Genomic DNA, 50,859 nt, shown 5'->3' on the forward strand with positions numbered 1-50,859 from the left:
CTTGTCGGCGATCAGCGCCGAGCCGTCATAGATCTTCATGATCGAGCCGGTGACGGTGATGCGTCCCTCCGGGAAGATCACCAGCGTCTCGCCCTGCTGCACGAGGCGGATCAGGTCGCGTGTCGCCAGCGGCCGGGCCGGGTCGAGCGGGAAGGCGCGCACCAGCTTGAGGAAAGGCTTGACCCACCAACGCTGGGCGATGCTGGCATCCACCGCGAAGACCGGATCGTTTTCGAGCAGCGCCATGATCAGCGGCGCATCGAGGAAGCTCACATGGTTGATCGCCACCACGGTGCGCTCGCCGGAGGCGCGCAGATGCTCGGCGCCGGTCACCTCGACGCGGAACAGCACCCGGAACACCAGACGGATGAGGTCGCGCATCACATGGCCGCGGAACGCCCGGCCGGCGGCGACGGCGACCAGCAGCGTCGAGGCGCCGACCAGCGCCAGCAGGGTGGGCACGCCGGCGCCGGCGAATTGCAGCAGCGCGACGACGATTGCCGCCCCGGTCATGAAGGCGGAGTTGAGCACGTTGTTGGCGGCGATCACCCGTGCCCGCTGGTCCTCCGGCGCCTCGCTCTGCACATAGGCGAAGGTCGGCACCACGAAGGCGCCGCCGGACGCGGCGAGGCCGGCAAGGCCGAGGGCCAGCCAGGGGCCGGAGCCGGTGGCGAGGAATTCCTGCCAGTCCATCAGGTCGCCCGGCGCCGGCTCCCCGGCAATGCCGGCGGCGACCAGCAGCGCGAAGATGCCAAGCGTGATGCCGGAAAACGGCACCAGCGCCAGCAGGATGCGGCCTTCCGACAGCTTCGCCGCCAGGGTGGAGCCGATGGCGACGCCGACGGTGAACAGCATCAGGAACAGGGTGACAACGCTCTGGTCGCCGCCGATATCCTCCTTGACCATGGTCGGCAGCAGCGACAGCACCACCGCGCCGACCAGCCAGAACCAGCTGACGATCAGCGAGCCCACCCATATCGGACGCCGTGCCTTGAGCTCGCCCAGCAGCCGCGCGGTAGCGCGCAGCACATTGTGGTCGATCTTCAGGTCCGGCGCGGCGGCGCCCGTGGGCGGGATGAGCCGCGCGGCGCCCCAGGTGAGCACCGTCACCGCGAAGGTGAACATCGCCACCGCCCATTCGCCGGTATGGGTAATGGCGATGGCGCCGCCCACCGTGCCGGCCAATATGGCGATGAAGGTCGCCATCTCGATCAGCGCATTGCCGGCGACGAGTTCGTTCTTGGCGAGATGGTCGGGCAGGATGCCGTATTTCACCGGGCCGAACAGCGCGCTGAGCGCTCCCATGAAGAACAGCCCGACGAAGAGCAGCGGCAACGACTGCAGCACGAAGCCGATGACAGCGACGAGGATGATCCAGATCTCGGCGAATTTCAGCCGCCGCGCCACCACCGCCTTGTCGTAGCGGTCGGCGAACTGGCCGCCGAGCGCCGAGAGCAGGAAGAAGGGCAGGATGAAGATGCCGCCGGCCAGCGTCACCAGCGCGCCGCCATGCGCCTCGCCCATGCCGTAGAGAATGAGCAGCGCGAGGGCGTTCTTCACGAAATTGTCGTTGAAGGCGCTGAAGAACTGGCACCAGAATAGCGGCGCGAAGCGCCGTGCCGCCATAAGCCGCGTAAACATCGCCACCCGCTCCCGATATTTTGTTAGTGAACGATCACTTACAAAATATCGCCCGAAGCGTCAATCGCCCTTCGCGCCTCCGTTTCAAAAGCCGGCGAGCAGCACGCCGGCGAGCGCGCCGAGCAGGATCAGACCGTCATGGACGGCGAGCTGGGCGCGGGACGCCTCGCCGCGCTGATGCAGGAGGAGAGTGGCGCCGAGGGTGGCGAGCGACCAGCCGGCGCCGACCGCCATGAGGGCGAGGGCCATCATCCCCGGCTCGCCGGCAAGGCGGATGGCCACGGCCCCACCGAGAGCGAGCGCGAGCCCGGCAAGGGCGACACGCCCGGCGCCGAAGCGGCTGGCAAGCGTTCCGCCCGCCAGCGCCGGGGCGTACATCGCCACCACGTGCCAGGCGACAAGGCCGGTCACCGCCGGCACCGCGACGCCGCAGGCGGCCAAAGCCAGCGGCGCGCCCGACATCGCCGTCGTCATCGCGCCCCACGCCAGCATGGCGACCAGCGTCGGCCCGGCGATGCCGCCCCAGAGGAGTGCGCGGCGCGGCGCCTCTTCGACGAGATCGCCGGCAGGGATGTCGCTAGAATGGGACAGGCGCGCCTCCGGCAGCGTCACGGCGAAGACCAGCACGCCGAGCTGCGCCAGCGCAGCGGCGAGCAGCGTGCCGACCAACGCGAACGGCACGAACAGCGCCTCCGCCCATCCCGCCAGCACCGGGCCGACCAGCCCCGCGAGCACGCCGGCGCCGAGCAACCGGCCGACCGCGCTACCGCGCGGGCCGCCTCCGGCACCGAAGGCGGCGGCGTGGCGGTAGAACATGCCGAAGCCTTGCGCGGCGCCGAGCCAGGCGCAGCCGATGAGCAGCTCGCGGAACGACATCGCGTAGATGGCGTGCGCCGCGATCAGCCCGCCGGCGACGCCGAGGCTGGCGCCGAGCGCGAAGCCGGCGCGGCGGCCGAAGGAATCCAGCAGGAAGCTCGCCGGCACGCTGGCCACCGCGGCGCCCAGCATCAGCGCCGCCAGCGGCAGGCCGGCGAGGTGCGGGTCTTCCGCCAGCATCGCCCCGGCAAGCGGCAGCACCCCGATGGTCAGCGCCTGCGCCAGCACCACCAGCGCGAAGCCGCCGGCGAGCCGCCAGTCGCCCGGCACGCGCCGCAGCAGGCGCGCGCTGTCCTCCGGGCAGGCGCAGCCGAGACGGCCGGCGCGGGCACCGGCGATGTCTCCGACACCGAAGCTTTCCGCCCTCATTTGCGCTCCAGATCGTCGTCGCTGAGCATCCGCACGGCGGCGCCTTCGAGGTCGTCATACTGGCCGGAACGCAGCGTCCACATGAAGCCGGCGAGGCCGGTGAGGCCGAGGCCCAGCGCCATCGGCAGCAGATAGATGAGCACGCTCATGGCCGCGCCTCCCCTCCGCCACCGGCGCGGCGGGCGCGCAGGGCGTTCAGCGTCACGATGATGGAGGAGCCGGACATCGCCGCCGCCGCCACCAGCGGGGTGACGAGGCCGGCAATGGCCAGTGGCACCGCGATGAGGTTGTAGACGACCGCGACCATCAAGTTCTCGCGCATCAGCCGCCGCGCCCTGGCCGACACCGCGACGGCGGCGACGACGGGGGCGAGCCTGTCGCCGAGGAAGACGAGGTCGGCCTGGGCGCGGGTGACGTCGGCGCTCGCGATGGGCGACATCGACACCTGCGCCGCGGCGAGCGAGGGCGCATCATTGATGCCGTCGCCGACCATCAGCGCCCGGCGGCCGCGGGCGGCGAGGCGCTCCAGCGTGGCGATCTTGTCCGCCGGGGCCGCCCCGCCCTGCCATTCCTCGATGCCGAGCGCCTCGGCGACCGGCTTCACCGCCACCGGCCGGTCGCCGGAGACGATAACCAGCGACTTGCCCATGGCGCGCAGCCGCCGCATCACCTCGACCGCATCGGGCCGCAGCGTCTGGCGGATCAGCAGCAGCGCGCGGCGCTCGCCGACCCGCAGGGCGACGAAGGACGCATCACTCTCCGCGACATCGCCGACGAGGTCGCGGCAATCGCAGAAATCCGGGCTGCCGAGCCGAGCCGCCTCGCCGTCCACCTCCGCTTCGACGCCGGCGCCGGCGACCTCGCGCAGATCGGCGTAGGGCGTGGCGCCGGGACAGGCGGCGGCAATGGCGCGAGCGAGCGGATGGGTGCTGCCGGCGGCCAGCCGCCCGGCCACGGCGAGCATTGCCGGATCGAGATCGGCGGCATTGGCGAGATGTGGCTCCGGCGCGGTGAGCGTGCCGGTCTTGTCGAAGACGACGGTGTCGATCTCGGCCATGCGCTCGAAGGCGTCGCCGGCATTGATCATCACGCCGGCGCGCATCAGCGTGCCGGAGGCGACGACCTGCACCGCCGGCACGGCGAGCGCCAGCGCGCAGGGGCAGGTGATGATCAGCACCGCCACCGCGATCAGCACCGCCTGGTGCAGCGAAGCGCCGGCGAGCAGCCAGCCGATGAGCGACAGCAGCGCGGTGGTGTGCACCATCGGCGCGTAAAGCCGCGCGGCGCGGTCGGCGAGACGGACATAGAGGTTGCGGGCGGTGGAGGCCCGCTCCAGCAGCCGCTCGACCTCGACGAGGAAGGTGTCCTCGCCGGCCGCGGTGGTGCGCAGATGCAGCGTGCCGTCATGGACGAGGGCGCCGGCATGCACCGTGCCGCCCATCGCGACATTTCGCGGCAGCGTCTCGCCGGTGACGAGACTTTCGTCCACCGCCGCGCGGCCGGAGACGACGACGCCGTCGACCGGCACCCGCTCGCCGGCGCGCACCAGCACGAGATCGCCAGGCTTCACCGCCGCCGCCGGCACCAGGGTGACGGCACCATTGGCGTCCAGCCGGTTGGCGGTCTCCGCCTTCAGCGCCGCGAGGTTCGAGGCCTCGATGCGGGTCTTGCGGCGCATGGCGTGGTCGAGATAGCGGCCGGTGAGCAGGAAGAACAGCAGCATCACCGCCGAGTCGAAATAGGCGTGTTCGGCATGATGCAGCGTCTCATACACCGACACGCCGAGCGCCAGCATCACGCCGAGCGTGATCGGCACGTCCATGTTGAGCGAGCGGTTGCGCAGCGCCCGGAACGCGCTCTGGAAGAACGGCTGGCCGGCATAGGCGCAGGCCGGCAGCGCGATCAGCGCCGACAGCCAGTGGAACAGGTCGCGCGTCTCAAAGGTGATGTCGGTGACGTTGCCGGACCAGACCGACACCGACAGCAGCATGATGTTCATCGCCGCGAAGCCGGCAACGGCGAGGCAGCGCAGCAGATGGCGGGAAATGCCGCGCTCGATCTCCTCCGCCGTGTCGGTGCCGAACGGGTAGATCTTGTAGCCGATGGCGGTGAGCGCCGCGAAGACCGCGGAAGGCTGGGCGGGCGCGCCGTTCTTCCAGGCCACGGCAAGGCGGTGGCTGGTGTAGTTCAGCCGCGCCGTGGCAATGCCGGGCAGTGCCTCCACCGCGTCCTCGATCTCGTCGATGCAGGCGGCGCAATCGATGCCCTCGACGGCGAAATCCATCGCCGCCTGCCCGCTGGCCTCCTCGCGGAGATAGAGCGACAGGTCCCGTGCCGGAGCCGCGGCCGGCGGCGCGGCGGCAGCCGGCGGATCGAGCACGGCGTCCATGCTCATGCCGTTCGGACCCATGGCGCTACCTCGTCACCACCCGGTTCATCGAGCGGAACTGCCGCGTGCCGTCGCGCGACAGGTCGATCATCAGTTCCCACTGGCCGGGCGGCACCTGCGGATGCGCCTTCCAGACGCCGGCGCCGGCCGGTTCGGCCTCGATGGCGATGTCGAGCCGGCGGTCGGTCGGATGGTGCAGCACCGCGGCGAGCTCCAGCCCGGCGATCGGGTTGCCGCCGGCATCGCGGGCGGTCACCTCGAAGGCGCCGTCGGCGACATGCGCCGCCACCTGCCAATGCAACGTCGCCTGCCGGGCGGCGGCATCCTCCTCGCGGGCGAAGTCGAGGCCAGCCTTGTAGGAGCTCTCGGTCTCCACCCCGCCGAAGCTGGTGAGCGCGGCGCGGACCAGGAGGCCGTTCACCGCGAAGACCACGCCGAAAAAGGCGAGGAAGCAGGCGAGCACGGTGCCCCCGCCGATGGGCCGGCCGCCGGTGGGCACTTCCGGGGAAGAACGTTGCGCCGTCATGGTTCAGGGCCCCTTGAAATGGTCGGGCACGGAGACGACCTCGCCGCCGGCCACGTCCTTGAGCCGGAAGGTGACGTCGAGCGAAGCATTGGCCGGCAGCCTGGCCGCGCTGGAGACCAGCACCCGGACCTCATAGGTCTGGTCCGGGCCGACCATCACCACCGGGTCGGCGCCGGGCGCCGCCGTCTCGCCGACCACCTCGAGGCTCGCCTCCGGCACGCCCTCGACCGAGATGGCGAAGCGGCGCGGCAGCAGCTGCTTGTTGACGATGCGCAGCGTGTAGGCGTTGCGGATCGAGCCGTCCGACAGCCGCACGAACAGCGGGTTGCGGTCATGGATGACCGACAGGCCCTCCGAGCCGCGCGTCGCCAGCACCGCCACCATGAAGCCGCCGATCAGCACGATCAGCGCCGCATAGAGCACGGTGCGGGCGCGGACCGGCTTGTAGACCGGCGCCTCGCCGCGCTGGCGGCGCTGCACGTTCATGTCGGTGTCGTAGGCGATCAGCCCTTCCGGGCGGCCGATCTTGCGCATGACGGTGTCGCAGGCGTCGATGCACAGGCCGCACTGCACGCAGCCCAGTTGCAGGCCGTCGCGGATGTCGACGCCGGTCGGGCAGGCCGACACGCATTGGCGGCAATCGACGCAGTCGCCGCCCGGCAGGCCCTGGAGCTTCAGCGCCTGCGTCTTCTTCAGCGAACCGCGCGGCTCGCCGCGATCGTAGCGATAGGTGACGTTCAGCGCATATTCGTCGGTGAGCGCTGCCTGGATGCGCGGCCACGGGCACATATAGGTGCAGACCTGCTCGCGCATGTGGCCGGCGAGCACATAGGTGGTGAAGGTGAGGATGCCGATCCAGATATAGGCGATCGCCGGGGCCTCGCCCTTGATCAGCTGGACGACCAGCGTCGGGGCGTCGGCGAAATACAGCACCCAGGCGCCGCCGGTCCACCAGGCCAGCATCAGCCACAGTACATGCTTGGACGCCGCCTCGAAGGCGCGGCGGGTGCGCGAGGCGGTCTTCAGCTTCTCGCGGCGCTGGCGCGGATCGCCCTCGACGAGGCGCTCGATGGCCTGGAACAGGTCGGTCCACACCGTCTGCGGGCACAGATAGCCGCACCAGACGCGCCCGGCCACGGCGTTCATCAGGAACAGCACCAGCGCGGCGAGGATCAGGAGGCCGGTGAGGTAATAGATCTCCTGCGGCCAGATCTCGATGAAGAAGAAATAGAAGCGGCTGTTGGGAAAATCGACCAGCACCGCCTGCGAGGGCGCACCCGGCCCGCGATCCCAGCGCACGAAGGGCAGCAGGTAGTAGATGCCGAGCGTGACGACCAGCAACGTCCACTTGATGCGCCGGAAGGTGCCGCGCACCGCGATCGGGTAAATCTTGCGCCGCGCCTCGTAGAGCGGCTCCTCGGCGGCGGTTTCGGTCGGGCGGATCGCAGCGGTCATGTCGTTCCCCGGCATGCGGCCCGCATGGTCCCCGGCCGCCATTCCTGTCTACCGGCCCGCGTCGCCGCCGTTGATCCGGTCGATGCCGGGCGGGAAAATGCTTATGCGGCAGGATGTCTCCGGCTGGGCTGTCCTCTCAGGGCATTTGCTCCCTCTCCCCGTCGAGGAGAGGGCAAGTAAGGGAGGGGAAGCTCCCCCCTCACTGCCCGCCGCCCAGCGTGTGGACATAGACGGTGAGCGCCTTGAGGGTGCCGTCGTCGAGGCGGCCCTTCCAGGCCGGCATGATGCCGCTGCGGCCATTGGAGATGGTCTGGATCAGCGTCGCCCGGTCGGAGCCGTAGAGCCAGATCGCGTCGGCGAGGTTCGGCGCGCCGAGCTCCCTGTTGCCCTTGCCGTCGGCGCCATGGCAGGCGGCGCAATTGGCCTCGAACACCGCCTGCCCCTTGACGATGTCCGCCCCCTCCGCAGGCGGCAGCCCGGCGAGATGACGCACATAGTCGGCGGCGACGACGATCTCCGGGCGCTGCAGCATGCCGTCGCGGCCAAAGGCCGGCATGTCGCCGACATGCGCGTCCGGGTCGGCGGAGCGGGCGCCGTGCTGGATGGTGGCGTAGATCTCCGGCAGCGTGCCGCCCCAGACCCAGTCGTCATCGTTCAGGTTCGGATAGCCCCTGGCGCCGCCGCCGCCTGCGCCGTGGCACGGGGCGCAATTGTCGCCGAAGGCCGCCCGGCCCTGGGCGCGGGCGAAGGCGAGCAGTTCCGGGTTCTGCTCGATCTCCGGCAGCGAGGCGGCCGCCAGCCTGTCGGCGAACACGGCGCGCTGCGCCCTGAGCTGGGCGAGGTCGGTCTGGATCGCCTCGCGCGATTTCCAGCCGAGCACGCCATAGGTGTAGCTGGTCACCAGCGGCCAGGCGGGGAACAGCACCCAGTAGACCACCGCCCAGAGTATGCAGGCGTAGAAAGTCCACAGCCACCAGCGCGGCAGCGGGTTGTTCAGTTCGCGGATGCCGTCCCAGTCGTGGCCGGTGGTGGACACGCCGCTATGGGCGTCGACCTCGGTGTGATGCGTCTCGGCCATGATCTCAATCCTCGCTCAGAGGCAGGCGGGCGGCTTCGTCGAATTCATGCTTGCGCCGGGGCGACAGCGCATAGACGAGCACGCAGGCGAACAGCCCGACGAAGTACAGAAGGCCCCAGGTCTGGGCGAATTCGGCCAGGGCGCGATAGGTCTCGTTCATCTCACCCTCCTCAGCGGATGTTGGCCTTGTCGTCGTAGAGCTTGAAATCGACCATGGAACCGAGCGCCTGCAGATAGGCGATCAGCGCGTCCGCCTCGGTGACCTCGGCGGGATTGCCGTCGAAATCGCGGACCTGCGCGCCGGGATAGCGGGCCTGCAGCGCGGACGAGTCGGCGGCGTCGGTGATCGCCTGGGTGCGCAGGTCGGCGCGTGCCGCGGCGATCATCTCGTCGCTATAGGGCACGCCGAGCACGGCATTGACCTTCATGTCCTGCGCGATGTCGTCCGCCTCGAGCCGGTTCTGGGCGAGGAAGGGGTAGCCCGGCATGATCGAGCCCGGCACCACCGAGCGCGGATCGGCGAGGTGCTGGCGCTGCCACTCGTCGGAATATTTGCCGCCGACGCGGGCGAGGTCCGGCCCGGTGCGCTTGGAGCCCCACTGGAACGGCCGGTCATACATGCTCTCGACCGCCAGCGAGTAATGGCCGTAGCGCTCGACCTCGTCGCGCAGCGGGCGGATCATCTGCGAATGGCAGTTGTAGCAGCCCTCGCGGACATAGATGTTGCGCCCGGCGAGCTCCAGCGGCGACCAGGGCCGCACGCCGGAGACCTGCTCGATGGTGCTCTTGAGGTAGAACAGCGGCACGATCTCGACGAGGCCGCCGACCGAGATCACCAGCAGGATGCCGATGATCAGCCAGATCGAGTTCTTCTCGAGGAAGGCGTGCCTCGACCACAGCGACTTCGAAGATGTTGCGGTTGCCATGACGGGTTTCCTCACTCGGCCGGGACGAAGGCCGGGGTGCCGGCGGGCGCCGCGCTGGGGGCGCGCACCGTCATCCACAGGTTGAAGGCCATGATCAGGGCGCCGACCAGGAACAGCACGCCGCCGATGGCACGGATCACATAGAAGGGATGCATCGCCTCGACGGTCTCGATGAACGAGTATTCGAGGAAGCCGAGCGAGGTGTAGGCGCGCCACATCAGTCCCTGCAGGATGCCCGCCACCCACATCGCCGAGATGTAGAAGACGATGCCCAGCGTCGAGATCCAGAAGTGCCAGTTGACGAGGCGCAGCGAATACAATTCGCGCTTGTTCCACAGCCACGGCACCAGGCAGTAGATGGCGCCGAAGGAGATGTAGGCGACCCAGCCCAGCGCGCCGGAATGCACATGGCCGATGGTCCAGTCGGTGTAGTGGCTGAGCGAGTTCACCGCCTTCACCGACATCATCGGACCCTCGAAGGTCGACATGCCGTAGAAGGCCACCGAGACCACCAGCATGCGCAGCACCGGGTCGGTGCGCAGCTTGTCCCAGGCGCCGGACAGCGTCATCAGCCCGTTGATCATGCCGCCCCAGGACGGCATCCACAGGATGATCGAGAAGGTCATGCCCAGCGTCTGCGCCCAGTCCGGCAGCGCGGTGTAGTGCAGGTGGTGCGGGCCGGCCCAGATATAGATGAAGATCAGCGCCCAGAAGTGGACGATCGACAGCCGGTAGGAATAGACCGGCCGCTCGGCCCGCTTGGGAATGAAGTAGTACATGATGGCGAGGAAGCCGGCGGTGAGGAAGAAGCCGACCGCGTTGTGGCCGTACCACCACTGCACCATCGCATCCTGCACGCCCGACCACACGATGTAGGACTTGGGCGAGAACACCGATACCGGGATGGTGGCGTTGTTGCCGAGATGCAGCACGGCGATGGTGACGATGAAGGCGAGGTAGAACCAGTTCGCCACATAGATGTGCGGCTCCTTGCGGCGCCAGATGGTGCCGAGGAACACGAGCAGGTAGGTCACCCACACCACGGTGAGCCACAGGTCGGCATACCATTCGGGCTCGGCGTATTCCTTGCCCTGGGTGATGCCGAGCAGATAGCCGGTGCCGGCGACGACGATGAAGAAATTGTAGCCGAGCACGACGAACCACGGCGCCAGATAGCCGACCAGCCGGGCATGGCAGGTGCGCTGCACCACGTAGAACGACGTGCCGATCAGCACGTTGCCGCCGAAGGCGAAGATCACCGCCGAGGTGTGCAGCGGCCGCAGCCGGCCGAAGCTGGTGAAGGGCAGGTCGAAATTCAGCGCCGGGAAGGCGAGCTGGAAGGCGATGATCACCCCGACCAGGAAGCCGGCAATGCCCCAGAACATCGCCGCCACGGTGCAGAACTTCACCGGGCCGAAATTGTAGTTCGGCCGTCCGTCGACCGTGAGCGCCGGCAGCGTCGCCGGGCGGTCGACATAGCGGTTGAGGATGACGAAGACGGTGGCGAGGCTGGCGAGCGTGGTCAGGTAGGCGTGGAAGGCATAGGCCGCCGTCTCCGCCTTGGCCGCCACGGTGAGCGAGGCGATGGCCAGCAGCACGAACACCGCCGCGAGCCCCCCTTCCCCGAAGGTGAGACTCTTCGAAGGCGGCACCCCGACGGGGTCCGGCGCCGCGCTGCTTGCCGATTGAGGCATGAAACCCTCCACCCGCCCGGCCGTCGAACGGCATCGGGCGTCTCCACATTCCGGCCGGAACATCGGCGCGGGCGTAGGGGCCAGCCTTGATTCACATCAACTCTAAGGAACATCACGGACCCGCGAGCCGGCGCGGCCCGCCGACATCCCCGACGGCGACCGGACCGCGCAAGCCACCCCCGCGTGCTTGCCAGCCCGGCGGCGGGCGCTTAGACGGAGGACGCTGAGGCGGAGCGGCGGGTCCGCCCGCCGCAAGGCGCGGATCGCCAGGCCGGGGAGCGACGACATGATACGGTTTCTGCTGCGCTTTCTCGGCATGTGGCTGCTCGCCGGCGGCTTCGTGGCCTTCGTGCTGGACGGGGTGCGCTCCATCGCCTCGGCGAGCCTCGTCTACACGCCGCTGGGGGATGCCTGGATGGCGGCGAGCGCGGGGAGCCTTGCCCGGCTGCAGGCGCTGGCGGAGGCCAATCTGCCGGCCGGCAGCTGGGGCAGCGTCGTTGTGCCGCTGCTGGACGCGCCGCTGGCGGCGGTGCTGGCGGTGCCCGGCTTCGCGCTGATGCTGCTCGGCCGCAAGCGGGGCTGACCGGCGCGCGGAAGATCGCCCCTCGCAAAGCGGCGGGCGAATCCCCATATCGGTCGCGCAAAAACGAGGGACGTAACGATGTTCTTCTTCAAGAAATCGCTTGAACTGCCGACCGCGTCCGAAGCGCTGCCGGGGCGCGCCGCGCCGCTGCCGACGGCCACCACGCATTTCGTCTCCGGCCGGCCGATCAAGGGGCCGTACCCGGAAGGCTTCGAGACCGCCATTTTCGCGCTCGGCTGCTTCTGGGGCGCGGAGCGCAAGTTCTGGCAGATGCCGGGCGTGTGGGTGACCGCCGTCGGCTATGTCAACGGGCCGACGCCGAACCCGACCTATGAGGAAGTCTGCTCGGGCCGCACCGGACATACCGAGGCGGTGTTGGTAGTCTACGATCCCAAGGTCGTGAGCTATGACGAACTGCTCAAGCTGTTCTTCGAGAGCCACAACCCGACGCAGGGCATGCAGCAAGGCAACGACATCGGCACCCAGTACCGCTCGGGAATCTATACGCTTTCCCCCGAGCAGCAGGCGGCGGCGGAAGCCGGCAAGGCCGCCTATGGCAAGGCGCTGGCCGCCAGGGGCTATGACGCGATCACCACCGAGATCGTGCCGGCGCCGGAATTCTACTTCGCCGAGGGCTATCACCAGCAATATCTCGCGAAGAACCCGAACGGCTATTGCGGCCTCGGCGGCACCGGGATCTCCTGCCCGATCGGCACCGGCGTCGGCGCCTGAAGCCGACCGTCGGAACCTAATACCGGCTGTCATCCCGGCCCTGCCTGCGGCCGGGATGACAAATATGCGCCGCCCTGCCGCGACCGCGCCGCCGCCACGACCTTGCCCCGCCCGTCTCCCCCCTTGATCCTGCCGCCCGGTCATGTCACCCATCTCGCATCTGCGAGAAGGGGCGGCCGGTTCGCGGCCGCGGCCTATGGAAAGCGCAAGGCGGGACATGGAAAAGATCATCGAACGCTTCATCTTCATCAGCCGCTGGATCATGGCGCCCTTCTATATCGGGCTGGTGATCGCGCTCGGCGTGCTGCTGCTGAAGTTCGGCCACGAGCTGTTCCATTTCATCACCCACGCCTATGCCTCGGACGAGAGCGACATCATCCTCGGCATCCTGTCGCTCATCGACCTGACCTTCACCGGCAGCCTCGTGATCATCGTCATCTTCTCCGGCTACGAGAATTTCGTCTCCAAGATCGATGCCGAGGGCCATGCCGACTGGCCGGAATGGATGACCAAGGTCGATTTCGCCGGGCTGAAGCAGAAGCTGCTGGCCTCCATCGTCGCCATCTCCGCCATCGCGCTGCTCAAGGCGTTCATGAATCTCGACAAGGGCGTCGACGAGAAGCAGCTGATGTGGCTGGTCATCATCCATGTGGTGTTCGTGGTCTCCGGCGTGGTGCTGGCCTGGACCGACAGGCTGTCCGAAAAGGCGCATTGAGGCCGCGCGACCACGGGGCATCCCCTCGACGCCCGCATTCAACAGCGGGCGGTCCGTGGTATAATACGCGTTTACCGCACTGCCGACGCCAACACGCGACGAGAACCCGCCATGGCCGATCTTCCGGGCGATGCCCCTTCCCCGCGCCGCCCCACCGAGCAGGGCGGCGGCCGCATGGCGCCGCTCGCCCGGCTGCCGGTGTTCTTCGCGCTGGGGGGACGGCGCGTGGTGCTGGCCGGCGGCTCCGATGCCGCCGCCTGGAAGGCCGAGCTGATCGCCGCCGCCGGCGCGGAGCTGCATGTCTACGCCGCCGAGGTCTCCCCCTCGCTCGCCGAGCTGATCGCCGAGGCGGGCGGGCGCATCGCCCTGCACGCGCGCGACTGGCGGCCGGAGGACTTTTCCGGCGCGGCCATCGTCATCGGTGATTTCGAGCATGAGGATGAGGCCGCGCGCTTCGCCGCGGCGGCGCGGGCGGCCGGCGTGCCGGTGAACGTGGTCGACAAGCCGGCCTTCTGCGATTTCGCCTTCGGCGCCATCGTCAACCGCTCGCCGCTGGTGGTGGGCATCTCCACCGACGGCGCGGCGCCGGTGTTCGGCCAGGCGGTGCGGGCCAAGATCGAATCGGTGATCCCGCAGGGTTTCCGGCACTGGGCGAAGGCGGCGCAGAGCTGGCGTCCGTTCGTCAGCGCGCTCGAGCTCGGCCATCACGGCCGGCGCCGCTTCTGGGAGCGCTTCACCCGCCAAGCGCTGGAACATCCCGACGCCATCCCCGACGAGGGCCTGCGCGACGACCTGCTCGCCCGCGCGCGCGACGAGCGCGAGGCCGACGGGCGCGGCTCGATCGCGCTGGTCGGCGCCGGGCCGGGCGACCCGGAACTGCTGACGCTGCGCGCGGTGCGGGTGCTGCAATCGGCCGACGTGGTGCTCTATGACGACCTCGTCGCCCCGGCGGTGCTCGACGTCGCCCGCCGCGAGGCGAAGAAGACGCTGGTCGGCAAGTCCGGCTACCGCCCCTCCTGCAAGCAGGACGACATCAACGCGCTGATGGTCTCGCTGGCCAGGCAGGGCAAGCGGGTGGTGCGGCTGAAGGGCGGCGACCCGATGGTGTTCGGCCGCGCCGGCGAGGAGATCGCCGCCGCCCGCGCCGCCGGCCTGCCCTTCGAGGTGGTGCCGGGCATCACCGCGGCGCAGGGGGCGGCGAGCCGGATCGGCGTATCGCTCACCCATCGCGACCATGCGCGCCGGCTGCAATTCGTCACCGCCCATGCGCGCGACGGCAAGCTGCCGCGCGATCTCGACTGGACGGCGCTGGCCGACCGGGCGGCGACCACGGTGGTCTACATGCCGCAGCGCACCTGGGGCGAACTCGCCGGCAAGGCGATGCAGGCCGGCCTCGATCCGCATACGCCCGCCCTCGCCATCTTCTCCGCCACCCGACCTGAGGAAGTCCGGGTGGCGGCCACCGTCTCGACGCTGAAGGATAAGCTCGATGCGGCGGTGGCGGATAAGTTTCGCGGCAATCCGACCGGCCCGTGCCTGATCCTGTTCGGCTTCGCCATCGGCGAGGCGGAGGATTTCGCGCTGGAGGCGGTAGCGCAGGCCGGGCTGGCGGCAAGGGGCTAGCGGATCGGCCCCGTGCCGGATCACCTGCGTCCTTCGAGGCCCGGCGTGCCGCCGGGCACCTCAGGATGACGCCCCGCCCTTTTCTGCAACAACCCCGTCATGCTGAGGTGCGAGCGGCAGCGAGCCTCGAAGCACGCAGGCGCCCCTCAGCCCAGCCGCGCCGCCAGCTTCTCGTAGAGCGGGTTCTCGGCGGCGAAGACGTAGTCCAGCGGGCCGACCGAGACGGTCGAGGCGCCCTTCTCGCGCAGGAACACCGCCAGCGCATGCAGCGTGTCCGGCGGGCAGTGCAGCGTCACCATGCCGGACGAGGTCGGGGCGCCGAAGGGGGCGAGCGCGCGGAAGCGCCGCACCGCTTCCGTCACCACCGCGGTGTCGCAGGCGGAGAAGCGCGACTTCACCTCGCGCATGGTCGCCGCGCGCTTGGCGGCGGTGACGCGATCCAGCAGCGCGCGGGCGGCGGCCCTGGCCTCGTCCGTCCAGTCGGCGTTCAGCGAGGCGACGAGATTGGCCTCCGAGCGCAGGATGACGCCGTCGTCGATCACCTTCAGCGCATTGGCCGCCAGCGTCGAGCCGGTGGTGGTGATGTCGACGATCAGCTCGGCGGTGCCGGCAGCCGGGGTGCCCTCGGTCGCCCCCAGGCTCTCGACGATGCGGTAGTCGACAATGCCATGGCGGGCGAAGAACGCGCGCGTCAGGTTCAGGTATTTCGTCGCCACGCGGACGCGCCGGCCGCGGCTGGCGTGGAAATGCGTCGCCACGTCGTCGAGGTCGCGCATGGTGCGCACGTCGATCCAGGCTTGCGGCACCGCCACCACCACATTGGCGAAGCCGAAGCCGAGGCCCTCGACCAAGAGCACCCTGGAATCGGCGTCGGAAATGTTCTCCCGCACTAGGTCCTCGCCGGTGACGCCGAGATGCACGGCGCCCGATGCCAGCTGGCTGGCGATCTCCGAGGCCGAGAGGAAGGCGACCTCCACTCCCTCGACGCCGGTCAGCATGCCGCGATAGTCGCGGGCGCCGCGGGACTGGGCGAGGTTCATGCCGGCGCGGGCGAAGAACTCGCTCGCATTCTCCTGCAGGCGGCCCTTGGAGGGGACGGCAACGGTAAGCGCGCTCATGACCGGGCCTCCAGCGCATCGAGCCGGCCGAGCCAGACGGCAAAGCCCACCGCCGGCACCGGCGTCGGCGCGCCGAGCCGGGACAGCAGGCCGTCATAGCGGCCGCCGGCGACCAGCGGGGTGTCGCCGCCATTCTCGTGCAGCTCGAACACCATGCCGGTGTAATAGTCGAGCGGGCGGCCGAAGGCGGCGGCGAAGTTCAGCCGCTCCACCGCCACGCCCTGGGCGGCGAGGAAATTGGTGCGGGTCTCGAAGGCGTCGAGCGGGGCGGACAGGTCGAGCCCGGCGTCGGCGGCGAGGGTCCTGAGGGCGCGGGCGGCGCCGTCCGGCTCGCCGGTGATGGCGAGGTAGCGCTCCAGCACCGCGACCTTCTCCGGCGGCAGGCCGTCGGCATCGCCGGAGGCCGCCTGTTCGAGGAAGCGCTCGGCGATTTCCGACACCGAGCGCCCGCCCACCGTCGAGATGCCGGCAATGGACAGGAGATCGGTGACGAGGGCGTGCGCGGCGGCCTTGTCGGAGCCGGCCAGCGCCGAGAGCACGCCGGCATGGGCGGCGACGCCGCCGCCTTCCGGCCGCTGGCGCAGCATGGCGAGATCGGCGCCGAGGCTGCCGGAGCGGGCGAAATCCTTGACCAGCCGCCGCCGCCAGCCGGGCGGCAGGGTGAGCGAATCGAGCAGCGCGGCGAACAGGCCGGCATCGCCGAGCCGCACGTTCGGCTCATCGATGCCCCACAGCGCCGCGGTCTCCAGCCCGAGGGCGAGCAGTTCGGCGTCCGCCGCCTCGCGGTCGGCGCGGCCGAAGGATTCGACGCCGGCCTGCAGGAACTCGCCGCCCGGCGCGTCCGAGCGGAACACCGGGCCGAGATAGGCATAGTCGCGCGGCTGGGCGGCGCCGGCCTCGATATAGAGCCGGCACACCGGCAGGGTGATGTCCGGGCGCAGGCACAATTCGCGGCCCTGCTCGTCGGCGGTGACGAACATGGTGCGGCGCATGGCTTCGCCGGACAGGTCGAGAAAGGCGTCGGCCGGCTGCAGCACCGGCGGGTCGACGCGCCCATAGCCGGCGCGGGCATAGAGCGCGAGCAGCTCCTTGGCGTGGGTGGAGGCGGCGGTCATCGGCTCGATCTCTGCCGGCGGGTCGGCGGCGGCGTTTGCGGCGGCGTTTGCGGTCTTGGCGGTGTTTGCGGTCTTGGCGGCTTCGGTTGAGCGCGCTTCTAGCAAAGCGGGCGGGCCGGGTCCATGCACGCCGCGCGACATGGTTGCCGGCCGGGCAGGACGGATCCTCGGCAAACGCCAAAAGCCCCGCGCCCGCGACGGGCCGGAGTTTCGCGGAAGGCACGTTTCCCTTGCGCCCGACGGGCGCGCGGGACCGGTTCCTCCTGCGCCCGAAGGGCGCGCGGGACACCTGGCCGGATCGCTCCGGCGGTCGCCTGCACCTTTGATGTAGAAAGGTGGTGCAAGCCTTCATTCAACCAACCGACACGCCGACCCGGCGTCCCGCACGCGGTGTTTTGTGGCTTGCTCCCTGCGGCCCCCGGAGGACTTGCCTTGCTATCCTCCGCTATGCGGTGCTTCGCGCGCTCCCGAAGGAGTGCACTTCGCCGCGTGACCGGCGGAAAGGCCGGCCGGGAACGCACGGCTTGGGCCGCCATGCGCGGGGTGCGTTACTCCCCCCGCATGGCCACCGCCCCCCGCCCGCGCGATCGGTCGCTCCGGTTGCGCCCCTTCCCGGACGAGGTGACGGCAGGATAAACCCACGCATGCAGGGTGCGGATAGATTCACGCTATGATTTTATTCCTAGTCGCCGATGCGAGGAGAACGAGGCCGCGCCGGACGGCATGGCGGCGCCTTCCGCCGCGCCGGGCCGGAGGCGGCACCCGGCTGCGCGACCTCAGATGTCGGCGGCCGGCTCGTCATTGTCGTCGGACGCGATGATGCCGTGATGCTTGAGCACGCCGCGGACACTGTTCACGAGATCGGCCTCCGGCGCGGTGAACTGCGCCGGGCGGGTCTCGCGCCATTCGGTATTGTCGCGGATCGCGGCGGCCGCCTTGGCACCCTCGATCAGGTCCTTGATCTGGACGGTGCCGGCTTCGCGCTCGTCGGAGCCCTGGATGACGACGCAGGGACTGTTGCGGCGGTCGGCATATTTGAACTGGTTGCCGAGATTCTTCGGGTTGCCGAGATACATCTCGGCGCGGATGCCGGCCTGGCGCAGATCGGCCACCAGCTTCATGTAGTGGGCGGTCTGGTCGCGGTCCATGACGACGACGACCACGGGGCCGTATTCCGGCCTGGCATCAGCGGTCTTCAGATAGGACAGCGCCGAGGCGAGCCGCGAGACGCCGATGGAGAAGCCGGTCGCCGGCACCGCCTCGCCGCGGAAGCGACCGACGAGGCCGTCATAGCGCCCGCCGCCGCCCACCGAGCCGAAGCGCACCGGACGGCCCTTCTCGTCGTTCACCTCGAAGGTCAGCTCGGCCTCGAAGACCGGGCCAGTGTAGTATTCGAGGCCACGCACGACGGAGGGGTCGATATGAATACGGCCGCTAAAATAGGGTTGCGGCCCATATCCAGCCGATACTAACAACTCCGCAATATCACCAAGTTCATTTAGACCCTCTTGATATAATGGAGCATCAAAAATAGACCGAAAAAATCCTACCGTCTTGACGGGGTCTTTCTGCAAAGAATTGTCATAATAGGAAGTTTGGAAATTATCCGGGCTACAAAATTTTAAGACTTGTTCTATTTTTTGCTCTGAAAGTTCGACGCCCTTTGTAAAGTCTCCACTTTTGGCGGCCGGATTTTCCCACCGACCCTCACCGAGCAAGTCACGCACCCCTTCGATGCCGACCTTGTCCAACTTGTCCAATGCGCGAAGCACCATCAAACGCCGGCCGGCATTCTCGTCGCCGCCGAGGCCGATGGCCTCCATGACGCCGTCGAGCACCTTGCGGTTGTTGACCTTGATCACGTAGTCGCCGCGCTTGACGCCCAGCGCCTCCAGCGTGTCGGCCGCCATCATGCAGATCTCGGCATCGGCCGCGACGGTCGGCGCGCCCACCGTGTCGGCGTCGAACTGCATGAACTGGCGGAAGCGGCCGGGGCCGGGCTTCTCGTTGCGGAACACCCAGCCGGCGCGATAGGAGCGGAACGGCTTGGCGATGTCCTGGAAATTCTCCGCGACATGGCGGGCGAGCGGCGCGGTGAGGTCGTAGCGCAGGCTCAGCCACTGGTCGTCGTCGTCCTGGAAGGAGAACACGCCCTCGTTCGGCCGGTCCTGGTCGGGCAGGAACTTGCCGAGCGCGTCGGTATATTCGACGAACGGCGTTTCCAGCGCCTCAAAGCCGTAGAGCTCATAGACCTTGCGGATGGTGTCGAGCATGTCGCGGGTGGCCGCGAGCTCGGCCGGGCCGCGATCGGCGAAGCCGCGCGGCAGATGGGCCTGAGGCTTTCGGGCCTTGAGCTTCTGGGTCTTGTCTTTGGCCATGCGCCGGCTCCTGAACGTCGGTCCGGCGCGGGTTTAGAGGAGGAGGCGCCGCGCTGCAATGGTTTGGGCATGGATGCGGGCGAGGGTGGCGCGGTGGGGGCGGCCTTGTGGGGGGACGGCCTTGTGGGAGGATGGCTTCCGCCCGGAGCGCCCGGCCCCCTCTCCCCGTCGGGGAGAGGGCTGGGGTGAGGGACCTTCCTGGCTTCCCAGCCGCGTCTCCCCTCACCGACCCGCTGCGCGGGCCACCTCTCCCCGACGGGGAGAGGGAAAAGAAAGGCGGGCCGGAGGGCTGCTCAGGGACGAAGCCCCGCCGCGAGGCGGGCTTCGATGGCCTCCAGCACCGGCGGCAGCTCGGCGATGGTGTCGACGACGAAATGCGCCCCGGCGCCGGCGAGCCGGCCGCTCGCCCGCTTCCGCAGCGCCGCGCGCTCGTCGGCCGGCAGCGCGTCGAGCTCGGGCTTGGAAAGGCCGGCGGCATTGCCGGAGAGCGAGAGGCCGACGGTCCAGGTGCCGGCGGCGAGGCCCTCGGCGATGCCGGGCTCGGTGTCGTCGATCTTCACGCATTCGAAGGGCGGCCACACACCGAGATCGGCGAAGGTGCGGTACATCATCAGCGGGCTCGGCCGGCCGGCGGCGAGGTCGCCGGCGCACACGACATTGTCCGGGACATAGCCGGCCTCGGCGGCGAGCGGCATCAGCTCGTCCATGATCGGGCGGGTATAGCCGGTGGTGGAGCCGATCTTGAGGCCGCGCGCGCGGGCGCCGGCCACCACGTCGAGCAGGCCGGGAATAAGGTCGGCGTGGCGCGGGATCACTTCCAGGTTCAGCGGCACGAAAATATCCAGCACGCGGTCGACATCCGCCTCGGTGGGGGCGGTGCCGTGCACGGCCAGCCAGCGGGCGGAGACGGCGGGGGAATAGATCAGCGCGGCGACATGGTCGCGCTTGGGCAGGCCCATCGGCCCGCGCGCCTCCTCGATGGAAAGCGGGATGCCCACCTGCGCGAAAGCCTCGACGAAGGCGCCCATCGGCGCGCGCGAGCCGAAATCGACCGCGGTGCCGGCCCAGTCGAGAATGAGTGCCTTCAGCGCCATGGATGCCCCCGTGAACAATGAACCGATGGAAAACGCGTCAGTCGAACAATTCGTCCACCGCCTCCTCGGCGATGGCGAAGCCGGTGGAGGCGCCGGTGCCGCTGGTCACCACCACCAGCCGGATCGACGGGTCGGGCCGGTCGATCAGGGCGAGGCGGGCGCTGGCCGAGGCATAGGTGCCGGTCCAGCGCTCCAGCACCTGCGCCGGGCGGTGGCCGAACACCGCGGCATATTCGTCGAGGATCAGCTCGTCGACATGCTCGGGCGCGAAGGGATCCGGCGTCGCCGCGTAGTGATGGCTGTCGCCGACCACCAGCGAGCCGTCGGCCGACTGCACGACGATGAGATGCACGCCGTTGTCGAGCTGGCCCGGCTGCTCGGCGGCGAGGCGCGCCTTGAGCGCGTCGGCCTCGGGGAGCTCGGAATAGCCGAGATAGCGGCCGAGCGAGAGGTCGCTCATGACCGAGCCGGGCAGCGTGCCGAGGGCGGGGTCGGCGACGCGCAGCATGTGGAGCTTGCAGCGGGTGAGCGCGTAGGGCGCGAAGCGCTCGGGCAGCAGGGTGTGGAAATCGTCGCCGGGCGCCACCACGATGCGCTCCGCCTCGATCACGCCGGTGGCGGTATGGACGCGGCCGGGCTCGATGCCGGTGACGGCGGTGGTACGGCGGAAGACGACGCCCTTCGCCTCTTCCAGCCAGCGGGCGAGCCTGGGGATCGCCTGGCGCGATTCCACCCGCATGTCGTGCGGGCTCCACAGCGCGCCGACGAGATGCGGCTCCAGCGCCGGCAGGCGCGCGCGCGCCTCGTCGGGGGTGAGCAGCGCGCAACCCTCGCCCATCTCGGTTTCGAGGAAGGCTTCCAGCACCGCGAGCGATTCCGGCCGGCGCACCGCGACCATCAGGCCGCGATGAATGACCTCGATGCCGGCCTCGGGGGCGATCTCGGCCCAGATGTCGCGCGTGCGCATGGCGCGGTTCCAGCATTCGCCGCGCTGCTGGCCGGTGACGGTAACGAAGCCGAAATTGCGCACCGAGGCGCCATTGGCCTGGGCGTCGCGGTCGATCACCACCACGCTCAGCCCGCGCCGCACCGCCGCCAGCGCATGGCCGAGCCCGACGACGCCCGCGCCGACGATGGCGAGATCGAAAGCCTGCGACATGAAACGGTTCCGGCAGCGGTGACGACGACGCCCTGCTTAGCCTGTCCGGCGCGGCGACGCCACGCGAACTTGGCCCCTATCGCTGCGTCATCCGGGAGCACTCCCCGATCCGCAGCCATCGGCAGATCGGAAAGATCCTTCGATTCAAAGGGTTGCCCCTTGCCGCCCGCCGACGCGCGCCGGCTGTCGCCGGGCGTGGCCTAGGGCCCGCCATTGCCGAGGCCGAGGGCGGCGAGATCGGTGCCGACGCGGCGGGCGACCGAGGGCACGGGGAAGAAATGCGCCAGCATGGCGGCGGTGTCGGTGCGCCAGGCCGGCACCAGCGCGACCAGCTTGTGCAGGTCCGCCTTCGCCGACGCCTCGTCGCCGGCGAGATGGCCGGCGAGCGCGCGGGCGAGCAGGCCCGGCGCATAGCCCTCGCCCATCAGCCGGTCGGCGGCGGCCGCGGCGGCGACGGCGTCGCCGCGCAGATAGGCGGCGATCACCCGGAAGAAGTCCACCGAGGGCGGCATGGCCGGCGCCGCCTTCAGCGCGGCCGACAGCATCGTGTCGCCACGCTCCACCTCGCCGAAGGAGATCAGCCGGCCGCCATAATCGGCCAGCGTGTCGACGTCGTAGGGATTGAGCTGGAGGGCGATGTCGCCCTGCGCCACCGCCGCGCCGCGCTCGCCGCGGAAACTGTGCACGTCGAGCGCCACGCGGCGGAAATAGCCGCTGGTCGGCGACAATTCGATCGCCTGCTCGGCGGCCGCGAGCGCGCGGTTGAGCGCCGGCGGCTCCGGGCGCGGATTGGCGCCGTTGCGGATCTCGTCGAGATACAGCTCGGCGAGCAGCGCATAGCCGAGCGCGAAGGTGCCGTCGGCCGCCACCGCCTTTTCCAGGCAGGCGCGGGCGCTCGCATGGTCGGTCACGAGATAGCTGCGCCAGTAATCATAGGCGAGCAGCACGCAGCCATAGGCCCCCGCCCCCGCCGGCCCGCCGGAGGACATGACGCGGGCGCGGGCGCGGGCCTGGATCACGCCATAGGGCTCGGCCAGCGAGGCCATGATCTCGCGCACCAGCTCGTTTTCGACCGCGGTGGGGTCGTCGGAACGGCGCAGGGCGTCGAACTCGCGCGACCAGACGATGGTGCCGTCGCACAGGTCGGACAGGCGCAGCAGCAGCGAGATGCTGCCATCCTCATGGCTCTCGACGAGGCCGCCGAGCGCGAAGGCCGAATGCGCCGACAGGCCGCCGGCGCCGCAATCGAGGCGCGGGCGGGCATCCGGGCTCGCCAGCACGTCGAGCAGGTCGAAGCGGGCCAGCGCATCGCGGATGCGCATTTCCAGCGCCCGCGCCGGGAATTCGCCGCCCGGCAGGCGGGACGCGGCGGGTGCCGGGGTAACGGGCGCCGGGGTGGCGGGTGCCGGGGCGCCGGGCGCCGGAGCCGACGTCGAGGCGGAGACGGCCGGGAGGGCGGCCGGCGCGTTGGAACCGGCGATGTCGAAGCTGCGCACCTCGACCATCGGAATGCCGAGGCGGTTCGCCCGCTCGATCGGCCGCAGCGCGAAACCCGGAATGAGCGTGCGCAGGCTCGACGTCTCGATCGCGTCCACGGCGAACAGCAGCGCCGCGGCGAGAACCAGCAGCAACAGCAGGCCGCCCGCCCATCGCCATGCCGGCGAGCGCCCGGCCCGGCCGGGCGGATTATCCATCTCGGCGGGAAGCGGATACGGCACCGGCAGGCTGCCGGACGGGTCGGCGGACGGGTCCGCCAGGGCGGCGCCGGCCGACGCATCCGCCCGGCGCGGCACGAATTGCGGGACATAGGAGCCGCGGGGGATGACGATCTCGATCTCGTCGCCGGCGCCGGCGCCGGCATAATAGCGCTGCAGCGCCCGGCGCAGCCGGGTCGCCTCCACCCGCACGATCGGGTCGATCTGCGGATCGAAGGAGGGGTCGCGGCCCAGCGCCTCCACCGCGATCGTGTAGCCCTTGATGGCGTCGCGGCGCCCGTCCAGCGTCGCCTCGACCACGAAGCGCAGGATGGTGGAGAGCTGCGGCGAGGCGCGCAGCTCCTCGGCCTCCAGCACGCGGGCCAGCGCCTCGCGCGCCGTCTGCGTGTCGACCGCCGCGCCGTCGACCGGGGAAGAACCGGCAGATACGGAACCGGCAGACGCGGTTGCACCGGATGCGGCGGCGCCGGGCGCCTCGCTTTCCGGCGCGTCCGGCGCAGTCGATAGAGACAAGGTGTCGGCCACGGAGGTTCCTTTGACGGGAATCATCCCTCGATCGTCCAACCCCCGGCAGGCGGACTATATGACGCTACGTGACAATGTCACTGCGGCAAGTTGATGAACGTCGGCCGCGATCCGGTCAAGCGCGGCCTGCCGGAGCGGCGACCGCCGGCGCCGGGCAGCCGCCGGAAATCGGCCCCGCCAGAAGCGAAAGTGATCACATCATCGAATTTTTTCGTGAGCGGGAAAGTGCCTACCTATTATACATGAACAAAATCACGGCCCGACGGGCCAGGCGCTTTCGCCCAGCAATCTTCGGAGCGGTTCATGTCTCTCGCCTATGATTACGACGCCGTCGGCAGCACGGCTCCCAACGACCTCGAAGCCTTCTGGATGGGCTTCACCGCCAACCGGGCCTTCAAGGCGCGCCCGCGCATGGTCTCGCGCGCCAAGGACATGCACTACTACACCCCCGAGGGCCGGCCGATCCTCGACGGCTCCGCCGGCCTGTGGTGCTCCAATGCCGGCCATAACCGGGACTCGATCGTCGCCGCCATCCAGAAGCAGGCGGCGGAGATGGATTTCGCCCCCACCTTCCAGTTCGGCCACCCGCTGGCCTTCAAGGCGGCCTCGCGCATCGCCGAGCTGGCGCCGGGCGACCTCGACCACGTGTTCTTCTGCAATTCCGGCTCGGAGGCCGGCGACACCGCGCTGAAGATCGCCCTCGCCTTCCATGCCGTGACCGGCAAGGGCACCCGCACGAGGCTGATCGGCCGCGAGCGCGGCTATCACGGCGTCGGCTTCGGCGGCATCACGGTCGGCGGCATCTCGCCGAACCGGCGCTTCTTCGGCGCGCTGCTGCCGGGCGCCGACCACCTGCCGCACACCTATGACCGCGAGAAGCAGGCCTTCTCCAAGGGCGAGCCGGAATGGGGCGCCGAGCGCGCCGACGCGCTGGAGGGCATCGTCGCCCTGCACGACGCCCAGACCATCGCCGCCGTCATCGTCGAGCCGATGGCCGGCTCCACCGGCGGCCTGCCGGCGCCGAAGGGCTATCTCAAGCGGCTGCGCGAGATCTGCGACAAATACGGCATCCTGCTGATCTTCGACGAGGTCATCACCGGCTTCGGCCGCCTCGGCTTCCCCTTCGCCGCCGAGCGCTACGGCGTCGTCCCCGACATGATCACCTTCGCCAAGGGCGTGACCTCGGGCGCGGTGCCGATGGGCGGCGTGATCGTGCGCAAGCACATCTACGACACCTTCATGAACGGCCCGGAGCACGTCATCGAGCTGTTCCACGGCTACACCTATTCCGGCCATCCGCTGGCCTGCGCCGCCTCGCTGGCGACGCTCGACCTCTACCGCGACGAGGCGCTGTTCGAGCGCGCCCGCGCGATGGAGCCGATCTTCGCCGATGCGGTGATGAGCCTGAAGGGCAAGCCCGGCCTGCTCGACATCCGCACCGTCGGCCTGGTCGCCGCCTTCGACATGGCGCCGAGCGCCGAGGGCCCCGGCAAGCGCGGCTACGAGGCGATGGAAACCGCCTTCCACGACGAGGGGCTGATGTTCCGCGCCACCGGCGACACCATCGCGGTGAGCCCGCCGCTCATCATCAGCGAGCAGCAGGTCGGCGAGCTGGTCGAGAAGATCGGCCGGACCATCGACGCGGTGATGTGAGCCGGCCTTCCGGTCCGTCCCGAACCGATCGAAGCCCCCGGCCGCCGACGCGGCCGGGGGCTTTCGCGTTCCGGGTGGATGACATCCGCCGCGGCCGGCCTTAAGCCTGCCGCCATGTCCGCGCCGCTGCCGCCGCTCCCCATCGACGACGCCCTGCCCGCGCTCGCCGCCGCGCTTGCCGCCGGCACGCGGGCGGTGCTGGTGGCGCCGCCGGGCGCGGGCAAGACCACGCGGGTGCCGCTCGCCCTGCTCGACGCGCCGTGGGTCGCGGGACGCCGGATCCTCGTGCTGGAGCCGCGCCGGCTCGCCGCCCGCGCGAGCGCCGAGCGCATGGCCTCGACGCTGGGCGAGGCGGCCGGCGGCACGGTCGGCTATCGCGCCCGCTTCGGCTCCAAGGTCGGGCGCGCGACCCGCATCGAGGTGATCACCGAGGGCATCTTCACCCGCATGATGCTCGACGACGCCGAGCTTTCGGGCGTCGCCGCGGTGCTGTTCGACGAGTTCCACGAGCGCTCGCTCGATGCCGATCTCGGGCTGGCGCTGGCGCTCGACGCGCAGGCGGGGCTGCGCGAGGACCTGCGGCTGCTCGTGATGTCGGCGACGCTCGACGGGGCGCGGGTAGCGAGGCTTCTCGGCGATGGACGGCAAGATCCGGCGCCGGTGATCGAGAGCCTCGGCCGCGCCTTTCCGGTGGAGACGGTCTATGCCGGGCGCGACCCGCGCGCGCCGCTCGAACGGCAGATGGCGGACGCGGTGCGGCGGGCGCTGAGGGAGGAGACCGGCTCGGTGCTGGCCTTCCTGCCCGGCGCGGCGGAGATCCGGCGCACCGAGAGTTTCCTGCGCGAGACGGTGAACGATCCCGGCATCGAGATCGCCCCGCTCTATGGCGCGCTCGATGCCAGAGTGCAGGACCGCGCCATCGGCCCGGCGCCGGCGGGGGTGCGAAAGGTGGTGCTGGCCACCTCCATCGCCGAGACCAGCCTCACCATCGAGGGCGTGCGCATCGTGGTCGACAGCGGGCTGGCGCGGGTGCCGCGCTTCGAGCCCGGCGTCGGCATGACGCGGCTGGAGACGGTGCGGGTCTCCCGCGCGGCGGCCGACCAGCGGCGCGGCCGCGCCGGGCGCACCGGGCCGGGCCTCTGCATCCGGCTGTGGAATGAGGCGGAGACGGCGAGCCTGCCGGCCTATGCGACGCCGGAAATCCTCGCCGCCGACCTTTCCGGGCTGGTGCTCGACCTCGCTCTGTGGGGGGTGAACGATCCCGCCGCCCTTACCTTTCTCGACCCGCCGCCGGCCGCCGCGCTCAACGAGGCGCGCAACCTGCTGACCGCGCTGGGGGCGCTCGATGCCGACGGGCGGGTGAGCGAGCACGGGCGGGCGATGGCGCGGCTGCCGCTGGAGCCGCGGCTGTCCCGGCTGGTGCTGGAAGGCGCGCGGCGCGGCGCCGGCGAGAAGGCGGCGCGCATCGCCGCCGTGCTGTCCGAGCGCGGGCTGGGCGGCATGGATGTCGACCTCGCGCACCGGCTCGACCTCTTCGCCGGCGACCGCTCGCGACGCGGCGAGGAGGCAAGGCGGCTGGCGTCGCGCTGGGCGCAGGAATCCGAGAGACTGCTGGCCGGGCGGAGCGCAGGCGACGAAATGCAGGGTCCGCCGCCCTCGGCCGCCGTGCTGCTCGCCCATGCCTTCCCCGACCGCATCGCCCGCGCGCGCGGCGACGGGCGGCGCTTCGTGCTGGCCAACGGGCGCGGCGGGGCGCTGGACCCGGCATCCGCCCTGGCGCGGGCGCGGTTCCTCGCGGTGGCGGAGATGAGCGGGCGCGCCGAGGAAGCGCGCATCCTGTTCGCCGCCGAGCTCGACGAGGCGGAGATCGAAGCCGAGTTCGGCGACCAGATCACCGAGGCCGAGGAAACCAGCTTCGATGCCGCCGCCGGGGCCTTGCGGGCGCGGCGGGTGCGCCGGCTCGGGGCGCTGGTGCTGTCGGAAAAGCCGGCTCGGGTGGTGCCGGGCGAGGCGGCGGGACGCGCGCTGGCGCGGGCGGCGGCGCGGAGCATCGATCGGCTTGCGTGGTCGTCGAGCCAGCGGCAATGGCTCGACCGGGTGCGGTTCCTGCACGAGGCCGCGCCGGATACCTGGCCGGACCTGTCGGACGCGGCGCTGGCGGCATCGGCGGAGGACTGGCTGGCGCCGCTGCTCACCGAGGCGACCAGCCTCAGTGCCATCGACGCCGGGCTGCTGGGGCGGGCGCTGCAGGTTCTGCTGCCCTGGGAGCTGGCGCACCGGCTCGACGAGGAGGCGCCGACGCATTTCGAGGCGCCGACCGGCTCGCGGCTGGCGGTCGACTATGCCGCCGAGGGCGGGCCGACCATCTCGGTGCGGGTGCAGGAACTGTTCGGGCTCTCGGTACATCCGGCGCTGGCCGGCGGGAGGGTGCCGCTGGTGCTGGCGCTGCTCTCCCCCGCGCACCGGCCGATCCAGGTGACGCGCGACCTGCCCGCCTTCTGGGCCGGCTCGTGGCGCGACGTGCGCGCGGAGATGCGCGGACGCTATCCGCGCCATCCCTGGCCGGACGACCCGGCAAGCGCCGAGGCGACGCGGCGGGTGAAACCGCGCGGGCAGTGACGCCGCCATCCCCGCGACCGGCGATCACGGCCGCGCGCGATCATGGCGGCGCGCGATCACGGGGCCGCGATGACCCGCTGGCAAAGCATTAACCACGGAAACGCGCCGCGGCGGCAAGGGACCGCGCTTTAAGGAGCGGTCAATATCTGCGGCTCCAAGGTGCTCGCACAATAAAATCTGTCCCAAGGCAGATATCGAGCAGATGAGCGCAAGCAGAGATATGGCGATGAGAGACACGGCGATGAGGGATATGGCTCATCGGCGGCGCGCGGCAATTGCCCGTCGACCGCAGAGCACCGGGCTCGAATATGGCTTGATCGCCGCCGCCCTGGCCGTGGCGATCGTCACCGTGGTGGCGGGCCTCGGCGCGCGCTACAGCGACCGGCCGTCCGCCGCCGCCGATGTGGGGATCGTCCAGACGATCCGGTGAGCCGGGAGACCTGCCGGCACGCCGCCCTCGGGAAGAGAGCGGCGGCACGTTTCGAGGCCGGCTTGTGGCCGGCTTCGGCCCCCCGCCCCCTTCACGCACGCATGTGGCCGCATGCCGGGTGGCCGCACGCGGCCTTCCGGGCGGGCTCCCCCCGCGCGTTAGGTGCCCAGCGGGGCGCGGCGGCGCGGGTTGACGGCGCGCGAGACCAGCAGCTTGTCGATGCGCCGCCCGTCCATGTCCACCACCTCGAAGCGCCAGCCCTTGGCGGTGAAGGCGACGCCCTCCTGCGGGATCGCCTTCAATTCGTGCAGCGCATAGCCGGCGGCGGTGTGGAAGCCGGAATCCTGCGGGATACTGATGCCGAGAAGATCGGCCAGCTCGTCGGTCGGCGTGGCGCCGGCGACGAGATAGGAGCCGTCGTCGCGCTCCACCGCATGCGGGCCCGACACGCCGGCCTCGTCGACCATCACCGTGCCGGCAATGGCGTCGAGCAGGTCGGCGGGGGTGAGGATGCCGACCATGGTGCCGTATTCGTTGACCACAAGCGCCAGCGGCGATTCGGCGTGGCGCAGCTGCTTCATGGCGTCGAGCGCGCCGGCGGTCTCCACCAGCACCGCGCCCTGCTTGACCAGCTGGCGCGGGTCCGGCGTCACCCCCTGGAGATAGGCCTCCAGCAGGTCGCGAATGTCGATGACGCCGACCGGCTCGTCCGGCGAGCCCTCGCAGGCCGGCATGCGGGTGTGGCGGGTCTCGCGGATGGTCTGGCGCACGATCTCGGGATCGTCGTTGAGGTCGATCCAGTCGATGTCGTGGCGCGGCGTCATCACCGCCCGCACCGGGCGGTCGGCGAGGCGCATGACGCCGGCGATCATCCGCCGCTCCTCGGGGTCGATGACGCCGGCGGTCTCGGCCTCGGCGACGATGGCGCGGATCTCCTCGTCGGTGACGTTGCCCTCGCCGGCGGCGCCGCGCTCGCCGATGAGGCGCAGCACCAGGCGCGAGGACAGGTCCAGCAGCCACACCGCCGGGGCGGCGACGCGCGAGAGCACCATCATCGCCGGGGCGATCATGGTGGCGAGCTTCTCGGGATTCTGCAGCGCCAGCCGCTTGGGGATGAGCTCGCCGATGATCAGCGACACATAGGTGATGGCGGCGACCACGATAGTATAGCCGAGCCCGTGGGCGAAGCGGTCGGCGACGCCCTGCTGCTTCAGCCACTCGCCCAGCGCCTCGCCGAGCGAGGCGCCGGAAAAGGCGCCCGCGAGGATGCCGATCAGCGTGATGCCGATCTGTACCGTCGAGAGGAAGCGTCCGGGATCGGCGGCCAGCGCCAGGGCGATGCGGGCGCCCTTGGAGCCCTTGTCGGCACGCGAGCGCAGGCGGGCGGGGCGGGACGACACGACCGACAGCTCGGCCATGGCGAGGACGCCGTTCAACAGCACGAGCAGAACGACGACGGCGATTTCAAGAAGGGGCATCGGTTCCAGATGAGAAAAATCTACGCCGATCCTATAGCACGAATGCGCCCGAATGCGATGGCGCCGGCGTCGCGCCACCGCGCGGGCGCATTTGACGCGGAGGGGATCGCCACGAGGCGGCGCGTTCGGCGCCGGGGGATCGCCACGAGGCGGCGCGTTTGACGCGCCGGGGCAAGGCGCCTAGAAGCGCGCCAGCATCCTGAGGCGCCACGATGTCCTTCAACACCTTCGGCCAATCCTTCCGGGTCACCACCTTCGGCGAGAGCCACGGACCGGCGATCGGCGGCGTCGTCGACGGCTGCCCGCCCGGCATCGGCTTCCGGCTGGAGGAGATCCAGGCGGCGCTCGACAAGCGCCGGCCCGGCCAGTCGCGCTTCACCACCCAGCGGCGCGAGCCGGACCAGGTGAAGGTGCTCTCCGGCGTGCTGGAAGGCGAAGGCGGGACGCTGACCACCACCGGCACGCCGATCGCCTTCCTCATCGAGAATGTCGACCAGCGCTCCAAGGACTATGCGGCGATCTCCGAGAGCTACCGGCCCGGCCATGCCGACTATGCCTATGACGTGAAATACGGCATCCGCGATCATCGCGGCGGCGGGCGGTCCTCCGCGCGCGAGACCGCGGTGCGGGTGGCGGCCGGTGCGCTCGCCATGAAGGTGCTGCCGGGGGTCACGGTGCGCGGCGCGCTGGTGCAGATGGGCACCATCGCCGTCGACCGCAGCCGCTGGGACTGGGACGAGATCGACCGCAACCCGTTCTTCTGCCCGGACGCCGTCGCTGCGGAGAAGATGGCGGAGTTCCTCGACGGCATCCGCAAGGCCGGCTCCTCGGTCGGCGCGGTGATCGAGATCGTCGCCGAGGGCGTGCCGCCCGGCCTCGGCGCGCCGATCTACGGCAAGCTCGACGCCGAGCTCGCCGGCGCGCTGATGAGCATCAACGCGGTGAAGGGCGTCGAGATCGGCGAGGGCTTCGCCAGCGCCATATTGACCGGCGAGAACAATGCCGACGAGATGCGCATGGGCAATGACGGAAGGCCGATCTTCCTCGCCAACCATGCCGGCGGCATTCTCGGCGGCATCTCCACCGGCCAGCCGGTGGTGGCGCGATTCGCGGTGAAGCCGACCTCCTCCATCCTCACCCCGCGCCGCACGGTGACCCGCCATGGCGAGGATGCCGAGATCCTGACCAAGGGCCGGCACGACCCGTGCGTCGGCATCCGCGCCGTGCCGGTGGGCGAGGCGATGGTGGCCTGCGTGCTCGCCGACCATGTGTTGCGGGCGCGGGCGCAGGTCGCCGTGCCGCCGGCATGGCCGTTCCCGCGCTGAGCCTGCCGGCTGGCGGCGGCCCGGCTGCATCGGCCGCGTGCGTCCTTCGAGGCCCGGCTTTGCCGGGCACCTCAGGATGACGGGGAGCGCCTATCGGCATCGGGGCCCGTCATGCTGAGGTGCGAGCACCGCGAGCCTCGAAGCACGCAGGCCGCCCCCTCTCGTCCCGGCATCCGTGCAATTTCAGTATCGCTGAAAACGCAATAATGTTTCATTGCGACTGAAAGGGCATGCGCCTATACTCCAGCCCATGAAACTGGCGGACTGGCTGACATCGACCGGCACCTCGCGCAGCGCCTTCGGACGCGCGTGCGGCCTGTCGCCGGCCAGCATCACCGCCCTGTGCAAGGACGAGACGGCCTGGGTCTCGCGGGAGGCGGCGGCGCGCATCGCCGCCGCGACGGGCGGCGCGGTAATGCCGAACGACTTCCTCGGGCTCGGCCTCAGCGAGGTGAAGATCATGACCGACAATCTCCAGGCCCGCGTCCAGGCGGCCATCGAGGCCTTCGCCCGCGGCGAGATGCTGGTGGTGACCGATGACGACGACCGCGAGAACGAGGGCGACCTCATCGTCGCCGCCGTGCATGCCACCCCGGAGAAGCTCGCCTTCATCGTCCGCCACACGTCCGGCATCGTCTGCACGCCGATCACCGCCGAGCATGCGCGCAAGCTCAGGCTCAGCCCGATGGTGAGCGACAATGACGCGCCGCATTCCACCGCCTTCACCATCTCGGTGGACTACAAGCACGGCACCACCACCGGCATTTCCGCCGAGGACCGCACCGCCACCGTGCGCGGCCTCGCCAACCCGAATGCCGGCGCCGCCGATTTCGTGCGCCCCGGCCACATCTTCCCGCTGATCGCCCGCGAGGGCGGGGTGCTGATGCGCTCCGGCCATACCGAGGCGGCCGTCGACCTGTGCAAGCTCGCCGGGCTGGAGCCGGTCGGCGTGATCTGCGAGCTGGTCAATGATGACGGCTCGGTGATGCGCGGGCCGCAGGTCTCCGATTTCGCCGGCCGGCACGAGCTGGTGCGGGTCTCGGTGGCCGATCTCATCGCCTATCGCCAGTCGCGCGAGAAGCTGGTGACGCGCGCCGTCGAGTTCACCGCGCCGACCGTGGTCGGCGACATGCACGGCATTTCCTATGTCACCCCGTTCGAGCCGGTGAACCATCTCGCCCTGGTGCACGGCAAGATCGGCGACGGGCGCGACGTGCTGGTGCGGCTGCACCGCGCCGACCCGATCGGCGACGTGTTCACCGGCGGCAAGGCGATCCATGCCTCGCTGGAGCGCATCAAGGCCGAGGGGCGCGGCGTGCTGGTCTATCTGCGCGACGGCACCGCCGGCGTGCCGGCCACCGCGATCGGGCAAGGCGAGGAAAAGACCGATTCCACCCGGCTGCGCGACGAGGCGTGGCGCGAGGTCGGGCTCGGCGCGCAGATCCTCAAGGATCTCGGCATCACCTCGATCCGGCTGATGGCCTCCCGCACCCGCACCTATGTCGGCATTGCCGGCTTCGGCATCGAGATCGCCGGCACCGAGGTGCTCGACGCCTGACGGCGTCGGGCGCAGGACGCCCATATCCATCGCCAGCGGTCCACACCCGACGGCACCCCGGTAGCGTTCGCTCACGCGAACGGCATCGGGGTGGCCGGCGTGCCCGCAATTTCGGCTTCGGCACCGGCTTTGCCCGTGTCACCATGACCTTGGCGAGTCATCGATCTTCGTCGTGCTCCCGCCGTCGAATGCCGTGACTCCAAATGCCGTGCCCGCGAGTGCCGTGCCCGCAAGTGCCGTGCCTTTGTGCTGCTGCCCTCTCGGACGGAGGTCGCAATGCCGGGCGTGCGTATGGTTCTGCCGGGGCTGCTGGTGCTGCTCGGCATGGTGATGGCCGGCATCCTGTCCCCCGTACGGGCGGACGAGATCGTCGATGTCGAGCTGGTGCTGGCGGTCGACGTCTCCTATTCGATGGACCTCGACGAGCTGGCGCTGCAGCGCGACGGCTATATCGGCGCGGTCACCTCGCCGGAATTCCTCAACGCGCTGAAGCTCGGCCCCAACGGCAAGGTGGCGATCGCCTATGTGGAATGGGCCGGCGTCGACGAGCAGAAGCTGATCGTCGACTGGACCCCGATCGGCAGCCCCGAGGATGCGCAGGCCTTCGCCGCCGCGATCCGCGCCGCGCCGCTGCGCCGCGTCTACCGCACCTCGATATCGGGGGCGATGGCGTTCAGCGCCGACCTCATCAAGTCCAACAAGTTCAAGGGCCTGAAGCGGGTGATCGACATTTCCGGCGACGGCACCAACAACCAGGGCCCGCTGGTCGACCTTACCCGCGACGAGGTGGTCAAGCAGGGCATCACCATCAACGGCCTGCCGCTGATGCTGAAGGAGCCGGCCGGCTCGATGCTCGATATCGGCCAGCTCGACGTCTATTACGAGGATTGCGTGATCGGCGGGCCCGGCGCCTTCGTGGTGCCGGTGCGCGGCGTGCATGAATTCGCCACCGCCATCAAGACCAAGCTGGTGCTGGAGATCGCCGGGCTGCACCTGCCGCCGCCCGGCATCGGGGCGGCACCCGGCGTGCATTACGTCGCCGACGAGAAGCGCGTCTCCTGCTCGGTCGGCGAGCGCATGTGGATGGAGCGCTGGGGGAACTGAGCGGCGGGAATGCGGAGGGCCGGGTCGCCCGTCGCCCTTCGTTGCCGCTTTGCGTTCGGCGCCCTCTCCCCTTCGGAATGACGTCGCTCTTGCTTTCCCTCTCCCCATTGGGGAGAGGTGGCCCCGCCCACGGGTCTCGCCTATGGCGAGCCCGAGGACAGGCTCCGCGGGTCGGTGAGGGGTGGCGCGATTGGGAAGCCGGGAAGACCCCTCACCCCATCCCTCTCCCCGACGGGGAGTGGGAGCCGCCTCATTGGAGACGTGGCTTCGGCGGGGAGTGGGGCCGGAGAGGCCGGGACGGCGTGCGGAAGAAACTCCGCGCGGAAGACGCTCAGCGGCGGAACACGCCGACCATCTCGACATGGGCGGAATAGCGGAACTGGTCGACCGGCACCACGCGCTCCAGCCGGTAGCCGCCGGCGACCAGCAGCCCCGCGTCGCGGGCGAAGGTCGCGGGATCGCAGGACACGCCGACCACCAGCGGCACGCCGCTCGCCGCCAGCTGCGCCGATTGCGCTTCCGCCCCCTGTCGCGGCGGGTCGAACACCACGGCGTCGAACGCCTTCAGTTCCAGCGGCAGCAGCGGCCGGCGGAACAGGTCGCGCGCCTCGGCGCTCACCGGCTTGAGGCCCGGCGTGTTGCGCACCGCCTTCATCAGCGCCTCGACCGCCGGAGCGGCGGATTCATAGGCCGCGACACGGGCGCGCTCGGCGAGGCGCAGCGCGAAGGTGCCGACGCCGGAGAACAGGTCGGCGATGCGGGTCGCGCCCTGCGTCGCCTCCTCCACCAGCGCCGCCAGCGTCGCCTCGCCGGCGGCGGTGGCCTGCAGGAAGGAACCGGGCGGCAGCGGCACGCGGGCGCGGCCCATGGTGACGAGCGGCGGCTCGCGCTGCAGCACCAGTTCGCCATGGCGGGTGAGCCGGGCGAGCCGGTGCGTGCCGGCCACCTCGGCCAGGGCGGCGACGCGGTTCGGCTTCAGGGGGCCGCTGCCGCGCACGTCGACATCGAGCCCGGTCTCGCTGGCGGTGACCTGGATGTCGAGCGGCTTGGCGAGCGGCGCCAGCACCTGCGCCACCGCCCAGGCGGCCGGCAGCGCGCCCTCGAGCGCCGGGGCGAGGATCGGGCAGGCGTCGATGGCGACGACGACATGGCTGCGCCGCCCGGCAAAGCCGACCGCCAGCGTGTCGCGGCCTTTCGGCGCCGAGCCGGCGGTGCCGCGGGCATGGAAGGTGGCGCGGCGGCGGCCCTCGCCATGGGCGTCGAGCAGCGGGGCGATCTCGGTCTCGATGCCGGCGCGGGCAAGCGCCTCCACCACCAGCCCGCGCTTCCAGGCGCGATAGGGCTCGCCCTGCCAGTGCTGGAAGGCGCAGCCGCCGCAGACGCCGACATGGCGGCAGAACGGCTCGACGCGCTCCGGGCTCGGCTCGATCACCGCGACGAGGCGGGCGCGCTCGCCGTCCCGCGCGACCTCGACCAGCTCGCCGGGCAGCGCAAGCGGCACGAAGACCGGACCTTCCGGCGTGTCGGCGATGCCGTCGCCGCGGTGACCGAGGCGGGCGATGCGAAGGGTGGCGGCAGCGGACATGCTCAGCTTTCGATCAGGGGAGAGGCGGTGCGGGCGGCGACCACGAGGTGCTCCTCATTGCCGTCGCCGCCGAGAATGGGCGAGACGAGCCGGTGCGTCACCAGCCAGCCGAGCGTGGCGAGCCGCTCGCAGACGCGGTCGACGGCGACGAGGCGGGCGGCGCTGTCGCGCACGATGCCGCCCTTGGAGAGCTTGTCGCGGCCGACCTCGAATTGCGGCTTCACCAGTGCCACCAGCCGGGCACCCGGCGCGGCATGGGCGAGCGCGGGCTCCAGCACCTGCTCCAGCGAGATGAAGCTGACATCGATGGTGACGATCTCCGCCGGCGGCAGCTCGCCGGGGGCGAGGCGGCGGATATCGGTGCCCTCCAGCGATATGAGGCGCGGATGCACGCGCAGCTTCTCGGCCAATTGGTCGCGGCCGACATCCACCGCATGGACGCGGGCGGCGCCGCGGGCCAGCAGCACCTGCGAGAAGCCGCCGGTGGAGGCGCCGACATCCAGCGCCTCCAGCCCGGTAATGTCGAGGCCGGCGGCGTCGAGCGCGGCTTCCAGCTTCAGCCCGGCGCGGGAGACCCATTCATAGGCCTCGCGCGCCTCGATCACCGCATTGGCGGCGATGGCTTCGGAGGACTTCGCCAGCACCTTGCCGTCGACGGTGACGAGGCCGGCCTCGATGGCGGCCTGCGCGCGGGCGCGGCTGTCGAACAGGCCGCGTTCGACCAGAATGCGGTCGGCACGCTGGCGCTTGGGAACCGGTGCGGCATCCGCCATGGCAAGCCTCCTCCAGACCCAGCTTCTTCAGACCAAGATTCTCAAAGACCAGTCTTCGGCCGGCCGTCCCCGGCGCTCAGCCCCGGAGCAGGACGGAGCGCGCATCCTCGGCACGGCCGAGCGAGCCGAGCACGCCGCGCACGATGCCCTCGGCATCGAGGCCGGCCTCGCGCAGCTGCGCCGCCGGGGTGTCGTGGTCGATGAAGCGGTCCGGCAGCTGCAGGGTGCGCAGCTTCAGGCCGCGCTCCAGCGCCCCGGCCTCGGCGAGCATGGTCAGCACATGCGAGCCGAAGCCGCCCACCGCGCCCTCCTCCACCGTGACCAGCACCTCATGCTCGCGGGCGAGGCGCAGGATGAGGTCGCGGTCGAGCGGCTTGGCGAAGCGGGCATCGGCGACGGTGGTGGACAGGCCGAAGCCGGCGAGCTGGTCGGCGGCGGCGAGGCAGGGCGCCAGCCGCGTGCCGAGCGAGAGCAGCGCCACCTTGGAGCCCTCGCGCACGATGCGGCCGCGGCCGATCTCCAGCGGAACGCCGTGCTCGGGACGCTCGACGCCGACGCCCTCGCCGCGCGGGTAGCGGAAGGCGATGGGACCCTCGTCATAGGCGCTCGCGGTCGCCACCATGTGCACCAGCTCGGCCTCGTCGGACGGGGCCATCACCACCATGCCGGGCAGGCAGGCCAGCATCGGCACGTCGAAGGCGCCGACATGGGTCGAGCCGTCGGCGCCGACCAGGCCGGCGCGGTCGATGGCGAAGCGCACCGGCAGGCGCTGGATGACGACGTCGTGGACGATCTGGTCATAGGCGCGTTGCAGGAAGGTGGAATAGATGGCGCAGAACGGCTTGTAGCCCTCGGTGGCGAGGCCGGCGGCGAAGGTGACCGCGTGCTGCTCGGCGATGCCGACATCGAAGGTCCGCTCCGGGAAAACCTGGCCGAACAGGTCCAGCCCGGTGCCGGCCGGCATGGCGGCGTTGACGGCGACGATCTTCGGGTCGCGCCGGGCCTCGTCGATCAGGCTGTCGGCGAAGACGCGGGTATAGGACGGCGCGTTGGAGATCGCCTTGGTCTGGGTGCCGGTGGCGACATCGAAGCGCTGCACGCCGTGATATTTGTCGGCCGAGGCCTCGGCGGGCGGATAGCCCTTGCCCTTCTGGGTGACGACATGCACCAGAATCGGGCCGGTCTCGCTGTCGCGGGCGTTGCGCAGCACCGGCAGCAGATGGTCGAGATTATGCCCGTCGATCGGCCCGACATAGTAGAAGCCGAGCTCCTCGAACAGCGTGCCGCCGGTCCAGAAGCCGCGCGCGAACTCCTCCGCCCGCGCCGCCTGGCGGCCGAGGAATTTCGGCAGGTTGCCGGCGAGCTGCTTGGCGGTCTCGCGCAGCGAGCGGTAGGTGCGCCCCGACAGCAGCCGGGCGAGATAGGCCGACATGGCGCCGACCGGCGGGGCGATCGACATGTCGTTGTCGTTGAGGATGACGATCAGCCGGGAATCCATCGCCCCGGCATTGTTCATCGCCTCATAGGCCATGCCGGCCGACATGGCGCCGTCGCCGATGACGCAGACGACATTGCGGCGGGCGATATCCGGGTCCTTGGCGGCGTCGAGATCGCGCGCGACCGCCATGCCGAGGCCGGCGGAGATCGAGGTCGAGGAATGGCCGGCGCCGAACGGGTCGTAGACGCTCTCGGTGCGGTTGGTGAAGCCGGACAGGCCGGTGCCCTGGCGCAGGGTGCGGATGCGCTCGCGCCGGCCGGTGAGGATCTTGTGCGGGTAGCACTGGTGGCCGACATCCCAGATCAGCCGGTCGTTCGGCGTGTCGAAGACGTGGTGCAGCGCCACGGTGAGCTCGACGACGCCGAGCCCGGCGCCGAGATGGCCGCCGGTGACGGAGACGGCCGAGATGGTCTCCTCCCTGAGCTCGGCGGCGATCTGCGGCAACTGCTCCTCGGACAGCCGGCGCAGATCGGCCGGCTCCCGGATGGTGTCGAGAAGCGGCGTCGAAGGACGGGTCAAGAACTACCTCGGTGCTCTGTTCCGGGCGCGCGGAGCGCTCCACCGCAACGCCGGGCGAAGTCTTAGGGCATACACGCTGGCGTCGACGCGCGCAACGCGCGCCTCCCGGCGCCACCGGCTTGTGAACCCGCCCGCGCCATTGGCGGTTGCCGGTTAGGGCGCGGGCGGGAAGAATTCGACATGCGTGTCGGCGGTGCGCCCGACATAGAGCGCGCGCCGGCCGGACAGCGAGACGAGATAGAAGGAGCAGCCGGCCGCCACGGCCCGCCGGCAGAAGGTTTCATAGGTATAGCCCGGAACGGCATTCTGCGCGTCGCGGATCGCCGCGACCAGCGCCGCCCTGTCGAAGGCGGGAGCCACCTCGTCCTGCCGGCGGCCGAGCGGCAGATCGACATTCGAGCCGTCCGACAGCAGATAGGTGGCGCGCGAGGCGCGGAAATCCACCTCGTAGCCCTCGAAACCGGCCTTGCCGAGCGTCGCGAGGATCTCGTTGAAGCTGAGTGTGCCGGCCTCGGCGCTGCGCAGGCAGGCCTCGGCAACGCGGCTGGATTCGACGTTCATGACGTCCTCCCGATGAAATGACCCATGTGGAAAACCGGCGGCTCAGGCCACCGGCAGGGCGGTGAAGCCGCGCCGGGCGACGATGTCCTGCAGCAGGCGCATGAGGTTCTCGCGTTCCATCGGCGAGAGATGGGCGAAGAACTCGGCATCATTGCGGTCGGCCAGGGCGGCGAGGCGCGGGACCAGATCACGACCTGCGGAGGACAGGGCGAGCGTGTGGCTGCGCCCGTCATCGGCCGTCGCCGCGCGCAGCACCAGATCCTTGGCGATCAGCCGCTCGGCGAGCTTGCTTATGGCGCCGCGGGTGAGGCCGAGGCGAGCGGCCACCGCGCTCGGCATCAGCGGCGCCTCGCCGTGCAGGCTGCGCAGCACCGCCCATTCCGCCACCGTCACCGCCTCCCCCGCCAGCTTCTCGGCAAAGGCCTGCGACACGTGGTTCGACACGAAGCGCAGCCAGAAGCCGAGATGGGTGGAGAGATCGGAAGGCGTGGCGGGAGGGCCGGCGGAAGCACCGGAAGAAGGAGTGGAGGACATGAGCGACTCCATCAAGTTGACTAGGAAACTATCAGCAAAAAGTTTCCTAGTCAACCATCGCTCCCGGCGGGTTTCCCGCCTCCGGCCCGCAATCGCATGTGGAGACCGGGGCGCGGGGCGCCGACGGACATGGAATCGCCCGGATGCATACTTTAGAACCGCGACATGACGAAACGGGAAGACCCCGACTCGCCCGGCCATGATTCGCCTGGCCACGCCCAGCGAACCACCGACGGAGACGGCGGGCGGCGGCTGATGCTTTTCCTGCCCGGCCACGACCCGACCGACATGGACTACCACCACGGCCGCTTCGTCCATCAGGCCGGGCGGTTCGCCGAGCTGTGGTCGTGCCGGACCGAGGTCTCCGTCCGCCGCGACGAGCCGGGCTTCCCGGTCAGCATCTGGAGCGCGGCCACCGAGGGGCCGAACTGGCGGCAGCGGACCGACTACGCCATCCTGCGCTGGGACGACATCGTGGTGGCGCTGGACGAGCGGCCGAACGCGGTGCGGCTGTGGCGCGGGCTGGCGGCGCTGTTCGAGTTCGTGCGCAACGGCACCGCGCGGCGCTACCTGCGCGCGACGCTGCGCTATGGCTGCTTCTGCCTGTTCCCCTTCGCCATCGTGCTGATGTTCCTGATCGCCGGCGCGCTGGCCGGGTCCGCCGCGGGGTGGCTGGCCTCGCTGGCGCTGCCGGGGATCGCGGCGGGCGCCGTCGGCCTCGCGGCCGGCATCGCCACCTTTCTCGGCCTGTTCCACCAGCCGGGACGGCGCTGGCGGGTGCATCAGGCGCTCGACGACTGGGACCTCGCCCGCGACTATCTGCACGAGCGCACCCCGACGCTCGACGCCCGCCTCGGCCGGCTCGCCGAATATGTGGTGGAGAAGGTGCGCGCGGGCGGGCATGACGAGGTGATCATCGTCGGCCACAGCCTCGGGGCGACGCTGGCGCTGCGCGTGCTCACCCGCGCCTTCGCGCAGGACCCGGCGCTCGGGCGGGCCGGGCCGCGGCTGAACTTCCTCACCTGCGGCGCCACCATCCCGAAATTCAGCCTGCACCCGCAGGCGGGGCGGGTGCGCGCCGAGGCGGAGACGGTGGCCGGCCTGCCCGGCCTGTTCTGGACCGAGTACCAGGCGCGGCACGATGCCATCAATTTCTACAAGTTCCACCCGGTGAAGCTGTGCCGGGCGGAGTTCGACAGCCACGCGCTCGGCCAGCCGATCCTGCGCAACGCCAACATCAAGCGGATGCTCTCGCGCGAAAAGCTGAAGCGGCTGCGCTGGCACATCATGCGCATCCATTACCAGTTCATGCTGGCGAACGAATACCGCGCCTCCTACGACTTCTTCATGTTCGCGCTCGGGCCGGTGCCCTTCGCCAATCTCACCTTCTCGCCCGACGGGCCGGTCGGCCTGTTCGGGCCCGACGGCTCCCTCCTCTCCCGCAACCACGTGACGGACGCCCCATGAACCTTCTTCTCGCCGCCAAAATCGTCTGGGCGGCCGGCGTGATCGGCTGGTACGTCATCCGCCTGCCCTTCGAGCGCAAGGTGAAGCGCGAGCGCGTGGTCGACGCCCGCGACCGGCTGCGCGAATTGCTGCTGCTCGCCTGCTCGACCTGCGGGCTCGGCATCGTGCCGCTGCTCTGGGCGACCTCGCACGTCTTCGACGTCGCGAACTACCCCTATACGCCGCTGCAGTTCGCCCTCGGCACCCTCGCCTTCATCGGCTCGCTCTGGCTGTTCCGCCGCACCCACAAGGACCTCGGCAAGAACTGGTCGGTGACGCTGGAGATCAAGGACAGCCACAAGCTGATCACCGAGGGCGTCTACCGCCATGTCCGCCACCCGATGTATTCCGCCTTCTTCCTGTGGGCGCTGGCGCAGCTGATCCTGATCCCCAACTGGATCGCCGGCCCGGCGGGATTCGTCGGTTTCGGCATCCTCTACGCCTTCCGCGTCGGGCGCGAAGAGGCGATGATGCTGGATACGTTCGGCGACGAATACCGCGCCTACATGGCCCGCACCGCCCGCGTCATTCCGGGCGTGCTCTGACCGGAGGATAAACATGCTGGAACTGCGCCCGTCCTGCGAATGCTGCGACCGCGCCCTCGCCCCGCAATCGCGCGAGGCGATGATCTGCACCTTCGAATGCACGTTCTGCGCGGAATGCGCCGACAAGGTGCTGGGCGGCACCTGCCCGAACTGTTCCGGTGAGCTGGTGCGCCGCCCGGTGCGCCCGGCGGCGGCGCTCGCCCGGCATCCGGCCTCGACGGCGCGGGTGTTCAACCCGGATTGCGCGCGCAAGGCGGGTTGAGGCCGTCGCCGCGCAGCCGCACCCGGCGGAAGCCGCCGGCGGCGATGTCGGTGCAGAGCTGCGTCCACTCGCACCCCGCGCAGGCGGCGCGGCTGGTGCCGGCGGCGAAGGCCCGGCGCAGGTGCGCGATCGCGGCAGCGGAGAGATCGAGCCTGTCACCCGCTGCCAGCTTCCGGCCGAGCAGCATGGCGGCCGCCTCGATGGCAAGGGCGTCGCGCGCGGCGACCCCGGCATTCCGGCAATGGTGGCCGTCCGCCAGCATCGGGGCGCAGATATCGTCCGGCCCCTCGACCAGCATCGCCGGCTCGCCGTCGTTCAGCCGGGCGACGATCACGTCGTAATTGGCGGTGAAGGCCGGGGTGTAGCCGCGGCCGACATAGGTCAGCAGGCAGAGCAGATGATGGCCGCGGAGACGAACCGTCATGTGCGGACCATCATCCGGCGGCCGGACTACTCGCCGTCCAGCGGCTGCGTGCCGGTGGGACGGCCGTCGGCGCCGAGGGTGATCTTCTCCACCCGCGCCTCGGCATCCTTCAGCAGCGCGTCGCAGCGGGCCTTCAGCGCCTCGCCGCGCGCATAGAGCGTGATGGATTCCTCAAGCGGCACGTTGCCGCCTTCGAGCTTGCCGACGATGGCCTCGAGTTCCGCCATCGCCTTCTCGAAGCTCAGCGTGCTGATATCCGACATCTCGGCCATGGCTTCCTCCCGCTGCGATGAACGCCCGAATCGTCGATCCCGGCGTCCGCGCCTTATACAGGATCAGCCGCGCATCAGGGTGAGCACATGCTGCTCGGCCGAGCGCGACAGGCCCTCCAGGTCGTAGCCGCCCTCCAGCACCGAGACGATGCGGCCGGCGCAATGCCGCTCGGCGAGCTCCATCAGGCGCAGCGTCACCCAGCGGTAGTCGTCCTCCAGCAGGCAGATATTGGCCAGCGGATCACGCACATGGGCGTCGAATCCGGCGGAGACGATCAGCAGTTCCGGGCCGAACGCCTCCAGCCGCGGCAGGATGCGGCCCTCGAACGCCTCGCGGAAGCGCTCGCCATTGTCGCCGGCGCGCAGCGGGGCGTTGACGATATTGTCGGAGGTGCCGCGCTCGCCGACCGAGCCGGTGCCGGGGAATAGCGGCATCTCATGGGTCGAGGCGTACATGACGCTCGGGTCCGACCAGAAGATCTCCTGGGTGCCGTTGCCGTGATGCACGTCGAAATCGACGATGGCGACGCGGCCGATGCCGTGCACCTTCTGGGCATGGCGGGCGGCGATGGCGACATTGTTGAACAGGCAGAACCCCATCGGCGTGCGCGTCTCGGCATGGTGGCCGGGCGGGCGCATCGAGACGAAGGCGTTCGACACCTTGCCGGTCACCACCTCGTCCACCGCCAGCACCGAGCCGCCGACTCCGCGCGAGATCGCCTCGCCGGTGCCGGGCGACAGCACGGTGTCGCCATCGATGCGCACCAGGCCCTCCCTGGGATTCGCCTCGGCCAGCGCGTCGACATAATCCTCCGGATGCACGCGGATGATGTCCTCGCGCGCGGCGAGCGGCGCCGGCTCGCGCACCAGCGTGGCAAACTCCTCCTTCTCGAACAGGCGGTTGAGCACCCGCACGCGGTCCGGCCGCTCCGGGTGGCCCGGCGGCGTCAGGTGATCAAGCGAAGCGTCGTGCGAGATGAGCAGCGTGTTCATGGCAATCCTTGGGATAGGTTTCGCGGGGCGGCGACATTGTTGGTCTTCTTGAACCGTCCGATGGTGGACGATATGCCACGTCCGCCCGGCAGGCCAGCGCGGGCGCGCGCGAATGACGGTTTTTTCAAAGCGTCGCGACGGCCGGGCCCGGCGGCGGTTGACCATTCCCCGCCCCGCTCCTAAGCCGACGCGGCCGCACGAGCCGAGGCGGCACCCTTCGCCTGCCCGGAGACGCAAGACGTGACCACGCCCGACCCGATGCCGACGTCGCTCCGGCGCCCGACCCGCCTGATGGCGGCGGATGCGGCCGGCATTGCCGAGGCGGCGCGGGTGCTGCGCGCCGGCGGGCTGGTCGCCATCCCCACCGAGACGGTCTACGGCCTCGCCTGCGACGCCACCGATCCGCATGCGGTCGCCCGTCTCTATGCCGCCAAGGGCCGGCCGAGCTTCAACCCGCTGATCGCCCATGTGCCGGATTTCGCCGCCGCGCGCGGGGTCGGCCATTTCGGGCCGATGGCCGAGAGGCTCGCCCGCGCCTTCTGGCCGGGGCCGCTGACGCTGGTGGTGCCGGCGGTCGAGGCGGCGACCTCGCCGCTCGCCCGCGCCGGGCTGGCGAGCGTCGCCATCCGCGTGCCGTCGCATGAGGTGGCGCTGGCGGTGCTGCGGGCGGCGGGACGGCCCATCGCCGCGCCGAGCGCCAACCGCTCCGGCCATGTCTCGCCGACCACCGCCGCGCATGTGATGGCCGATCTCGACGGCGCGATCGAGCTGGTACTGGATGCCGGGCCGGCCGCCGTGGGCGTGGAATCGACCATTCTCGATTGCACCGGCGACATTCCGGCGATGCTGCGGCCCGGCGGGCTGGCGCGGGAGACCATCGAGGCGGTGCTCGGCCGGCCGCTCGCCATGCCCGAGCGGGTGACCGACGACGAGACGCCGCAGGCACCGGGCATGCTCGCCTCGCATTACGCGCCCTCGGTGCCGGTGCGGCTCGATGCCGACGACCTGCGCGAGGGCGAAGCGCTGCTGACCTTCGACGGTCGCGTGCTGCCGGGCGCCGCGCCGGCGGTGACCCGCGACCTCAGCCCCTCCGGCGATCTCGTCGAGGCGGCCGCCAATCTCTACGCCCATCTGCGCGAGCTCGACGCGCCGGAAATCACCGGCATCGCGGTGGTCGGGCTGCCGGCCCACGGGCTGGGCGAGGCGATCGCCGACCGGCTGCGGCGGGCCGCGGCGCCGCGTTAACGGCGCAGCAAGGTTAATACGCGACAACCATAAGGCCCGGCGCGCGGGGCCTTGCCTGATGCGCGCCTGCCACGCCGGGCGTGTTGTGGGGGCCGCGATGCGGCCGGGTTGCGTAGGCGTCGCGTCATGGGGATCTCGCGTCGGTCGGCTCTGGTGCTGGGATGGCGGCATCGTTGGTCACGCAGGTGGCCGCGTCGATGGCCGCCGCGGTGGCCGCTCGCCGCCGGCCTGGCGCTGGCCAGCCTGTGGATGCCGCTCACGGCCAGCGGCATCGGCTACCAGGACATCGCCGCGCTGCTCACCCATAATCCCGACGTGGTGGCGCGGGCGCGGCTCGACGTGCTGCCCGGCACCTTCCGCACGCTGAAGGCGGCGACCTTCGCCTGGCCGGCCGCCGCGTCGCTGCCGCCCGGCTCGGCGATCCCGGCGGCGCCATATGCGGCGCGGCTCGCCATCGACGTCAACCGCGCCGGCAAGGGCGACCGCCTGCCGGAGCCCGCCTCGCCCGGCCTGCCCGACGCCTTCGCCGATGCCGGCATTGCCAGCCTCGCCGGAGCCGCGGGCGCCGGCATCGGAGGGGCGGGAATCGGAGGGGCGGGCATATCGGCCGGCGACGCCACGGTCCCGGCCGCAGCCCTCGCCGGAGCCGGAGCGGGCACCGACCCGTTCGAATCCGGCGAGGACGCCGCCGACGCCAATGATCTCGCCGCCTATTCCACCGATGCCGGCGATCCGACCGGCGACCCGACCGAGCTGGAGAACGCCGCCAGCGCCGGCGACGACGCCATCGTGGCGGGATGGGGCGAGGGCGGGCCGGCCGGCCCGGCCTATGCCGATCCGTTCGCCGAGGATGGCGGGCGACTCGGTGCCGCCGACGGCGCGCCGCCGATCTACCGCCAGGCCAGCCTGATCTTCGGCCTCGACGGAGCGCCGGCGCAGCGCTTCCTCGGCGGCGAGGATTCCGGCACCTCGGTCGCCGCCAAGGGCGAGGAGGATGACGACGCCTCGACGCTCGGGCGGATGGAGGGCGCCTCCCCCGCCGAGCGGCTCGGCCTCGACGGGCGGCGGCGCGAGCGGGCCGAGCAGTGCCTTGCCGAGGCGGTGTATTTCGAGAGCCGCGGCGAGCCGGAGCGCGGGCAGATCGCGGTGGCGCAGGTGGTGATGAACCGGGTGTTCTCCGGCTATTACCCCGCCGATGTCTGCCGCGCGGTCTACCAGAACGCCAATCGCAGGTTCGCCTGCCAGTTCACCTTCGCCTGCGACAATATCCGCGACGTGGTGACCGAGCCGCGGCTGTGGAAGCAGGCGCAGCGCATCGCCGCCGACATGCTGGACGGCAGGCTGTGGGATTCGAAGGTCGGCCGGGCGACGCACTACCATGCGCAATCGGTGCGCCCGTTCTGGATCCGCGAGATGCGCAAGCTCGACCGCATCGGCGAGCACACCTTCTACCGCCCGCGACGCTGGACGAGCTGACGGGTTGCCTCACCTGCCGGCCGCCTCTTGCACGCATGCATTGCATCTGCTTGCTTGGACCACTGAGAGGAATTTTCGGCGGGGGAGGATGCCATGGTGGAAAATATCGCGGCGGCGCGCGAAGCCGTGGCGGTGATGCGCGAAAGCATCGAGCTGGCGCGTGAATTGCTGACGCTGTTCGGAGCCCTGCCGCGCGTCAGGGCCGCCGGCGCCGCCGGCGAGCTCACCTTTACCGAAGACAGCCTGCTGGCGGTTCTCCGCCGGCTGGGCGGCAAGGACCGGACGAGCGCCGATCAGGCCGAACTCCGGCGCCTCATGGACGAGACCGCCCCCGAAGTCGACGGCAGCCTCGGCAAGCTGCGGGTGTGCCGGGATCGGTTCCTCGGCCAGGCGCACAATGTTGCGTTCGGCCAGGCGTTGGACAAGATCCTGTTTGGCGAATACGGAAAGATGAACATCCGCGAACAGATAAACCTGCTTGTCCAGGCCGATATCGCCTCGCCGAAACTGGCGAGCCTCTCCCGGAAGATTTGCCGGGATATCGAGAATTTCAATCGCGCATTGACCGATCTTGCGACGGCATCGAAGGCTTGATCGGTAAACCGCGCATGGCGGCTGGAACAGGGGTGATCGCCCGGTGTCCCGGCGCCCGCCGGCAATGGGGGCGTCCGACGCAAAAAGCCCGGCACGCGGCCGGGCTTTTCAAAGGCGTGGGGTGAAGGCGGCTCAGTTGAGCTTCGACTTCACATCCTTCACCGCATCTTCCAGCAGCCGGTCGGCGGTGGCGCCGACGACACTGGCCGCCAGCACGGTCTCGGCGGCCTTCACCGCCGCGTCGGCGGCGGCGGCGCGCACATCGGCGAGCGCCTGCGCCTCGGCCTGGGCGATCTTCTGCTCGGCCATCCTGGTGCGGCGGGCGATCAGGTCTTCCAGCTTGGTCTTGGCCTCGGAAGCCAGGCGCTCGGCCTCCGCGCGGGCGCTGGTGACGATGGCCTCGGCCTCGGCTTCCGCCTCATGCTGCTTGCGCCGATATTCGGCGACCAGCTTCTGCGCCTCTTCCTTCAGCCGGCGGGCTTCCTCCAGCTCGGCGCGGATGCGCTCGCCGCGCGAATCGAGCTTGGCGACGATGCCGGAGAAGGCGCCCGCCTTGGCGACGATCGCCATGAAGATGACGAAGGCGACGGCGACCCAGAGTTCTGCGGTTCCCATGGCGCCCTCAGCTCTCGATGGCCTTGTCGACCGCCGCTTCCACCGCCTGCGGGGCGGGGGCGGAGCCGATCAGCTGGTTGACGATGACGCCGGCCGCGTCCACCGCGATGCCGCGGACATTGGCCATCGCCGCGGTCTTGGTCTGCCCGATGGTGGTTTCCGCCGCGGCGAGCTTGGCGGAAAGCTCGGCCTCGAGCGCCTTGCGGCGCAGCTCGGCCTCCACCGCCAGCTTGTCGCGGGTCTCGGTGGCGATCCCATGCGCCTTGTTGCGGGCGCCGGCGAGCGCCTGCTCATAGGCCCTGGCCGCCGCCTCGCTCTCGGCCTTCATCTTGCCGGCCTCCTCGAGGTCGTCGGCGATGCGATCGTGACGCTCTTCGAGGATGGTGCCGATGCGCGGCAGCGCGATGCGGCTCATCAGCAGGTACAGCGCGCCGAAGGCGATCGCCAGCCAGATGAGCTGCGAGGGAAAGGTGTGCACGTCAAAGGGCGGAAATCCGCCGCCATGGGCTTCCGCTGGAGGCACGCCGATCTCCACACCCGAATGCGTCCCCGTGCCGGTCGACACCGGGGCTTCCGCCTGAGCGATAATGAAAGTACCGGCCGGACCGTTGGTCTCGGACATGGTGCGGGCTTCCTCGATCGATGCGGCAGGCGGGCGCGCCGAGGCGCACCCGCCGCCTCAGAAGGACGTCAGACCACGAAGAGCAGGACGAGGGCGACGACGAGCGAGAAGATGCCGAGACCTTCCGCAAGCGCCGCGCCGATGAAGGCGCGGGCGAACTGGCCGTCGGCGGCCGACGGGTTGCGCAGGGCGCCCGACAGGAAGTTGCCGAAGATGTTACCGACGCCGATGCCAGCGAGGCCCATGCCGAGACAGGCGATACCGGCGCCGAGGAACTTGGCGGCTTCCGCTTCCATGATCTTCTCCTATTGAATTCGCAAGATTGAGTTGAAGGCTTTGTGGATGTCCCGCGAGCGCGCCGATCAGTGGCCCGGATGCAGCGCGTCGTTGAGATAGATGCAGGTCAGCACCGCGAAGACATAGGCCTGCAGGGCGGCGACCAGGAATTCGAGCGCGGTGAGCGCCACGACCATGGCGAGCGGCAGCGTCGCGCCGAGGGCGCCGAGGGCGCCGCCCGCGCTCATCATCACGATGAAGCCGGCGAACACCTTCATGGCGATATGGCCGGCGAGCATGTTGGCGAACAGACGCAGCGACAGGCTGATGGGACGCGAGAGGAAGGAGATGACCTCGATCACGATCATGAAGGGCAGCAGGAAGGCCGGCACGCCCGACGGCACGAACAGGTGCAGGAAGTGGGTGCCGTGGCGCACGAAGCCGTAAATGATCACGGTGCCGATCACCACCAGCGCCAGCGCGGCGGTGACGATGAGGTGGCTGGTGACCGTGAAGGAATACGGCACCATGCCGAGGAAATTGGAGACCAGCACGAAGATGAACAGCGAGAACACCAGCGGGAAGAACTTCATCCCCTCGTTGCCGGCGGTACCGCGTACCGTGGAGGCGACGAATTCGTAGGAGATCTCCGCCAGCGACTGCAGCCGGCCCGGCACCAGGGTGCGCCCGCGCGTCGCGAAGGTGAGGAAGAAGAACACGAGGGCCACGATGCCGAACATGAAGGCGGCCGAATTGGTGAAGGCGAAATGGACGCCGCCGGGCGCCCCCAGATCCACGATGCTGTGGATCTCGAACTGATGGATCGGATCGATCTCGGTCGCCATCGCCCGTTGCTGCCCTCATCCCGCGGCGCCCCTCGTGAGGCGCCCGCCCTGCCCTGGACGTGCCGCCCGAGCGGGCGACACAGCTGAAACTCGCCGTTCCGAAGCGATGCCGGCAGCCGATCCTGCCCCACCCCTCCAGGCGCCACCTCGCGGCGGCGACTAGATGCCACACGCCGCCTCTCGGCGGCGAAACCCTGCCTTACACGCCGCCATCCAGCGGCGAAACCGTCTACGCGCCGCCTTTCGGCGGCTTCTTGCGGCCGAACTCGCCGGCCGCCCGCATCATGTTCATCACGCTCGCGCCGAAGCCGAGCAGCAGGAACACGATCATCCCCCACGGCGCGGTGCCGAGAAGATAGTCGATGCCCCAGCCGAGGCCGGCACCGACCAGAACTCCGGCGACGAACTCGCTCCCCAGACGGAAGGCAAGCGTCATGCCGGCCGAGGTCGACGTCCGGTCCGGCTCGGCCGCAGGCTCCTCCGCCTTGCGTTCAGCCTGCACCCGGTGGAGCGCCGTGCCGAGGCCGCGGAGACGGCCGGACAGTTCGGAATCGGAGAGTTCCGGCTCACCTTTGCCGCCCTGGCCGTCCGCTTTGTCTCGGTCGTCCATGATTCGCGCTCTGGCTTGACCGGAGGAGGTGCCCCAACCCCCGAAACCGGGCGCACCATAGTGATCGCCCCGAGGGGTGTCAAGAACACGATCACATCTTTTAAGTCATTGGAAAACATCGACAAAAGACACAGGTGGACGCTCTGTCGCAGGTGTGTTGCACCCTCATTCGCACCAAGGGAAGCCGTTAGGGGATGTTTTGGCATACCAGAGCCGCCATCCCAATAAGGCGAACGCCGCAGATCGGGCTCCCGGAAGGTCAGCTGCCGGGTCGGCGAGCGGTGTCGGCGTGCCGCATCGGCGAGCGGCCACGGGATGCGGCGTCAGCCGGCCTCGCGCCAGGTCTCCGCGGTGTCGAGGTCGACCGATACCAGCTTCGACACCCCGCGCTCGGCCATGGTGACGCCGAACAGCCGGTTCATGCGGCTCATGGTGATCGGGTTATGCGTAATAGTGACGAAACGCGTCCGCGTCAGCCGGCACATCTCGTCGAGAAGATTGCAGAATCGCTCGACATTGGCGTCGTCGAGCGGCGCATCCACCTCGTCCAGCACGCAGATCGGCGACGGGTTGGTGAGGAACACCGCGAAGATGAGCGCCATGGCGGTGAGCGCCTGCTCGCCGCCCGACAGCAGCGACAGCGATTGCGGCTTCTTGCCCGGCGGCTTGGCGATGATGTCGAGCCCGGCCTCCAGCGGATCCTCCGAATCGGTGAGCACCAGTTGCGCCTCGCCGCCGCCGAACAGCGTGCCGAACAGCTGGCGGAAATGGCCGTCCACCACCGCGAAGGAGGCATTGAGCCGCTCGCGCGCCTCGCGGTTGAGGCTGTAGATGCCCTGGCGCAGGCGCTTGATCGCCTCGGTGAGGTCGTCGCGCTCGGCGGCGAGGCCGTGCTGCCTTGTCTCGACCTCGGCAAGCTCCTCCTCGGCGCGCAGATTGACGGCGCCGAGCCGCTCGCGCTCGCGCTTCAGCCGGTCGAGATCGGCCTCCACCGCCTGCGGATCGGGCAATGGGGCGCCCGATTCGGCATCAAGACCGGCAATGGCGCGGGCGCTCTCCGGCGGGCCGTCGAGCATGTCGGCGATCTCGCGGAGCAGGTCCTCGCGGCGCTGGCGAACCGCCTCCAGCCGCGCCTCGGCGCGGGCGGCGGCCTCGCGGGCGGAGGCCAGCGCATCGAGCGCAGCGCGGGCGGCCTGCTCGGCCTGCCGGCCGGCGGCCTCGGCGGC

General features: G+C 70.3%; 46 protein-coding genes and 1 pseudogene (1 of these 47 cut by a window edge). 16 read left to right on the plus strand and 31 right to left on the minus strand.

Annotated features, from left to right (window positions below):
- The 10 genes from AC1RU4_RS05785 to ccoN form a co-directional block, all read right to left on the minus strand.
- Positions 1 to 1,641, minus strand: the beginning of a protein-coding gene (locus tag AC1RU4_RS05785) for an acyl-[ACP]--phospholipid O-acyltransferase (RefSeq protein WP_492890070.1). Its footprint begins 1,773 nt before the window's first position; the window shows 1,641 of its 3,414 coding nt (coding positions 1–1,641); the start codon lies at positions 1,639 to 1,641; its stop codon lies off the left edge, out of view.
- 84 nt (positions 1,642 to 1,725) lie between these two features.
- Entirely contained in the window at positions 1,726 to 2,886 is a 1,161-nt protein-coding gene (locus tag AC1RU4_RS05790) for an MFS transporter (protein WP_492890071.1), read from the minus strand.
- The gene (ccoS, locus tag AC1RU4_RS05795) at positions 2,883 to 3,035 is read right to left on the minus strand and encodes a cbb3-type cytochrome oxidase assembly protein CcoS (RefSeq protein WP_492890072.1); all 153 of its coding nucleotides are present in this window, start codon (positions 3,033 to 3,035) and stop codon (positions 2,883 to 2,885) included. The genes AC1RU4_RS05790 and ccoS overlap by 4 nt, the downstream gene beginning before the upstream one ends.
- Positions 3,032 to 5,275, minus strand: coding sequence for a heavy metal translocating P-type ATPase (locus AC1RU4_RS05800; RefSeq protein ID WP_492890129.1), 2,244 nt, complete (start codon positions 5,273 to 5,275; stop codon positions 3,032 to 3,034). The genes ccoS and AC1RU4_RS05800 overlap by 4 nt, the downstream gene beginning before the upstream one ends.
- A gap of 25 nt (positions 5,276 to 5,300) precedes the next feature.
- Entirely contained in the window at positions 5,301 to 5,801 is a 501-nt protein-coding gene (locus AC1RU4_RS05805; protein ID WP_492890073.1) for a FixH family protein, read from the minus strand.
- Positions 5,802 to 5,804: 3 nt separating this feature from the next.
- On the minus strand, positions 5,805 to 7,256 hold the full coding sequence (ccoG, locus tag AC1RU4_RS05810; RefSeq protein ID WP_492890074.1) for a cytochrome c oxidase accessory protein CcoG: 1,452 nt from the start codon (positions 7,254 to 7,256) through the stop codon (positions 5,805 to 5,807).
- 199 nt (positions 7,257 to 7,455) lie between these two features.
- On the minus strand, positions 7,456 to 8,334 hold the full coding sequence (gene ccoP, locus AC1RU4_RS05815) for a cytochrome-c oxidase, cbb3-type subunit III (protein WP_492890075.1): 879 nt from the start codon (positions 8,332 to 8,334) through the stop codon (positions 7,456 to 7,458).
- Between the two features lie 4 nt (positions 8,335 to 8,338).
- Positions 8,339 to 8,494, minus strand: coding sequence for a cbb3-type cytochrome c oxidase subunit 3 (locus AC1RU4_RS05820; RefSeq protein ID WP_492890076.1), 156 nt, complete (start codon positions 8,492 to 8,494; stop codon positions 8,339 to 8,341).
- Between the two features lie 10 nt (positions 8,495 to 8,504).
- Entirely contained in the window at positions 8,505 to 9,260 is a 756-nt protein-coding gene (gene ccoO / locus AC1RU4_RS05825) for a cytochrome-c oxidase, cbb3-type subunit II (protein ID WP_492890077.1), read from the minus strand.
- Positions 9,261 to 9,271: 11 nt separating this feature from the next.
- The gene (ccoN, locus tag AC1RU4_RS05830) at positions 9,272 to 10,954 is read right to left on the minus strand and encodes a cytochrome-c oxidase, cbb3-type subunit I (protein ID WP_492890078.1); all 1,683 of its coding nucleotides are present in this window, start codon (positions 10,952 to 10,954) and stop codon (positions 9,272 to 9,274) included.
- A gap of 286 nt (positions 10,955 to 11,240) precedes the next feature.
- On the opposite strand from ccoN, the gene AC1RU4_RS05835 reads away from it, so the two are divergent.
- The 4 genes from AC1RU4_RS05835 to cysG all read left to right on the plus strand — a co-directional run bounded on the left by AC1RU4_RS05835 (position 11,241) and on the right by cysG (position 14,607).
- Positions 11,241 to 11,537, plus strand: coding sequence for a hypothetical protein (locus AC1RU4_RS05835; RefSeq protein ID WP_492890079.1), 297 nt, complete (start codon positions 11,241 to 11,243; stop codon positions 11,535 to 11,537).
- A 78-nt stretch (positions 11,538 to 11,615) separates the two neighbouring features.
- Positions 11,616 to 12,269: a peptide-methionine (S)-S-oxide reductase MsrA gene (gene msrA / locus AC1RU4_RS05840; protein WP_492890080.1), complete on the plus strand. Its 654-nt coding sequence runs from the start codon at positions 11,616 to 11,618 to the stop codon at positions 12,267 to 12,269.
- Between the two features lie 217 nt (positions 12,270 to 12,486).
- Positions 12,487 to 12,984 carry a TIGR00645 family protein gene (locus tag AC1RU4_RS05845; protein WP_492890081.1) on the plus strand — a complete coding sequence of 166 codons (498 nt, stop codon included), beginning with the start codon at positions 12,487 to 12,489 and terminating at the stop codon, positions 12,982 to 12,984.
- Between the two features lie 111 nt (positions 12,985 to 13,095).
- A complete protein-coding gene (gene cysG / locus AC1RU4_RS05850) occupies positions 13,096 to 14,607 on the plus strand; it encodes a siroheme synthase CysG (protein WP_492890082.1) in 1,512 nt (503 codons plus the stop codon).
- Between the two features lie 146 nt (positions 14,608 to 14,753).
- On the opposite strand, the gene hisG is transcribed toward cysG, so the two are convergent.
- The 6 genes from hisG to AC1RU4_RS05880 form a co-directional block, all read right to left on the minus strand.
- On the minus strand, positions 14,754 to 15,725 hold the full coding sequence (gene hisG / locus AC1RU4_RS05855; RefSeq protein ID WP_492890083.1) for an ATP phosphoribosyltransferase: 972 nt from the start codon (positions 15,723 to 15,725) through the stop codon (positions 14,754 to 14,756).
- A complete protein-coding gene (locus tag AC1RU4_RS05860) occupies positions 15,722 to 16,840 on the minus strand; it encodes an ATP phosphoribosyltransferase regulatory subunit (protein WP_492890084.1) in 1,119 nt (372 codons plus the stop codon). Before AC1RU4_RS05860 ends, hisG begins: the two co-directional genes overlap by 4 nt.
- Before the next feature lie 776 nt (positions 16,841 to 17,616).
- Complete coding sequence (hisS, locus tag AC1RU4_RS05865; RefSeq protein ID WP_492890085.1) at positions 17,617 to 19,218, minus strand: histidine--tRNA ligase; 1,602 nt, start codon at positions 19,216 to 19,218, stop codon at positions 17,617 to 17,619.
- Positions 19,219 to 19,511: 293 nt separating this feature from the next.
- On the minus strand, positions 19,512 to 20,312 hold the full coding sequence (phnX, locus tag AC1RU4_RS05870) for a phosphonoacetaldehyde hydrolase (protein WP_492890086.1): 801 nt from the start codon (positions 20,310 to 20,312) through the stop codon (positions 19,512 to 19,514).
- Positions 20,313 to 20,349: 37 nt separating this feature from the next.
- Positions 20,350 to 21,471, minus strand: a complete 1,122-nt coding sequence (locus AC1RU4_RS05875) for a TIGR03364 family FAD-dependent oxidoreductase (protein ID WP_492890087.1) — start codon at positions 21,469 to 21,471, stop codon at positions 20,350 to 20,352.
- A 200-nt stretch (positions 21,472 to 21,671) separates the two neighbouring features.
- Positions 21,672 to 23,711: a tetratricopeptide repeat protein gene (locus tag AC1RU4_RS05880; RefSeq protein ID WP_492890088.1), complete on the minus strand. Its 2,040-nt coding sequence runs from the start codon at positions 23,709 to 23,711 to the stop codon at positions 21,672 to 21,674.
- Between the two features lie 303 nt (positions 23,712 to 24,014).
- On the opposite strand from AC1RU4_RS05880, the gene aptA reads away from it, so the two are divergent.
- The 3 genes from aptA to AC1RU4_RS05895 all read left to right on the plus strand — a co-directional run bounded on the left by aptA (position 24,015) and on the right by AC1RU4_RS05895 (position 28,413).
- Positions 24,015 to 25,364 carry an omega-aminotransferase AptA gene (gene aptA, locus AC1RU4_RS05885; RefSeq protein ID WP_492890089.1) on the plus strand — a complete coding sequence of 450 codons (1,350 nt, stop codon included), beginning with the start codon at positions 24,015 to 24,017 and terminating at the stop codon, positions 25,362 to 25,364.
- A gap of 114 nt (positions 25,365 to 25,478) precedes the next feature.
- Entirely contained in the window at positions 25,479 to 27,983 is a 2,505-nt protein-coding gene (gene hrpB / locus AC1RU4_RS05890) for an ATP-dependent helicase HrpB (protein WP_492890090.1), read from the plus strand.
- A 226-nt stretch (positions 27,984 to 28,209) separates the two neighbouring features.
- Positions 28,210 to 28,413, plus strand: a complete 204-nt coding sequence (locus AC1RU4_RS05895) for a hypothetical protein (RefSeq protein ID WP_492890091.1) — start codon at positions 28,210 to 28,212, stop codon at positions 28,411 to 28,413.
- Between the two features lie 158 nt (positions 28,414 to 28,571).
- Here AC1RU4_RS05895 and AC1RU4_RS05900 read toward each other — a convergent pair whose 3' ends face one another.
- A complete protein-coding gene (locus AC1RU4_RS05900; RefSeq protein ID WP_492890092.1) occupies positions 28,572 to 29,891 on the minus strand; it encodes a hemolysin family protein in 1,320 nt (439 codons plus the stop codon).
- 212 nt (positions 29,892 to 30,103) lie between these two features.
- On the opposite strand from AC1RU4_RS05900, the gene aroC reads away from it, so the two are divergent.
- The 3 genes from aroC (at position 30,104) to AC1RU4_RS05915 (ending at position 33,878) form a co-directional block, all read left to right on the plus strand.
- Positions 30,104 to 31,216 carry a chorismate synthase gene (gene aroC, locus AC1RU4_RS05905; protein WP_492890093.1) on the plus strand — a complete coding sequence of 371 codons (1,113 nt, stop codon included), beginning with the start codon at positions 30,104 to 30,106 and terminating at the stop codon, positions 31,214 to 31,216.
- Between the two features lie 250 nt (positions 31,217 to 31,466).
- Positions 31,467 to 32,774 carry a 3,4-dihydroxy-2-butanone-4-phosphate synthase gene (ribB, locus tag AC1RU4_RS05910; RefSeq protein ID WP_492890094.1) on the plus strand — a complete coding sequence of 436 codons (1,308 nt, stop codon included), beginning with the start codon at positions 31,467 to 31,469 and terminating at the stop codon, positions 32,772 to 32,774.
- A gap of 276 nt (positions 32,775 to 33,050) precedes the next feature.
- Positions 33,051 to 33,878 carry a DUF1194 domain-containing protein gene (locus AC1RU4_RS05915; protein WP_492890095.1) on the plus strand — a complete coding sequence of 276 codons (828 nt, stop codon included), beginning with the start codon at positions 33,051 to 33,053 and terminating at the stop codon, positions 33,876 to 33,878.
- Between the two features lie 331 nt (positions 33,879 to 34,209).
- Here AC1RU4_RS05915 and AC1RU4_RS05920 read toward each other — a convergent pair whose 3' ends face one another.
- From AC1RU4_RS05920 to AC1RU4_RS05940, 5 genes are all read right to left on the minus strand, one after another.
- The gene (locus tag AC1RU4_RS05920; protein ID WP_492890096.1) at positions 34,210 to 35,463 is read right to left on the minus strand and encodes a class I SAM-dependent RNA methyltransferase; all 1,254 of its coding nucleotides are present in this window, start codon (positions 35,461 to 35,463) and stop codon (positions 34,210 to 34,212) included.
- Positions 35,464 to 35,465: 2 nt separating this feature from the next.
- Complete coding sequence (locus AC1RU4_RS05925) at positions 35,466 to 36,236, minus strand: TlyA family RNA methyltransferase (protein ID WP_492890097.1); 771 nt, start codon at positions 36,234 to 36,236, stop codon at positions 35,466 to 35,468.
- Positions 36,237 to 36,312: 76 nt separating this feature from the next.
- A complete protein-coding gene (gene dxs, locus AC1RU4_RS05930) occupies positions 36,313 to 38,253 on the minus strand; it encodes a 1-deoxy-D-xylulose-5-phosphate synthase (protein WP_492890098.1) in 1,941 nt (646 codons plus the stop codon).
- A gap of 153 nt (positions 38,254 to 38,406) precedes the next feature.
- Entirely contained in the window at positions 38,407 to 38,814 is a 408-nt protein-coding gene (locus AC1RU4_RS05935) for a DUF1398 family protein (RefSeq protein WP_492890099.1), read from the minus strand.
- A gap of 42 nt (positions 38,815 to 38,856) precedes the next feature.
- A complete protein-coding gene (locus AC1RU4_RS05940) occupies positions 38,857 to 39,348 on the minus strand; it encodes a MarR family winged helix-turn-helix transcriptional regulator (protein ID WP_492890100.1) in 492 nt (163 codons plus the stop codon).
- Positions 39,349 to 39,513: 165 nt separating this feature from the next.
- Here AC1RU4_RS05940 and AC1RU4_RS05945 point away from each other — a divergent pair, with 165 nt between their 5' ends.
- The 3 genes from AC1RU4_RS05945 to AC1RU4_RS05955 are packed head-to-tail and all read left to right on the plus strand — an operon-like array spanning position 39,514 to position 41,661.
- Positions 39,514 to 40,815, plus strand: coding sequence for a hypothetical protein (locus AC1RU4_RS05945; protein ID WP_492890101.1), 1,302 nt, complete (start codon positions 39,514 to 39,516; stop codon positions 40,813 to 40,815).
- Positions 40,812 to 41,399, plus strand: coding sequence for a protein-S-isoprenylcysteine O-methyltransferase (locus AC1RU4_RS05950; RefSeq protein ID WP_492890102.1), 588 nt, complete (start codon positions 40,812 to 40,814; stop codon positions 41,397 to 41,399). The genes AC1RU4_RS05945 and AC1RU4_RS05950 overlap by 4 nt, the downstream gene beginning before the upstream one ends.
- Positions 41,400 to 41,412: 13 nt before the next feature.
- Positions 41,413 to 41,661, plus strand: a complete 249-nt coding sequence (locus AC1RU4_RS05955; protein WP_492890103.1) for a DUF1272 domain-containing protein — start codon at positions 41,413 to 41,415, stop codon at positions 41,659 to 41,661.
- Here the strand turns inward: AC1RU4_RS05955 and AC1RU4_RS05960 are convergent.
- The 3 genes from AC1RU4_RS05960 to AC1RU4_RS05970 form a co-directional block, all read right to left on the minus strand.
- On the minus strand, positions 41,630 to 42,085 hold the full coding sequence (locus AC1RU4_RS05960; protein ID WP_492890104.1) for a DUF1284 domain-containing protein: 456 nt from the start codon (positions 42,083 to 42,085) through the stop codon (positions 41,630 to 41,632). The two genes, AC1RU4_RS05955 and AC1RU4_RS05960, sit on opposite strands and share 32 nt — an antisense overlap.
- Positions 42,086 to 42,111: 26 nt before the next feature.
- Entirely contained in the window at positions 42,112 to 42,348 is a 237-nt protein-coding gene (locus AC1RU4_RS05965; RefSeq protein ID WP_492890130.1) for an exodeoxyribonuclease VII small subunit, read from the minus strand.
- Between the two features lie 72 nt (positions 42,349 to 42,420).
- Positions 42,421 to 43,350 (minus strand): histone deacetylase family protein, encoded by a 930-nt coding sequence (locus AC1RU4_RS05970; RefSeq protein ID WP_492890105.1) that lies wholly within the window; start codon positions 43,348 to 43,350, stop codon positions 42,421 to 42,423.
- A 258-nt stretch (positions 43,351 to 43,608) separates the two neighbouring features.
- Here AC1RU4_RS05970 and AC1RU4_RS05975 point away from each other — a divergent pair, with 258 nt between their 5' ends.
- The 3 genes from AC1RU4_RS05975 (at position 43,609) to AC1RU4_RS05985 (ending at position 46,665) form a co-directional block, all read left to right on the plus strand.
- Complete coding sequence (locus tag AC1RU4_RS05975; RefSeq protein ID WP_492890131.1) at positions 43,609 to 44,595, plus strand: L-threonylcarbamoyladenylate synthase; 987 nt, start codon at positions 43,609 to 43,611, stop codon at positions 44,593 to 44,595.
- 249 nt (positions 44,596 to 44,844) lie between these two features.
- A complete protein-coding gene (locus tag AC1RU4_RS05980) occupies positions 44,845 to 46,071 on the plus strand; it encodes a cell wall hydrolase (protein WP_492890106.1) in 1,227 nt (408 codons plus the stop codon).
- A 93-nt stretch (positions 46,072 to 46,164) separates the two neighbouring features.
- Positions 46,165 to 46,665, plus strand: a complete 501-nt coding sequence (locus AC1RU4_RS05985) for a hypothetical protein (RefSeq protein ID WP_492890107.1) — start codon at positions 46,165 to 46,167, stop codon at positions 46,663 to 46,665.
- 132 nt (positions 46,666 to 46,797) lie between these two features.
- Here AC1RU4_RS05985 and AC1RU4_RS05990 read toward each other — a convergent pair whose 3' ends face one another.
- The 6 genes and pseudogenes from AC1RU4_RS05990 to AC1RU4_RS06015 form a co-directional block, all read right to left on the minus strand.
- Positions 46,798 to 47,280: a F0F1 ATP synthase subunit B family protein gene (locus AC1RU4_RS05990; protein WP_492890108.1), complete on the minus strand. Its 483-nt coding sequence runs from the start codon at positions 47,278 to 47,280 to the stop codon at positions 46,798 to 46,800.
- A gap of 7 nt (positions 47,281 to 47,287) precedes the next feature.
- Entirely contained in the window at positions 47,288 to 47,902 is a 615-nt protein-coding gene (locus AC1RU4_RS05995) for a F0F1 ATP synthase subunit B (RefSeq protein WP_492890109.1), read from the minus strand.
- Positions 47,903 to 47,970: 68 nt separating this feature from the next.
- Positions 47,971 to 48,198, minus strand: a complete 228-nt coding sequence (locus tag AC1RU4_RS06000) for a F0F1 ATP synthase subunit C (RefSeq protein WP_492890110.1) — start codon at positions 48,196 to 48,198, stop codon at positions 47,971 to 47,973.
- Positions 48,199 to 48,264: 66 nt separating this feature from the next.
- Positions 48,265 to 49,023: a F0F1 ATP synthase subunit A gene (locus AC1RU4_RS06005; RefSeq protein ID WP_492890111.1), complete on the minus strand. Its 759-nt coding sequence runs from the start codon at positions 49,021 to 49,023 to the stop codon at positions 48,265 to 48,267.
- A 229-nt stretch (positions 49,024 to 49,252) separates the two neighbouring features.
- Positions 49,253 to 49,633: an AtpZ/AtpI family protein gene (locus AC1RU4_RS06010; protein ID WP_492890112.1), complete on the minus strand. Its 381-nt coding sequence runs from the start codon at positions 49,631 to 49,633 to the stop codon at positions 49,253 to 49,255.
- A 323-nt stretch (positions 49,634 to 49,956) separates the two neighbouring features.
- A pseudogene (locus AC1RU4_RS06015) lies at positions 49,957 to 50,859 on the minus strand (chromosome segregation protein SMC); the annotation flags it as partial.

The sequence above is a fragment of the Ancylobacter sp. GW821-FHT10E12 genome, from assembly GCF_058809335.1.

Excerpts from the sequence above, each read along its gene's own strand:
- AC1RU4_RS05790 (WP_492890071.1), bottom strand. The coding sequence starts at position 2,886 with ATGAGGGCGGAAAGCTTCGGTGTCGGAGACATCGCCGGTGCCCGCGCC.
- ccoS (WP_492890072.1), bottom strand. The coding sequence starts at position 3,035 with ATGAGCGTGCTCATCTATCTGCTGCCGATGGCGCTGGGCCTCGGCCTC.
- AC1RU4_RS05800 (WP_492890129.1), bottom strand. The coding sequence starts at position 5,275 with ATGGACGCCGTGCTCGATCCGCCGGCTGCCGCCGCGCCGCCGGCCGCG.
- AC1RU4_RS05805 (WP_492890073.1), bottom strand. The coding sequence starts at position 5,801 with ATGACGGCGCAACGTTCTTCCCCGGAAGTGCCCACCGGCGGCCGGCCC.
- ccoG (WP_492890074.1), bottom strand. The coding sequence starts at position 7,256 with ATGACCGCTGCGATCCGCCCGACCGAAACCGCCGCCGAGGAGCCGCTC.
- ccoP (WP_492890075.1), bottom strand. The coding sequence starts at position 8,334 with ATGGCCGAGACGCATCACACCGAGGTCGACGCCCATAGCGGCGTGTCC.
- AC1RU4_RS05820 (WP_492890076.1), bottom strand. The coding sequence starts at position 8,494 with ATGAACGAGACCTATCGCGCCCTGGCCGAATTCGCCCAGACCTGGGGC.
- ccoO (WP_492890077.1), bottom strand. The coding sequence starts at position 9,260 with ATGGCAACCGCAACATCTTCGAAGTCGCTGTGGTCGAGGCACGCCTTC.
- ccoN (WP_492890078.1), bottom strand. The coding sequence starts at position 10,954 with ATGCCTCAATCGGCAAGCAGCGCGGCGCCGGACCCCGTCGGGGTGCCG.
- AC1RU4_RS05835 (WP_492890079.1), top strand. The coding sequence starts at position 11,241 with ATGATACGGTTTCTGCTGCGCTTTCTCGGCATGTGGCTGCTCGCCGGC.
- msrA (WP_492890080.1), top strand. The coding sequence starts at position 11,616 with ATGTTCTTCTTCAAGAAATCGCTTGAACTGCCGACCGCGTCCGAAGCG.
- AC1RU4_RS05845 (WP_492890081.1), top strand. The coding sequence starts at position 12,487 with ATGGAAAAGATCATCGAACGCTTCATCTTCATCAGCCGCTGGATCATG.
- cysG (WP_492890082.1), top strand. The coding sequence starts at position 13,096 with ATGGCCGATCTTCCGGGCGATGCCCCTTCCCCGCGCCGCCCCACCGAG.
- hisG (WP_492890083.1), bottom strand. The coding sequence starts at position 15,725 with ATGAGCGCGCTTACCGTTGCCGTCCCCTCCAAGGGCCGCCTGCAGGAG.
- AC1RU4_RS05860 (WP_492890084.1), bottom strand. The coding sequence starts at position 16,840 with ATGACCGCCGCCTCCACCCACGCCAAGGAGCTGCTCGCGCTCTATGCC.
- hisS (WP_492890085.1), bottom strand. The coding sequence starts at position 19,218 with ATGGCCAAAGACAAGACCCAGAAGCTCAAGGCCCGAAAGCCTCAGGCC.
- phnX (WP_492890086.1), bottom strand. The coding sequence starts at position 20,312 with ATGGCGCTGAAGGCACTCATTCTCGACTGGGCCGGCACCGCGGTCGAT.
- AC1RU4_RS05875 (WP_492890087.1), bottom strand. The coding sequence starts at position 21,471 with ATGTCGCAGGCTTTCGATCTCGCCATCGTCGGCGCGGGCGTCGTCGGG.
- aptA (WP_492890089.1), top strand. The coding sequence starts at position 24,015 with ATGTCTCTCGCCTATGATTACGACGCCGTCGGCAGCACGGCTCCCAAC.
- hrpB (WP_492890090.1), top strand. The coding sequence starts at position 25,479 with ATGTCCGCGCCGCTGCCGCCGCTCCCCATCGACGACGCCCTGCCCGCG.
- AC1RU4_RS05895 (WP_492890091.1), top strand. The coding sequence starts at position 28,210 with ATGAGAGACACGGCGATGAGGGATATGGCTCATCGGCGGCGCGCGGCA.
- AC1RU4_RS05900 (WP_492890092.1), bottom strand. The coding sequence starts at position 29,891 with ATGCCCCTTCTTGAAATCGCCGTCGTCGTTCTGCTCGTGCTGTTGAAC.
- aroC (WP_492890093.1), top strand. The coding sequence starts at position 30,104 with ATGTCCTTCAACACCTTCGGCCAATCCTTCCGGGTCACCACCTTCGGC.
- ribB (WP_492890094.1), top strand. The coding sequence starts at position 31,467 with ATGAAACTGGCGGACTGGCTGACATCGACCGGCACCTCGCGCAGCGCC.
- AC1RU4_RS05915 (WP_492890095.1), top strand. The coding sequence starts at position 33,051 with ATGCCGGGCGTGCGTATGGTTCTGCCGGGGCTGCTGGTGCTGCTCGGC.
- AC1RU4_RS05920 (WP_492890096.1), bottom strand. The coding sequence starts at position 35,463 with ATGTCCGCTGCCGCCACCCTTCGCATCGCCCGCCTCGGTCACCGCGGC.
- AC1RU4_RS05925 (WP_492890097.1), bottom strand. The coding sequence starts at position 36,236 with ATGGCGGATGCCGCACCGGTTCCCAAGCGCCAGCGTGCCGACCGCATT.
- AC1RU4_RS05935 (WP_492890099.1), bottom strand. The coding sequence starts at position 38,814 with ATGAACGTCGAATCCAGCCGCGTTGCCGAGGCCTGCCTGCGCAGCGCC.
- AC1RU4_RS05940 (WP_492890100.1), bottom strand. The coding sequence starts at position 39,348 with ATGTCCTCCACTCCTTCTTCCGGTGCTTCCGCCGGCCCTCCCGCCACG.
- AC1RU4_RS05945 (WP_492890101.1), top strand. The coding sequence starts at position 39,514 with ATGACGAAACGGGAAGACCCCGACTCGCCCGGCCATGATTCGCCTGGC.
- AC1RU4_RS05950 (WP_492890102.1), top strand. The coding sequence starts at position 40,812 with ATGAACCTTCTTCTCGCCGCCAAAATCGTCTGGGCGGCCGGCGTGATC.
- AC1RU4_RS05955 (WP_492890103.1), top strand. The coding sequence starts at position 41,413 with ATGCTGGAACTGCGCCCGTCCTGCGAATGCTGCGACCGCGCCCTCGCC.
- AC1RU4_RS05960 (WP_492890104.1), bottom strand. The coding sequence starts at position 42,085 with ATGACGGTTCGTCTCCGCGGCCATCATCTGCTCTGCCTGCTGACCTAT.
- AC1RU4_RS05965 (WP_492890130.1), bottom strand. The coding sequence starts at position 42,348 with ATGTCGGATATCAGCACGCTGAGCTTCGAGAAGGCGATGGCGGAACTC.
- AC1RU4_RS05970 (WP_492890105.1), bottom strand. The coding sequence starts at position 43,350 with ATGAACACGCTGCTCATCTCGCACGACGCTTCGCTTGATCACCTGACG.
- AC1RU4_RS05975 (WP_492890131.1), top strand. The coding sequence starts at position 43,609 with ATGCCGACGTCGCTCCGGCGCCCGACCCGCCTGATGGCGGCGGATGCG.
- AC1RU4_RS05980 (WP_492890106.1), top strand. The coding sequence starts at position 44,845 with ATGCCGCTCACGGCCAGCGGCATCGGCTACCAGGACATCGCCGCGCTG.
- AC1RU4_RS05985 (WP_492890107.1), top strand. The coding sequence starts at position 46,165 with ATGGTGGAAAATATCGCGGCGGCGCGCGAAGCCGTGGCGGTGATGCGC.
- AC1RU4_RS05990 (WP_492890108.1), bottom strand. The coding sequence starts at position 47,280 with ATGGGAACCGCAGAACTCTGGGTCGCCGTCGCCTTCGTCATCTTCATG.
- AC1RU4_RS05995 (WP_492890109.1), bottom strand. The coding sequence starts at position 47,902 with ATGTCCGAGACCAACGGTCCGGCCGGTACTTTCATTATCGCTCAGGCG.
- AC1RU4_RS06000 (WP_492890110.1), bottom strand. The coding sequence starts at position 48,198 with ATGGAAGCGGAAGCCGCCAAGTTCCTCGGCGCCGGTATCGCCTGTCTC.
- AC1RU4_RS06005 (WP_492890111.1), bottom strand. The coding sequence starts at position 49,023 with ATGGCGACCGAGATCGATCCGATCCATCAGTTCGAGATCCACAGCATC.
- AC1RU4_RS06010 (WP_492890112.1), bottom strand. The coding sequence starts at position 49,633 with ATGGACGACCGAGACAAAGCGGACGGCCAGGGCGGCAAAGGTGAGCCG.